The organism is Streptosporangium sp. NPDC048047 (genome assembly GCF_040653115.1).
In the GTDB taxonomy this organism is placed as follows: domain Bacteria; phylum Actinomycetota; class Actinomycetes; order Streptosporangiales; family Streptosporangiaceae; genus Streptosporangium.
The window spans coordinates 285,759-329,462 of sequence record NZ_JBEZNH010000002.1; the positions used below are offsets into that span (position 1 = coordinate 285,759).

Genomic DNA, 43,704 nt, shown 5'->3' on the forward strand with positions numbered 1-43,704 from the left:
GGGAGGTCCTGGACCGGGTCCGGCGGGCCCGCGCGCTGCTGCTGCCGGCCGAGCCGGGCACCGGCCGGACGCTGGCCCGCACGACGGAGCGGGGGCTCGCCCCCGAGACCGTCCACCTGCGCGAGCCGGTCCGGTGGCTCGCCGCCGAACGCGGGTTCCTGGTCGCGGCCGTCGCGGACTTCCACCGGGCGGGACTGGACGAGGCGGCCTGGCGGCTGGCCTTCTACCTGACGCCGTTCTTCGAGTTGCGCGCGCATCGGGAGGATTGGCACGCGACGAACCGGATCGGTCTCGCGGCCGCCCGGCGGGCGGGCCACCGCCACGGCGAGGCGCTGCTGCGCCGGGCGCTGGCCGACCTGCACCGGGCCGAGGGGCGGCTGGACGACGCCGCGCGGGAGCTCGGGGAGTCGCTGTCGTGTTTCCGCGAGCTGGGCGACGGGCCGGAGGCGGCACGCGCCCGGTACCGGCTCGGTCTGGTCCTTCTCGCGCGGGGGGAACCGGTGGAGGCGGAACGGTGCCTGTCGGAGTGCCTGGCGGAGTTCGAGGCGGCCGGCGACGCGCGCGGCCGGGCGGACGCGCTGCGCGCGCTGGGCTCCGTACGGCGGGCCGAGCCCCTGCTGGCGGCCGCTCTCGACGCCTACCGTGAGCTGGGCGACCCCCGGGGTGAGGCGGCGGCGCTGCGCGACCTGGCCCGGACGCACCTGGAGGGGCGGCGCGTGGCCGCGGCGCGCGACCGCGTCGAGCGCGCCCTGCGGATCGACCGGAGGCTGGGCGACCGGTTGCCGGAGGCGGCGGGCCTGCTGCTGCTGGCGCGGGTGGCGCGCGCGGAGGGGCTGCCGGAGCCGGCGCGCGCGGCGGCGGGGGAGGCTTCGTCGATCTTCAGGGAGTACGGTGACCGCCGGGGCGCGGCCCGCGCGGCCCTCGTCCTCGCGGGGGCGCACCTCGACCTCGACGAGGTGGATGAGGCGTTCGCGATCGTCTCCGCCGCCATGGAGGAGCTCGGCGTCCTCGGTGACCGGCAGGGCCTGGGCGAGGCCCGGGAGCTCGCGGGTGAGGCGCGCCGACGGCGCGGCCTGCGGCTGTAGCGGACCGGTTATAGGGGACTATACGGATCCTTAAGGTCGTCTCGGTAGGTTCGGGACCGACACCGACCCCGACGAACAGAGGTGACCCAGGATGCGAAGGAAGATCGCCGTCGCGGTGGCCGTACCCGGACTCGCGCTGGCCCTGACGGCGTGCGGCGCGCTCGACGGCCTGCAGCCGGGCGGCGGCGGTCAGGAGCGCCAGGCCCGGTCCGCGCAGGCGGAGGCGGCGGAGACGGGCGGCGAGGCGTCGCGGGACGGCGGGACCGAGACGGCGGAGCCGGGCGACCAGGCTTCGCCGGACACGCGGGCCAGCGCCCCCGTCCAGCAGGGAACGGTGATCGCCACTCGCGCCGCCAAGGCCGAGGGCACCGAGCTGACCGCGGACATCACGGGACTCAAGCGGCAGGGCCGGCTGATCACACTGAGCTGGACCATCACCAACACCGGTGACACCGACTGGAGCATGAGCAGCAGCATGGGGGACACACCCGCCTATCTCGGCCTGACGGTGGCCGGGGTGAGTCTCGTCGACCCGGCCAACGCCAAGCGCTACCGGGTGGCTCGCACGGGCGAGGGCTCCGATACGAAGTGCGTGTGCTCGGCGTACGAGAACTCGATCGACGCGGGGGAGGTCGCCACGATGTACGCGACGTACGCCGCGCCGCCGCCGGACGTGCAGAAGATCAACGTCGAGATGCCGGTCCTCGGGGTGTTCACCGATGTCCCGATCTCCTGAGCGCGCCCGCCGCGCCCTGACGGCCGCGGTGCTGACGGCGGCGCTGGCGGCAGGGCTCGCCGCCGGGACCGCGTCGCCGGTGCTGGCGGAGCCGGACCCGCCGGACGGCACCACGGCCCCGGTCGACGACATCGCCCTGCCCGTCGAGGACATCCTCGCCGAGACCGAGTCCCTGGACGGCAGCGAGAGCGAGTCGAAAACCGGTGAGACGGTCACCCTGGCGATCACCAGTGACGTGCTGTTCGCACTGGACCGCGCCTCCCTCACCTCCGGGGCGTCGGCGCGGCTGCGCGGGGTGGCGGACCGGATCGCGGCGGAGTCGGCCGGCGGGGTGGTCAAGGTCGTGGGGCACACCGACGACCAGGGGGCGGACGCCTACAACGACCGGCTGTCCCTGCGGCGGGCGCAGGCCGTGCGGCGGGCGCTGCTGCCGCTGCTGGCCGGGCGGAACGTGACCTTCCAGGCCACCGGCCGCGGCGAGCGGGAACCGAAGGCGCCCAACGTCGTCGACGGCAGGCCGTCCGAGGAGAACCGGGCCAGGAACCGCCGCGTCGAGCTCGTCTTCACCGCCGGCTGACCCCGGCACCCGCCCCGTGCCGTTCGCCGGGGGGGCGCCGCTCCCGCCGGGTGCCCGAGGGCCGGGTCAGCCGGCGCCGGGGAGTTCGCTCAGGGTCACGGTGACGGCGGTGGTGGAGCCGTCCGTGCGGCGCAGCTCCACCCGGGCCCGGTCGCCGGGGTCGAGGCCGGCGAGGACCTCCGAGAGCGCCTGCGTCGTCGGGGTGGCGGTGCCGTTGATGGAGACGATCAGGTCGCCCGTCCTGATCCCCGCCCGCGCGGCGCTGCCGCCGGGGTCGACCCGTACGACGCCGGTTCCCGCCGGCAGGCCGTCGGAGCCGATCACGGTCTGCACGGTGACGCCGAGGGCGGCCCGGCGGGTGTTGACGACCTTGCCCTTCTCGATGATCTGCCGGGTGATGTCCACGGCGGTGTCGGAGGGGATCGCGAAGCCGATGCCGGCCGCCTGGCCGCCCCCCAGCTCGGGGTTGACGGCGGTGAGGGTGGGGATGCCGATGACCCTCCCCGAGAGGTCGACCAGGGCGCCGCCGCTGTTGCCCGGGTTGATCGCCGCCGACGTCTGGACGGCGTTGGTGATCGTCGCGGCGGGGCCCTCGCCGTCGGCGGGTTCGGTGACCGTACGGCCCAGCGCGGAGACGATCCCGTCGGTGACGCTGCCGGACAGGCCCAGCGGGTTGCCCATGGCGAGGACGAACTGGCCGACCCGCAGACGGCTGGAGTCGCCGAACGCGGCGGGCCGCAGCCCCCTGGGGTCGTCCACCTTGATCACGGCCAGGTCGCCCAGCTCGAAGGAGCTGACCAGCCTGGCCGCCCGGGGCGGGCCGCCGCTGGCGAGCGTCACCTGGAAGCGCCTGGCCCGGCCGACCACGTGGGCGTTGGTCACGATGTGCCCGGCGGTGTCGTAGACGACCCCGGAGCCGAGACCCTCCCTCGTGGTGATCTGCACGATCGACGGCAGCACCGCGGTGATGACCTGCTCGTAGGCCGCCTGGAGGGACTGCGGCGAGACCGGCGTCCCGGGGCCGGCGGGCGTGCCGGTCGGGGAGGCGGGGAGCCCGCCGGCCGTGGCGGTCGGCGGGCTCCCCGGCGGTCCGCCGGCCGAGCCGGAGACCGAGTCGGAGACCGAGCCGCTCAGCCCCGTCCCGCCGGTCCCGCCGCAGCCCGCGAGCGCCACGGCGACGGCGATGGTGACGGCCGCCGGCAGCGCGGCCCGCGATGTCGATCTCCCCATGTGGGGATATCTTCCCGGACACCGGCGGCGGTACCCTGCCGAGGTTTTGATCGGGTCCGGGTTCATCGTTCGGGGTCCGGTGACGTAGCCTGACGACCATGGCGGACGTTGACGGTGACTCCTCCGGGCGTTCTCACGAGAGATACATCCCGTCGTACGAGGCGCCCACGGCGCCCATGCCCGCGGTCCAGGCCGAGGACGGCACCATGATCGGCACCCGGGTGCCCCGCCGGTTCCCCATCGGGGACGGCGAGGAGACCCTGCTGGTCCCGAGGATCGACCCGGATGGATCGTTCCCCGCGCCGGAGCGGCCGTCGCCCGCGGGCGACCGTTCAGGACGGACGGAGCCGCCGGTGCCGCAGGTGCCGCCATCGCCGTCCGGGGGCTCGCCCACCGGGCCGGCGCGGCGCGGCGGGCTGTCGCTGCGGGCCGTCTACAGCATCGTCGCCGCGCTCCTCACCGCCGCCGCGGTCGTCCTGGTCTTCGTCCTGTTCTCCGGGGACGAGCCGCCGGAGCGGAGCGCGCAGCCCCGCCAGGAGGGCGCCGCCGCGCCCGGCGCGAAGGCCGTCCCCACGATCACGCTGCCCGGCAGGCCCAAGATGAAGGCCCTGGCGACGCTGCCCGGCACGCCCAGCGGGGTGGTCGGCTCGGTGACCGACACCATGGCCGACATCACCTACGCCAAGCTCGGCAGTCCCTGGAAGACCGCGGCCGTGCCGTCCTTCTCGGTCGGCCAGCAGGTCGGCGCGGCGCGGCTGCCGCGCACGGTCGTCGGCTCCGGGATGCTCCCCGGTGCGACCCCGGCCACCGCCCCGAAGACCTACACCGCCCTGCGGACGGCGGCGATGCAGGCGGTGAAGTGGACGGCCGCCAACCACCACCCGCCGGGCGGGAAGATCACTTGGACGGCCTCGCAGAAGGCGGCCGGCGGCAGGGGCTGGACGCTCGGATACCGCGTGACCTACGTGCTGGACGGCAGGAAGCACATCTCTCAGGCGGCGGTCACCGTGCTCGACGTCGGCCGCCGCAAGCCCGCCATGCTCTTCGTGACCGTGCCCGACTCGCGCAAGCAGCTCTGGGCGGACATCGCCCCCCTGATGGCCAGTGCCCGGCCGTTGTGATGGAAGCAACTTCTAGAATATGGTTCTGTCAGAGAACCGTATCTGGAGGCTGTCATGGCGATCGGACTGAGTGAGGAGCACGAGGCGCTCCGCGAGTCGGTGACCGGCTGGGCCGAGCGGAACATCCGCCCCGAGGTCGTGCGCACCGCCGTCGCGGCCGGGGACGGGGAGCGCCCCGCCTTCTGGCCCGCCCTCGCCGGTCAGGGTCTTCTCGGTCTGCACCTCCCCGAGGAGTACGGCGGCAGCGGCTACGGCCTGCTGGAGGCCGCCGTCGCCGTCGAGGCCCTCGGTGAGAAGGCGGCCCCCGGCCCTTACGTCCCCACCGTCCTCGCCGCCGCCGCGATCCTGGCCTCCGACGGCAAGGCCCGCGCCGAACTGCTGCCCGGCCTCGCCGACGGCACGCTGACCGGCGCGGTCGCGCTCGGCGGGTCCCTCACCGGCACCCGTGACGACGCCGGGGCGCTCACCGTCACCGGCGCCGCCGCGACGGTCCTGGGCGGCGCGCTCGCCGACGTCCTGGTGCTCCCCGTGGACACCGGCCGGGACGAGGCGGAATGGGTCGTGCTGGACGCCTCCGCGGTGACCGTGACGCCGGTCGCGTCCCTCGACCTCACCCGCGGCGTGGCCAGGGCCGAGCTGGACGCGGTGACCGTGCCTGCCGGGCGGGTGCTGGACGGCCTCACCGGCGCCGCGGTCCGCGACCTCGCGGCGATCCTCCTCGGCGCGGAGGCCGCGGGCGTCGCGGCGTGGTGCGTGCGCGCCGCCGCCGAGTACGCCAAGGTGCGCGTGCAGTTCGGCCGCCCGATCGGCCAGTTCCAGGGCGTCAAGCACAAGGCCGCCCGGATGCTCGTCGCGCTGGAGCAGGCCCGCGCCACGGTCTGGGACGCCACCCGCGCCGCGGCCGAGGCCGCCGGGGAGGGGGACGGCGCCGCCGCGGTGGCCGCCTACACCGCCGCGATCGCCGGGGTCGTCGCGCCCGACGCCGCCGTGCAGTGCGCCAAGGACGCCATCCAGATCTTCGGCGGCATCGGCTACACCTTCGAGCACGACGCCCACCTCTACTACCGCCGCGCGCTGACCCTGCGCGCGCTGCTCGGCCCCTCGGCCGAGTGGGCCGAACGGGTCGCCGGGCTCGCGCTCTCCGGCGTGAGCCGGGAGATGGAGATCGAGCTGCCGGAGGAGTCGGCGGCGCTGCGCGAGGAGATCCGCGCCGAGATCGCCCGGATCGCAGCGCTGGAGGGCAAGGAGCAGAAGCGGGCCCTGGCCGGAGCCGGGTTCGTCATGCCGCACCTTCCCCGCCCCTGGGGCCGCGACTCCAAGCCGCTGGAGCAGGTGCTGATCCTCCAGGAGCTCAAGGCCGCCCGCGTCCGGACGCCTCAGATGATCATCGGCGCCTGGGTGGTGCCGTCGATCGTCGCGTACGGCACGCCCGAGCAGCAGGAGCGCTTCCTGCCGCCCACGCTGAGCGGCGAGATGATCTGGTGCCAGCTCTTCTCCGAGCCGGGCGCCGGTTCCGACCTCGCCTCACTGCAGATGAAGGCCGAGAAGACCGAGGGCGGCTGGCGGCTCAACGGCCAGAAGATCTGGACCTCCGTGGCCCACGTCGCCGAGTGGGGCATCTGCATCGCCCGCAACTCCTCCGAGGGGTCGAAGCACGAGGGCATCACCTACTTCATCGTCGACATGAAGGCCCCGGGCGTCACCGTCCGGCCGCTGACCGAGATGACCGGCGAGAACCTGTTCAACGAGGTCTTCCTGGACGACGTCTTCGTCCCGGACGAGCTGGTCGTCGGCGAGGTCGGCCAGGGCTGGAAGGTCGCCCGCAACACGCTGTCCAACGAGCGGGTCTCGCTGTCGGCGGGCTCCGGCGGCACCGGGGCGTCCGTCCCCGACCTGATCGGCCTGGCCGGGCGGCTCGGCCGCGAGCTGACCCCCGCCGAGCGCCAGGAGGTGGCCCGGGTCGTCTGCGAGGGCCACTCGATCAGCGCCCTCGGCATGCGGGTGACGCTGAAGCAGCTCACCGGCGCGGAGCCGGGCGCCGACGCCTCGGTGCGCAAGCTGCTGTCCACCTCGCACGCCCAGCACGTCTCGGAGTGCGCGGTCGGCCTGCTCGGCGCGGCCGCGGTGGTCGCGGCCGACATGAAGCTCGGCGACGCCGGCTACTGGAACCGCGCCGTGCTCGCCACCCGGGCGATGACGATCTACGGCGGCACCACCGAGGTGCAGCTCAACATCATCGGCGAGCGCATGCTCGGCCTGCCGCGCGACCCGGAGCCGGGCCGGTAGTCCGTGGCGGCGCCTCCGGAGCCCGGCGCGGCCGTCCCGCCGGGACCGGCCGCAGACGGAGCCGCTTCGAAGGGGATCGTCCATTGTGGGTGACCGGTTAGGGTCGGTCCTTGTGTGGAGCAGGCTCGCCGGGAGGGCGGCAAGGTCCGCCCCCGCCCTGCTGGGACTGGCGCTGGGGGTGCTGGCCCTCGGCCCCGCGCTGGGCCCGGGGTTCGTGCTCCGCTATGACATGGTCTTCGTGCCGGACCCGCCCCTGACGGCGGCGGGGGAGGGCTTCCCCCGGGCGGTGCCCAGCGACCTGGTGGTCGCGCTGCTCGCGCAGGCCGTGCCCGCCCAGGTGGTGCAGAAGGCCGCGCTGCTCGGCGTCTTCGTGCTAGCGGCCTCGGGCGCGGCGGCGCTGGTGCCCTCGCGGCGTCTCGGCCCGCGTCTGGCGGCGGCGGCCTTCTACGCCTGGAACGCCTACCTCGCGCAGCGGTTGCTGCTGGGCCAGTGGGCGCTGCTGCTCGGGGTGGCCGGGCTGCCCTGGGCGGTGCGCGCCGCCGCTCGCGGCCCGGTACGGCTGGCGGTCGCGTTGCTGCCGGCCGCGGTGGGCGGGTTCCAGGCGATGCTGGTCTCGGTGCTGGCGGTGCTCCCGGTGGCCGCGACCGCGCGACCCGGGGCCGCGTTCCGCCGGGCGGGTACGGCCGCGGCGGTCGTCGTCCTGCTCAGCCTGCCGTGGCTGGTGCCGGCCCTGGGCAGCCGCGCGGTGACGGACCCGGCGGGGGTGCGGGCGTTCGCGGCCCGCGCCGACGGCCCCTTCGGGACGGTCGGCAGCCTGCTCGGGCTCGGCGGGATCTGGAACTCGGACGCCGGCGTGCCGGGGCAGGGCACCTGGTGGTCGGCGGGCGTGCGGCTGGCGCTGGCGGCAGTCGCGGTCTGGGGATACGCGTTCACGCGCGCCGGGCGGGCGGCGCCGTACCGGACGGGACTGGCGACGGCGGCGGCGGCCGGGCTGGGCGTCGCCCTGGCGGGCGCCTTCGCGCCGGGGGTGCTGGGCGGCCTGGTCGGCTGGTGGCCGGGGTTCGGGCCGCTGCGGGACGGTCAGCTCTACCTCGCCCCGTTCGTGTTGTTGCAGGCGGTGGGCCTGGCGTGCGCGGTGGAGCGCTGGAGCTCGCGCGCGGTGGAGGCGGGGACCGGCCGCGACTTCGAGGCGCCGCGCTCGCGCTGGAGCTCGCGCGCGGTGGCCGCGGTCGCGGTGGCGGTCCCCGTGCTGGTGCTGCCCACGTTCGCGATGGGGGCGTTCGGCAGGCTGGCCGCGGTGGACTACCCGGACGAGTGGCGGCGGGTCCAGGCGATCGTGAACTCCGATCCGGCGCCCGGGGCGCTGCTGTCGCTGCCGTGGGGCGCGCACCGGGCGTTCGGGTGGAACGGCCACCGGGTGATCCTCGACCCGGCGACCAAGATGTTCCGGCGCAGGGTGCTGTGGAACGACGCGCTGCTGGTGGGGCTGCCCGGCGGCGGGCGGCTGCGGGTGGCGCCCGAGGACCCGGCGACGGCGGGGGTGGACGCGGCGCTGCGTGCCGGACCGGGGGCGCGGGAGGCGGCGCTGGCGCGGCTGGGGGTCCGCTACGTCCTCACCCGGGCGGGCGACGACACGTTCCGTGACGCGGTGACCGTGTTCACCGGCCCGGAGATCCGGCTCCTGCGGCTTGACCAGGGCCTCTGAACAGCTTGATCGACGCTCTTGGGCGGGGTGTATCCCCAGCTCGGAGGAGTACCCAACGGTAACTTTCTTTGTCACGTTTTAACCAAAACCATGGCTTATGCGCGAATCACGTTCTAGTCTCGGCACACTGTCCGTCGCTGAAGGGAGCCCAGTGATGCGAGTGCTCTTGGCGCTGGCCATCGGAGCGATCCTCGCGGTCGGCGCCTCCGTGGCAGTCGTGAACGTGGGCTCGCCGACCCCGGAGCCGCCGAACCGGCCCCTGTACAACTACGGCACCAGGTGACCTGAGGCCGCGCGGCGGCCGGCGGGGCACCGTCCCCGGCCGGGCCGCGGAGATCATCCACCGGCACGGAGCGCGGTTTCACCATGCCCTGGAACGGGCGCGCCGCCCCGGACCGAGGTGGCGTGGGCGGCGGCGCCGTACCCGGACCGGATCGGCCCGGATGGGGCGTCCGGCGGCGCCCGCACGGACGCGGGGGACAGGAGAGGCCGCGGAGGACCGCGGACCGAAGGAGCAAGGAGGCAGCGTGGCCCTTTTCGGCCGGAGCGCGAGCGCGGGGCCGCGCCCGCCCGCCCCGTCGCGGCCCGTCCTCAGCGTGGAGACCGAGGGGACGCCCGAGGCGCCGCTGCGCGGCGTCCGGGTGGCGGTGCTGAACTTCCGCGAACCGCAGCAGTCGGTGGCGGGCGGCGCAGAGGAATACGCCTGGCAGGTCAGCCGCTACCTGACCGGCCAGGGCGCGAAGGTGTGGTTCGCCACCGCCCGCGAGCCCGGTCAGCCCGCCGCCGAGCGGCGCGACGGCGTCGAGCTGCGCAGGATGGGCAACCGCTACCTCGTCTACCTGCTCGTGCCGCTCTGGCTGCTGCTGCGCCGCCGCCGGTTCGACGTCGTCATCGACTCGATGAACGGCATCCCCTTCTTCTCCCCCCTGGTGGTGCGCCGCCGCACCGCGGTGATCTGCCTGGTCCACCACGTGCACGACCGGCAGTTCCACGCCTTCTTCCCGCCCTGGCTGGCCAGGATCGGCTGCCTCGTCGAGGGGCCGGTGGCGCGGCTGCTCTACCGCCGCCGCACCACGATCACCGTCTCGGAGTCGTCCCGGGAGGACCTGAGGGCGCGGCTGCGCTGGAAGGCGCCGATCCACGTCGTGCCCAACGGCAGCCCGGCCGCCCGCCCGGTGACGATGCGGGAGCTGCCCGGCGACCCGCTCGTGGCCTACCTGGGCAGACTGGTCGGGCACAAGAGGGTCGAGCGGGTCGTCGGCCTGGCCGCCGAACTGGGCGACGCCCGCCCCGGCCTGCACGTCCATGTCGTGGGCCGGGGACCCGAGAGCGGGGAGCTCGCCCGCCGGGCCGCCGAGCTGGGCGTCGCCGACCGGGTGCACCTGCACGGTTTCCTCGCCGAGCCCGCCAAGAACGCCGTGCTCGGCGCGGCGCTGCTGAACGTGACCGCCTCGGAGTTCGAGGGGTGGGGCCTGACGGTGATCGAGGCCGCGGGCTTCGGCGTGCCGACCGTCGCCTACGACGTCGCCGGGTTGCGCGACTCGGTACGGGACGGGGTGACGGGCTGGCTGGTCCGCGACGGCGAGACGCTCGCCGAGGTGGTGGACCGGGCGATCGGGGAGCTGTCGGACCCGGCACGGCGCGCGGAGATCCAGACGGCCTGCCGGGCGTGGGCGGGCGAGTTCACCTGGGGGCGGACCGGCGCCGCCGTCACCTCCCTCATCACCGCCGAACTCCGTGAGCGCCGTGAGCGCAGTGAGCGCCCTGAGCGCCGCGCCGCCCGTACGGCCGGCCCGCTGCGCGGCGTCGCGGCCCCCGGCCTCCTCGCCCCCGGAGAGACCGACCCCGCTTGAACACGGGACCCGCCTCCGAGACCGCCGGAACCGCCGCGCCCGACGACGCCGTGGCCGGCGGTCACGGCGTACCCGCTGAAAAGACCGGAAAGACCGAGAACGCAGGGAAGACCGGGAACGCAGGGAAGGCCGGAGGACCCCGCACGGCCGGCGGCTCCGAGCCCGGCCGGCTCCGGCACGGTCTGCGCCTGCTGGCAGGCTGCCTGCTGCTCGCCGCCGTGGCGTTCAACACCTCCCCCGGCCAGGTGATCGGCGAGACCAAGCTGGACATGGCGATCAACCCGGTCGCCTTCCTGGCACGGGCGGCGCACCTGTGGGACGACGCGTTCTTCGGCCACCTGCAGAACCAGGCGCACGGCTACCTGTTCCCGATGGGCCCGTTCTACGCGCTGTTCACCGCGCTCGACATGCCCGCCTGGAACATCCAGCGGCTCTGGATGGCGCTGGTGCTGTGCGCGGCGTTCCTCGGCGTCGAGCGGGTCGCGCGGGCGATGGGGATCGGCACCCCCGCCACCCGCGTCCTCGCCGGGCTGGCCTACGCCCTCGCCCCGCACGCCGTCGCGCTGATCGGGACCAACTCCTCGGAGTTCCAGCCGAGCGCCGTGCTGCCATGGGTGCTGCTGCCCCTGGTCCACGGCACCCGGCCGGGGGCGAGCCCGCGCCGGGCCGCGGCGCTGTCGGCGCTGGCGTTCGTCCTCGCCGGCGGGATCAACGCCGTGGCCGAGCTGGCGGTCCTCGTCGTGCCGCTGCTGTACCTGCTGACCCGGCGCGGCGGCCCCCACCGGCGGCGCCTGCTCGCCTGGTGGCTCGCCTGCGTGGCCGCGGTGTCGATGTGGTGGCTGCTGCCCCTGCTGGTGATGGGCCGCTACATCTTCTCCTTCCTGCCCTTCATCGAGACCGCCGACGCCACCACCGGCGTCACCTCGCTCCTCAACACCCTGCGCGGCACGTCGAGCTGGATGTCCTTCCTGCCGATCGACGGCCAGGCGTGGCTGCCCGCGTCGTTCGAGCAGGCCACCGTACCGGTGATGATCGCGCTGACCGCCGCCGTCGCCGCGCTCGGCCTCGCCGGGATCGCCGCCCGCGCCACGCCGGAGCGGCCCTTCCTCGCGCTCAGCGTGCTCGCCGGGGTGGTGATCGTCACCGCCGGGCACGCCGACGCGCTCGCCCACCCCTGGACCGAGCAGGTGCGGGCGCTGCTCGACGGGCCGCTAGCGCCCTTCCGCAACCTGCACAAGTTCGACGCCCTCATCCGGCTCCCGCTGGCCCTGGGCCTCGCCGCGCTGCCCCTGGCCGGTCCGGTACGGCTGCGCAGGCCCGTCCTGGCGGGCGCTGCCGTACTGGCGGCCCTGGCCGCGCTGCCGGTGGCCACCGCCGGGGCGACCCCCGCCGGGGGGTTCGAGGCCCTGCCCGGCTACTGGCGGGACGCCGCGACCTGGCTGAACCGCAACACCGGCGACGGCATGGTCCTGGCCGTGCCCGGATCACGCCGCGGCGACTACCTGTGGGGCCGTCCGATGGACGAGCCCATGCAGTCGCTGCTGAACGTCCGCTGGGCGACCCACACCAACGTCCCCTGGGGCTCCCCGGGGCTGGCGCGGCTGGTCCAGGCGGTGGACGAGCGCTTCGCCACCGGCCGCGGGTCGCCGGGTCTCACCGCCTCGCTGCGCCGGATCGGCGTGAAGTACCTGCTCGTCCGTAACGACCTCGCCCGGCAGAGTCTCGGCACGGCCTGGCCCGCGCGAGTCCACGAGACCCTCGCCGAGTCCACCGGCCTGCGGCGGGTCGCCGGATTCGGCCCGGAGATCGGCCTGCGGTCCAGCCCCACGGCCGCCGGCTGGTTCGAACAGCCCTACTCGGCGCTGGAGGTCTACGCGGTGCCCGACCCGGCGCCGCTCGCCGCGACCGTGCCGCGCGACGGGACGCTCCGGGTCACCGGCGCGCCCGAGGCGGTGCTGGACCTGGCCGAGGAGGGACTGCTCTCCGGCGACCGGCCCGTCGTGGTCGGGGACGAGCCCGGGGCGCCCGCCGTGTCCGCGCGGGACACGGTGGCCACCGACACGCTGCGCCGCCGCGAGATCCTCTTCGGCGACCTGCGCCGCATCGCCACCCCCGCCATGACCGCCGGCCAGCCGCCCGAACGGGACCGGGGAGCCGACCTCACCGACCTCGCCTGGTCCGGCGCGACCGTCACGGCCACCTACACCGGCGTCCGGGACGTGCGGGCCTCCTCCGCCGAGTCGGGCATCGAGGCGGGGGAGCGCCGCGATCCGGGCCGCCAGCCGTACGCGGCGTTCGACGGCGACCCGCGCACCGGGTGGCGCTCCGACGGCTGGGACGGCGCGGTCGGGCAGTGGCTCCAGGTGCGCTTCACCGCGCCGATCGACATGCCGCAGATCACCGTCGCCTTCGAACGGTCGCCGGTGCTGCCGCAGGTGGCGGAGGTCTCCCTGGAGACCGAGGCGGGCGCCCGCCGGGTCGCGGTGAGCCCGGACACCGCCCCGCAGCTGATGCGCCCGCCCCTCGGGCGGACCTCCTGGCTGCGGATCCGGGTGACCGGGCTGGCCGCCGAGCTCGCCACGCCGACCGGCGCCCGCGTCGGCGTCACCGAGGTCGCGATCCCCGGCGTACGGCCGGGCCGGACCCTCGTCGTCCCCACCGGCGGCCCGCGCGACCCCGGGACGGTGCTGCTGACCCGCCGGGGCACGGCGAGCGCCTGCATGCGCGGATCGTCCACCTGGACCTGCGACCCCGCCACGCTGCAGATCACCGGCGAGGACGGCGACGGCTTCGACCGCTCGTTCACCGTCCGCGAGGACGGGAAACGGTCCATCAGCGGCGACGCCGTGCTGACCGACCCCGTCTCCTCCCGCCTCGTCACCACCCTGCACGGCGTCCACCCGCAGGTGACCGCCTCCTCCACGCTGACCGATCATCCGGCCGTCCTCGGCCGCGCGGCCATGGACGGCGACATCTCCACCGTCTGGTACGCCGACCCCGCCGACCGCCACCCGTCCCTGACGGTCAGGCTGGGCAGGAAACGGACGATCTCCCAGATCATGGTGCTGTTCCCCGACTCCTTCCTCGGGCAGCCGCCGGTCCAGGTCAGCGTGAGCGGCGGCGGGCAGACCACGCGGGGCTGGATCCGCGCCGACGGCCGGGTGGTCTTCCCCAAGATCACCACCGACACCCTGGAGATCGGCTTCACCGCCCCGGCGTCCCGGCCGATCGAGGTGTCGGAGGTCACCGTCCCCGGGGTGAAGCCGCTCGGCTTGATGGAGAGGACCCCGCTGCGGCTGCCCTGCGGGTACGGGCCCACCCTCTCGGTGAACGGCAAGGCGGTGCGCACCGAGGTCGTCCGGGGCACGATGGGCGACGTGCTCGGCGGACGCCCCGTCGGCTACCGCGCCTGCGGACGGGTCGAGCTGGAGCCGGGCACGGCCCGGGTGAGCGTCGCCCCGGCCGACGCCTTCCGGATCGAGTCGGTCGTGGTGCGCACCGCGGACGGCGGGACGACGGGCCGGAAGGCCGGGTCGTCTTCGGGCTCCTCGTCCGGGCCGGCTTCCACGTCCTCGAAGTCCTCGAAGGCGTCGGTGTCCACGGAGTCCACGGAGTCCTCCGGTTCCCCCGGGGCCGGTCCCGGCGGCGGCGCCGTGACGGCCGCGCCCGTGACCACGCAGGAGTGGGGACCGGCCGAGCGCCGGGTCCGCTTCTCGGTCTCCGCCCCCTCCTACCTGGTGGTCAACGAGAACCACAACGCGGGCTGGCAGGCGTACCTCGACGGCGGACGGCTGAAGCCGGTCCGGCTGGACGGCTGGCGGCAGGCCTGGGAACTGCCCGCCGGGCAGGGCGTGGTGACCATGCGCTACGAGCCCGACTCCGCCTACCGCGCGGCGCTCCTCGGCGGCGGGTGCCTGGTGCCGCTGGTGGCGGCGCTCGCGCTCGTCCGGCCGCGCCGTACCGCACCCCGCCGGGCCGGGACCGGGGCCGCCGCGGTCCGCGCGGCCTGGTTCTGGCCGCTCGCCCCGGCCGTCGGCCTGTGGACCGGCGGCGTCGCCGGCGCGGTGGCCGTCACCGCGGCGGCGGCGCTGTACGCCCTGGCGGTCAGGCGCTGGAGCGCCCGCCCCGGCGGGTCCGTGCCCGCGACGCTGCTGCGGTGGGCCCCCGCGGTCCCGCTCTGCCTCGCCGGTCTCGCGCTCGCCGCGGGCACCGCGTACGGCGGGACCGCCCTCGCCGGGGCGCTGACCGGGATCGTGCCGCAGGCGCTCTGCCTGCTGGCGCTCGCCTGGCTGCCGGTCGCGGCCCCGGAACCGGCCCCCGCCGGCCCCGCCGACCCGGCCGCCCCGGGGCCGGAACCGGCGCGACACCCCGAGCCGGTCGCGGCGGCGGTGCGCCGGTGACCGGCCCGCGGGTCCCCTGGACCGCGTTCGCGGCGGCGAGCGCCTTCTTCGTCACGCTGGCGGCGCTGCTGCGCCTGTACGTCTACCCCAGCGCCCTGGTGATGCCGCTGGAGCAGGCCAGGACGTACCGCATGACGGCGTCCGGCGCCCAGTACTTCGACACCGCGACGCTCACCTCCCACGCCGGGGTCTCGCTGCTGTCCACCACGACGGTGAGCGGGGACGCCGGCGCGGGCGGCCCGGACACGGCGGTGTGGGTGGAGTTCACCTCGCTCACCGCCGAGGGCGGCGACCGGATCGACTACCACGAGCGCCGGACCGCCTTCGACCGCAGGACGGGCCTGGCGGTCGCCTGCTGCGACGGGTACGTCGACGACGACCCCGGAGCCCGGCAGGAGGGAATCGCCTTCCGCCTGCCGTTCCGCGCCGAGCCGCGCACCTACCCGATGTACGACGTGCTGCTGCGGACGGCGGTCCCGCTCCGCTACGAGCGGCAGGAACGGGTGTTCGGCCGGCCCGCCTACCGCTACACCTACACGGCGGGCCCGATCAGGATCGAGGACGTCCCCGGGCAGCTCCCCGGAAAAGCGCTCGGGCTGCCGGAGTGGAAGGCCGTCAGCGTCTCCCGCTACGCCGAGGTGACCCGGACGATCTGGGTGGATCCGGAGAGCGGCCTGACCGTCAAGGTGCGCGAGCACCAGCGCCAGGCTCTGCGCACCCCCGACGGGGTCGAGCGCAAGGTGACCCTCCTGGCGGACCTGGACATGACGCCCGAGGACGTGGCGGACCGGGTGGCCGACGCGGGGGCCTTCGACCGCTGGGTCCTCCTCGTCCGCGACCTGCTGCCGGGGGTGTTCCTGGCGGCCGGGCTCGCGCTGGTCCCGATGGCACTCCGGCGGCGGAGCCGGGACGGGCGGCGGCCCGGTCCGGGCGGACGGGGAGCGGAAGTGAGCGGCGCGGCGGCCGGGGTGGGGCGATGACGGGGACGGGCGGCGGCCCGGTCGAGGTGGAGCTGCGACTGCCGGCCTGGGTGCGCGGCGTCCCACGGCTCCGGTACGGCCTCACGGTCGCGGCGCTGCTGCTTGTGGCCGCGAGCCTCGTGCTGAAGGGATGGCTGCTCAGCCGGTCCTACTTCACCGAGGACGACATCGTCTTCGCCGGCCGGGCCGTCACCGAGCCGTTCGGCTGGGAACACCTGCTGCGGGTGCACATCGGCCACCTGATGCCGGGCGGTCTCGCGCTGGTCCGGGCCCTCACCGCGATCTCGCCGTACGACTGGGGGCTGGTCTCGGCCGTGGTCCTCGCCCTGTCCGCGGCGGCGTCCCTGGCGCTGTACCGGCTGCTGCGCCTGCTGTTCGGGCCCCGGCCGATGATCCTCGTCCCGCTCGCGTTCTTCCTGTTCTCACCTGCGGCCTTCCAGGCGACCGCCTGGTTCGCCGCGGCGGTCAACATCCTTCCCCTGCACATCGCCATGCTCATGGCGATGTGCTCCCAGGTGCTGCTGCTCCGCACCGGCCGCCCGCGGCACGCGGTCGCCGGGCTCGCCTGGACCTGCGCCGGGCTGCTGTTCTTCGAGAAGGCGGTCCTCATCCCGCCGGTGCTGTTCCTGCTCACCGTCGTGCTCCTCGCCGGGGAGCGCGGGGTGCTCGGCGCCGCGCGCCGGCACCTGGGCCTGTGGCTCGTCCACGCGGCGGTGGCCGGCGTGTACCTCGCCGCCTACCTCGCGGCGTCCGGGCGGTCCGGCGGGCAGGGGCCCGCGCTCCCCGACTTCTACGTGACCGTGGACTACGCCGCGACGTTCTTCGGCGGCACGGTCCCGACCCTGCTGGCCGGAGGCCCGCTGACCTGGGGGCCGGTGACGTCGGCCGGCGCGCTGGCCGGTCACCGGCCCGTCGAGATCGCCGTGGCCTGGCTGGCCCTGGCCGCCGTCGTGGCCGGCACCTGCCGGGCGCGGCGCGCGGCGGTCCCCGCCTGGCTGCTGGCGGGCGGCTACCTCCTGGTCGCGGACGGCCTGCTGATCATGATCGTCCGGTCCGGGCCGTCGCGCGCCTTCGAGAGCCGCTACATCGCCGACGCCCTCCCCGTGCTCGCCGTCTGCCTGGCGCTGGCCCTGATGTCGTGGCGAGGGCGGGACACGGACGCGCAGACCGTACGGCGGGGCGCGGCGGATCCGGCGGCCTCCAGCCCGGAGGCGGTCCCGGCGGTCCCGGGGCCGAAAGCGGTCCCGGACGGGGGCGCGCGGACCCTCCCGGTGTACGCCGTACCGGCCGCGTGCGCCTACGTGGCGCTCGCCCTGGTGTCGGCGTCGGTCTTCGCGCCCACGCTCCCCGGCCGTACCGGCCGCGCCTACTTCGACGCGGCCCGCGCGGACCTCGCCGCGCTCGGCCCGGGACCCGGCGTGTACCCCGCGCTGGTGCCCGAGCGGATGCTGTTCCCCTTGCAGGCGCCGCCGGACCGGCTGACCTCCCGGGCGCTCGCCCCGCTCGCCACGGGCGCGCTGCGCGAGCGGATCACTCACCCCGGGGTCGCCTACGACGCGGTGACCTTCGACGACCGGGGGCACCTGGTGCCAGCCGCGATCCTCGGCGGCTTCGTGACCGGGAAGGACGGCGGCTGCCTCCCGTGGCGCGGCGGCGCGGTCACCGCCGATCTCGCCGTTCGCGAGGGGAACGTCGTCCGCCTGCACTACCGCGTGCCCCGCGACACGCGTGTCACCGTGGCCGTGGGGGAGCGGCGGACCGAGGTCACGCTGCGGGCGGACCGGGAGCGGGTCCATCTCGTGACGCCGCCCGCCCCGGGCCCGGTCCGCGTCACACTCCCGGACGGCTCACGCCCGGACGTTCCGCGCTCGGACGGCTCGCGTCCGGAGGGCTCGCGCCCGGACGGCGGCCCGGAGAGCGGCGTCTGCCTGCGCGCCGTGGTGGTCGGCGCGGCCGTGCCGGAGAACCCGGAAGGGGCGGTCAGTGGCGGCGCAGGATGAGCAGCAGGTTCCAGCTCACGATCTCCCGCAGCCCCGGGACGCGGATCACCGGGGTCGCCCAGCTCGGGTGGTAGCGGGGCAGGGCGTCCAGGACCGTGACGCCGGGCTGCCGCCGGGCCCAGCGCAGCGCGGCGCCGACCGAGACGGGGTAGAGGCTCTCGCCGTAGACGTTCTTGGGGCGCCTGCCGTACCGGCGGGCGTAGCGGGCGGCGGCGCGGTGGCCGCCGAGGTAGTGCCAGGGGGAGGTCTCGTGGCCGCCCCAGGGCGACAGCCAGTTGGTGAACGACAGGTACACCACGCCGCCGGGCCTGGTCACCCGTACCATCTCGGCGGCCATCCGCCACGGGTCGGGCACGTGCTCCAGCACGTTGGAGGAGAAGCAGACGTCCACCGACCCGGTGGCCAGCGGCAGGTCCAGCGCGCTGCCCAGCACCGCCCCCTCGGGTGTGGCACCCCGGCGGGCCATCATCTCGCCGGCGTCGCAGTCGACGCAGACCGGGCGGGCGCCCGCCGCACGCAGCACGTCGGTGAAGTATCCCGGGCCGCCGCCGACGTCGGCGACGAGCGCGCCGTCCAGCTCGGCGTAGGAGGCGAGCTGGGCGACCGTGTCCCGGGCCAGCATGCCGTAGAAGAAGTCGGGGTCGGTCTGCTCCTTGCGGAAGGCGCGGAGGAGCGCGACGGACCGGCCCAAAGTGGCCCGGAACGGTGCCTGCGGGGTCTCCAACGCTGCTCCTCACCCCAATTGGACAAACCAGGTGGGCCGGAGCATAACACCGCACCATCTCTGGTCCTGACAGCTCGTACGGTGTTCCACCGGAACACCGGATCGTAGGGAGACGCCTGGTGGACGCCACGAAGGACACGGGAACCGCCGAGGGCCCGCAGCACCCGGCCGGCACGGACGCCCCGGACGCCAAGGCACCCCGGAAGCCGGGAGAGGACGCCGCAGTCTTGGAGCACGCCGCCGATGCCGGTGCGCCGGACCGCCCCGAGGAGGGGACGGGCACGGAGGCGAGTCGCTCCGGGGACGGCGCGGAGGCGGAGGCGGGACCGCCGGCGGTGCGGCTCACGCTGCCCGGGTGGCTGGCGCGCCTGCGCGGCCCGGTGGCGCTGGGCGCGGCGGCCCTCATCGCGGCGTCGCTGGTGCTGCGCGTGCTGGTCCTGCGCGACTCCTACTTCGTCGAGGACGACCTGCTGTTCGTCGGCAACGCCTACGGCGAGGACTTCACGCTCGACTACCTGACCCGGGTGCACAAGGGCCACTTCATGCCGGGTGCGATCGCGCTGACCTGGGTGCTGTCCCGCGTCGCCCCCTACGACTGGGCGCTGGTGTCGGCCGTCACGCTCGCCGCGCAGGCGCTGCTCGGCGTGCTGACGCTGCGGCTGCTGCGGACCCTCTTCGGCACCCGGCCGGCGATCCTGCTGCCGCTGGCGCTGTTCCTGTTCTGCCCGCTGACCTTCCCCGCGTTCGCCTGGTGGGCCGCGGCGATCAACGCGATCCCGCTCCAGCTCGCCCTGGTGCTCGCGCTCACCGCCCAGGTGCGCTTCGCCCGCGGGGAGGGCGCCGGGTACGGCCGGCGCGCGCTGATCTGGTGCGTGGCCGGCATGGCCTTCAGCACCAAGGGCGTCTTCGCGCCCTTCCTGCTGTTCGCGCTGACCACGGCGTTCCTGCGGGACCGGGATACCGGCTGGCTCCGCTCGATGTGGCGGGAACTGCGGGCGAACCGGTGGCTCTGGGCGGCGCACGCGGCGGTGCTGGCCGCCTACACGCTCGTCTACCTCGACCGGATGGACACCGCGCCGGGCGAGGGAGCCTCGGCTCCCAAACCCGGTGTGGCGGCCGACCTGGTCTCCCTGCTGCTGGGCCGTACCTTCCCCAGCGGGGCGGTCGGCGGGCCGGTGTCCTGGACGCCGACCCCCGCGGGCGGCCTGGCCGCGCCGTCCGGCTTCGTCGTGGCGCTCTCCTGGACGGTGCTGGCGGTCACGGTGGTGGCCACGCTCGCCTACCGCCGCCGGGCGCACCGGGCATGGCTCACGCTGGCCGGGTACCTGGTGCTCGCCGACGCGATCCCGACGGTGATCGCCCGGGGCAGCTACCTGGGACTGGTGGGCGCCGAGACCCGCTACGTCGCCGACGCCGCGCTGGTCCTCGCGGTCTGCCTGGGCTGCGCGCTGCTGCCGGTGGCGGGGGAGACGGACGCCTACCGCCGTCCGCTGCCCGACCGGTCCTCGCTCGCCCTCGTCGCCGGGCTCACCGCCGGGGCCTACCTGGTGCTGTCGGTGTTCTCCGTCGAGGCGTACCGCGCGACCCTGAACGGCCAGCGTGTCCGGGCCTACCTCGACACGGCCGCCGCGGAGCTGGCCGCCGCCCCGGACACCGCGGTGATCTACCCGGCGCCGGTGCCGCCCGACATCGTGCTGCCGGTGAACGGCGAACGGCGGCTCACCGACCGCCTGCTCGCCCCGCTGGCCCGGCCGGCGCTGCGGGCGAGGATGGCCCACCCCGAACCCACCGAGGACGCCCGGGTCTTCAACCGGGACGGCAGGCTGGTGCGGATGAACGTCGCCCCCGGCTTCTTCGCCGCCCGGGGCCCGGACGAGCGGTGCATGCGGACGCTGCTGGGCGCGATGTCCTTCCCCGACGCGGTCTCCTTCGGCGGCCGGGCCACCGTGGGCGGCCTGTCCTACTCGGCGGACCGCCCCGCCTCGGTCACCGTGGAGGTCGGCGGGGAGCGCACGGTCCTGTCGCTGCGCAGGACCGTCACGGGGCTGGTCCAGTTCCCGGTGCACGGGATCGGGCGGGGGATGCGGATCGAGATGAACGACCCGGAGGCCCCGGTCTGCGTGATCGCCGTCGCCCTGGGCTCCCCGGCTCCCGAGGGCGAAAGCCCGTCCTGACTCACTCTCAAAGACCGCTGCACCCGTTGCTTTCAATAAAGGGCTTGATTTTGAAAGAAGATGGGTACGGTGGACGCATGGCCGTACATGACGAACAGGCGCGGCTCGTGGTGGAGGACCTCGCCGATCTGCTGACCCTCGCGCAGCGGCGAACCGCCGACCGGGCCCTGCACGAAGCGGTCCGCCGCATGTCCCAGCGGCATGACCTGGGACCGCGACCCTCCGCGGTACGTCTTTCCACCGCTGCTGAGCTTCTGGAGGTGACGGTTCCCACGGTCCGGTCATGGATGAGCCATGGCCTGCTGGAAGCGGTGCCCGGCGAGGGCGTCGCCCGCGTCTCGGCGACATCGCTCGCCAGGGTCCTTGTGGTGCTTCGCGAGCTCGGCGAGGACGAGTCCGGCCGCAGGCTGGCCAGGGTGATCGACGCGCTTCGTGACCGTGACCTGCTGAGCAGGGCGCAAGAGGCGCTGGCCGGGGCGACCGACTTCGTCGAGTACGGCGAGTTCGAGCTGGAGGAGTTGCTCCGTTCATGAGCCGTCGCGCGCGTCATATCGGCGAAACCCCTCGCGGCGCTCGTTTCCGGATCATTGTGGCTAAACAGGTCGACGCGACTGTTCGTGATGCCAGGACGCCGCGTCGGGTCAGGGAGGCATACGTTCATGTGCACCGTGATGCGGCCCAGCGAGGATGCTCCGCTGCCCATTATCGGTTGTCGGGTCCGGGTAACTGGCCTCGGTTCTGTGTAGTGCAGCTACCGGAAAGCTGGCGGCTGATAATGAGTTTTCCTGAGATTGACACCGCTGCCTTCGTGCTCCTGGAGCAGCACGACAACCGCACCGACCCATATGCATTCCTCGGGGATGCCTTCGGTCTGCCCGACCGGGCTGGCCACGGCGCGGGTCGTTCCCGACCCAAGCCTGCTTGCTGTGAGGACAAGGACGACCCACCTCTCGTCGAAGACGAGGAACTCATGGCGGCGATCGATCAAATCATTCAGAACCGGCGGTAACCGCACTTGGTGGCTGTTCCAGCCGTGTGACGACGTTGCATTCGCCTGAGCCGAAGGTCTCCGGTAGTCACCGCCGGCGGTTCGTCTTCTCTTCGAAAATCTCCAGGTCGAAGGCGCCGTCGGCGGCTGCCGCGCGTAGCCGCGTCAGTGCCGCCACCCGCTGTCGGTTCTCCAGCACCTCGCGTAGCGCGGCCTCGACCGTCTCCGTCTTCGAGCCGGTTCCCAGCGCCTTGGCCACCTCGGCCAGCAGATCGTCATCCAGATCGATCATGGTTCGACTCATCGCGCCTCCCCGTATGTATAGGTACGCATCACATATACATCGCGATGTGTCATCGCATCGGCTTTCGGCCTTCTCCTCGTCCGAGATGGGCCAGGCGGTAGGCGGGGCGTTCGATGAAGCGGTGGGTGAGGGCGGCCAGCGCGAGGGTGATGGCCGCGATGGGGACGAGGTTGGCGAGGAAGCCGCCGGTGAACGACGGCTGCCCGGTGAAGCCGTACCAGAGATGGATCGCCACGAACTGCCAGAGGAACACCCCGTAGGAGATCCGGCCGAGGTAGGCCATCGTCCGGTTGCCGAGCAGCAGCCGGACCGGGGAGTCGCCGGGGGGCGGCAGGGTGGCCGGGACGAGCAGGCACGCGGCGACGACCGTGTAGAGGACGATCTCGAACAGGCCCGACCAGAGGCCGTCGATGCCGAGGAAGCGGGTGCCGGTCACCGGGGAGGCCGCGAGCGCGTAGGCCAGTGCGGCGACCAGCCACCACGAGCCGGGGGAGGCGGACGCCGCCCGCCGGAACCGGCTCGCGGGGGAGTCTCCGGCGGGGTCGGCCCGGTCCCAGGCCAGCACGACGGCCAGGGCCATCCCGGCGGCGAAGAAGATCGCCGACCGGGGCGCCCAGGAGTTCAGGTAGGGGCGGTACTCCGGGTAGTAGGTCAGCAGGGTCCAGACCAGGGACACCGCCCCCAGCACGGCCAGCCCGGTCAGCAGCCGCCGGGCCCGGACGTCCGTGTCCGGGCCGCCGCGCCGGGCGAAGGCCGCGAGCCCGGCCGCCAGTAGCGGGAGGGCGACGTAGAAGGCCGCCTCCACCGACAGGCTCCACATCTGGGCGAGGCCCTTGGGGCCCAGGCCGAACCACCAGGGGTGGGTGTCGTAGTTCTGGGTGAGGGTCAGCAGCTTCAGCCAGGTCCAGCCGTCCGACAGGTGGTCGCGCGACCACAGGAGCAGGGCGACGGCGACCACCAGCCAGTAGGCGGGCAGGATCCGCAGGGCGCGCTTCCACAGGTAGGACCGCACGTGCACGGGTTCCTCCCCGCCCAGCAGCGACGCCGCGAAGGGGCGGTAGAGCAGCAGCCCGGAGAGCGCGAAGAAGATCGGCACGGCCACGTCGCCCCGGGAGAGCAGCGCGCCGCCGAAGCCGGGCGCGAGCGCGGCCCCGCTCTCGGTCGCCACGTGGAAGACGAGGACGGCGAACGCGGCGACGGCGCGCACGCCGTCGAGGGTGTCGAGCCGGCCGTCGCCGGTGAGCGTCGCGGGCCCGTCGCCGGAGGGCGGCGCCGGGCCGTCCTCGGTGAGCGTCGCCCGCCCGGTCTCGGACGGCGTCCCGGACGGCGTCGCGGGCGCGTTTTCGGCGGCCGGTATGGCGGGTTCCGGGATGTCCCCTGGGTCCGGGAGGTGCAGTTCGGGGGTAGTTTTGCGGGGGGTCGCGGGATCCGGGTCGGAGAGGGCCTCCGTGGCAGAACCTGTTTCGGTCACTTTTCCGCATCCCCACGTGACGACGGTCACTCTCGGCAACTAACATACTGGCCAGTAGCCTCGTTAATCCAGATATATCCCCCTAATTCTCCCAGGTCGGGACCCCCCAGGAGGCCAGATGCGCCGGACCGTCGGACTAGTCCTCATAGCACTGGGGGCGTTCCTCATCGTGCTGGCGCCGCTCGTGCGGTTCCAGGTCAGCCCCAAGCTGATCGCCGCCCCGGCCGACTACTACGGGATCAGCGAGCTGACCGCCCCGGGCGCACGGTACTTCAGCGCCGGGGACCTCAAGGTGATGACCGGCGACGCCGACATCACCGTGACCACGCGGGGGGACGTCTCCCAGGCCCAGGGCGACCGGGTGGTCTGGGACGAGGTCATGGCGGTCAACGACGTGACCAACGACAACCCGCTGATCTCGCTCGTCCCCCGCCGCAGCGCCTTCAACAAGTACACCGGCGAGGCCGTCGACTGCTGCGCCGCCAACATCGACAAGAAGCCGGTGAAGCTGGAGGGGCAGGTCTACCTGTTCCCCTTCGACGTGCAGAAGAAGACCTACCGGGTCTTCAACGCCACCGCCGGCAAGGCGTTCGACGCCCGCTTCGTCGGTGAGGAGAACGTCAACGGGGTGCGTGCCTACCGGTTCGAGCAGGACGTCCCGAAGACGAAGACCGAGACCCGCACCGTCCCCGCCTCGATCATGGGGGTGACGGACACGACCGGCGACATCGAGGTCGACCGGTACTACAGCGGCCGGAACACCTTCTGGGTCGAGCCCACGACCGGCTCGCCGGTGCGGCAGGAGCAGGAACGCCACGAGGTCCTCACCACCCAGGACGGCGCCCACACCATCACCGCCTTCGACGCGACGGCGAGGATGACCCCCAAGACGGTCGACGCCCTGGTGAGCAAGGCCCTGGACGGCAAGAGCCAGATCACCCTGCTCAAGGTCACCATCCCGCTGGTCCTGCTGATCGTGGGCGTCGTCATGCTGGTCGCCGGGATCCTCATGGTCATCGCCGGCCGCGGGCGGCGGGAACTGACCTGGTGAACGAGGAGACGGCCGTCGCGCGGCCGCCGGCGGACCCGCCCGCCTCCTCCAGGTTCTCGCCCGTGGCGCTGCTGCGGGCCTGCCGGCCCCGCCAGTGGCTGAAGAACGCCCTCGTCTTCGCGGCCCCCGCGGCGGCGGGGGTGCTGACCACCCCCCGGGGCCTGCTGGGCACGGCGATCGCCTTCGGCGCGTTCTGCCTGGCCGCGAGCGGCGCCTACCTGCTCAACGACGCCGCCGACGTCGAGGCCGACCGCCGCCATCCGCGCAAGCGCCGCCGTCCGATAGCGGCGGGGCTGGTCACCGTACGGCTCGCGCGGATCGTCGGGGTCGTCCTGCTGCTGCTGGGCCCGGCGCTGGCCGCGCTGACCGGTGACTGGCGGCTGCCCGCCGTCGTCGCCGGGTACCTGGCGCTGACCTTCGCCTACACCTTCTGGCTCAAGCACCAGGCCGTGGTGGACCTGGTCGCGGTCGCCGGCTGCCACGTGGTCCGCGCCCTCGCCGGCGCGGTCGCCGTGGACGTGCCGGTGACGAGCTGGTTCCTGGTGGTCGTCTCGCTCGGCTCGCTGCTGCTCGTGACGGGCAAGCGCGAGGCCGAGCTGCGCGCCTCCGGCGACTCCGCCCGGCGGGCCCTGTCGGCCTACACGCCCAGCTACCTCGCCGGGGTCCGGGCGATGTCCTCGGGCGCGATGATCGTGACCTACTGCCTGTGGGCGCTGAACGAGCGGCACCCCGGCCCCTTCCACGCGATCAGCATCGTGCCGTTCGTGCTCATCGTCCTGCGGCACAACCTGCTGGTGGACCGGGGGGTGGGCGAGGAGCCCGAGGAGCTCGTGCTGCGCGACCGGCCCCTGCTCCTCTTCACCGGACTGCTGCTCGTGCCCCTGCTCGTGGGAATCTACCTTTCATGACCTTTCTCACCGGCTGGGGCCGTACCGCGCCGACCCCGGCACGCCTGGCCCGCCCCCGCTCCACCGAGGAGGTCGCCGAGCTGGTACGGCGGGCCCCCGGCCGCGGCGTCGCCGCCCGGGGGCTCGGCCGCTCCTACGGCGACGCCGCGCAGAACGCCGGGGGGCTGGTCTGCGACTGCACCGGGCTCGACACGTGGTCCATCGACGAGGACACGGGCCTGGTCACCGCGGGCGCGGGGGTGAGCCTGCACGACCTGATGACCGCGCTGGTGCCGCGGGGCTGGTTCGTGCCGGTCACCCCGGGGACCCGGCACGTGACCGTCGGCGGCGCGCTGGCGGCCGACGTGCACGGCAAGAACCACCACGTCGACTCCTCCTTCGGCGCCCACCTGCGCTCCCTCACCCTGGTCACCGCCTCGGGCGAGACCCGCACGGTCACCCCGGACGGAAACCGTACGGCCGAAGGCGGCGGGGCGGTGCCGGACGGTGACCTGTTCTGGGCCACGGTCGGCGGGATGGGGCTCACCGGCGTGATCACCGAGGCGGTCTTCCGGTGCGTGCCGATCGAGACCTCCCGCGTCCGGGTGGACGTCGAACGGACCCGCGACCTGGACCAGACGCTGGAGACGATGGCCGCCACCGACGACCGCTACCGCTACACGGTCGCCTGGATCGACCTGCTCGCCCGCGGCGGCCGGATGGGCCGCAGCGTCCTCACCCGGGGCGACCACGCGTCCCGCGAGGAGCTGCCGCGCGGCGCCGACCCGCTGGCGTTCGGCCCTGGCCCGGTGCTCAAGGCCCCGCCCTGGGCGCCCAACGGCTTGCTGAACCCGCTGACCGTACGGGCGTTCAACGAGGCGTGGTACGCGAAGTCGCGCCCGGCGACCGGTCTCATCCAGGGCATCGCGCCCTTCTTCCACCCCCTCGACGGGGTGGACGGCTGGAACCGGGTCTACGGCTCGCGCGGGTTCGTGCAGTACCAGTTCGCCGTGCCGTTCGGGCAGGAGGCGACGCTGCGGCGGATCGTCGCCCGGCTGTCCGCCGAGGGCGTGGTGTCCTTCCTGACCGTGCTCAAGCGGTTCGGGCCGGGCACGCCGGGGATGCTGTCGTTCCCGGTCCCCGGCTGGACGCTCGCCCTGGACATCCCGGCGGGGCGGCGGGGCCTGGCCCGGTTGCTGCGCGGGTTCGACGACCAGGTGGCCGAGGCGGGCGGCCGGATCTACCTCGCCAAGGACTCCCGGGCGTCGGCCGCGACGGTGGCGGCGATGTACCCGCGGCTGGAAGAGTGGCGCGGGATCCGCGAAGAGGTGGACCCGGACGGGGTGTTCCGCTCCGACCTGGCCCGCAGACTGCTGCTGTGAGGGCCGGCGCCGTACGGGCTCACCGGTCGTCCGGGGCCGGTGGGCCCGGGTCCCGAGAGAAGGAGGCTCATTCCGTGAGGAACGCGCTGGGGTCGGTGGACACCGTGCTGCTGCTCGGCGGGCGCAGCGAGATCGGGCTGGCGATCGTCGAGCGGCTGGTCCGCGACGGCGCCCGCCGGGTCGTGCTCGCCGCCCGCGGCATCGCCGGGGGGACGCCCCCCGTCATCGGTGACGCCGAGGTGCACCTGGTCGACTTCGACGCCGCCCGCCCGGAGACGCACGGCGAGGTGATCGAGACGGCCGCGAAGCTGGTCGGCGACCTCGATGTGGTGATCCCCGCCTTCGGCGTCCTGGGCAGCCAGGCGGCCTACGACGCCGACCCGGTGGCCGCCGCCGGGGCGGTCGCGGTCAACTACGGCGGGCACGTCTCGGCCGGGCTGTCCGCCGCCCGGCGGTTGCGCGAGCAGGGGCACGGCACGCTGGTCGTCCTGTCCTCGGTGGCGGGGGTGCGGGTACGGCGGGCCAACTTCGTGTACGGCTCGGCCAAGGCGGGCCTGGACGGCTTCGCTCAGGGCCTGGGCGACGCCCTGCACGGCTCCGGGGCCCGGGTGATGGTGGTCCGGCCCGGGTTCGTCGTCGGCCGGATGACCGAGGGCATGTCCCCGGCGCCGATGTCGTCCACCCCGGGCGAGGTGGCCGACGCCGTGATCGCGGGCCTGCGCTCGGGGGCCGAGACGGTGTGGGTCCCCGGGCGGCTGCGGTGGGTGTTCGCGGTGATGCGCGTGCTGCCGCGCGCGATCTGGCGCAGAATGCCGCGCTGAAACCTGTTCCCTTCTCATCTCCTGTTCCCGCTGCGGAGGGAATTACATAGCTAGAACACGTTGCAGTCATTCGGAGCCGGTCGTACCGTGAGCGCATGCGGACACGCGTCACGGACATGCTCGGCATCGAATTCCCGATCTTCGCGTTCAGCCACTGCAGGGACGTCGTCGCCGCGGTCAGCCGCGCCGGCGGGATGGGCGTGCTCGGCGCCCTCTACTTCACCCCGGAGGAGCTGGAGGTCGAGCTCGCCTGGATCGACGAGCACGCCGGCGGCCGGCCGTACGGGGTCGACGTCGTCATGCCGGCCTCCTACGAGGGCGCCGGCCTCGACGTCGACTCGCCCGAGGACCTGGTGGCGCGGCTGCAGGGGATGATCCCCGAGGGGCACCGCCGCTTCGTCGACGGCCTGCTCGCCGCGCACGGCGTGGCCGAGCTCCCCGACTCCGAGGCGGGCGCGGGGAAGGTGCTGCTCGGCTGGACCGACGCCACCGCCCGGCCGCAGGTCGAGGTGGCGCTGCGGCACCCGATCGCCCTGCTGGCCAACGCCCTCGGGCCGCCGCCCGCCGACGTCGTCGAGGCGGCGCACGCGCGGGGGGTGCGGGTGGCGGCGCTGGCCTCCACGCCCCGGCACGCGGTCAAGCAGGTCGAGGTGGGCGTGGACATCGTCGTCGCCCAGGGCACCGAGGCGGGCGGGCACACCGGCGACATCTCCACCATGGTGCTGATACCGCAGGTCGTGGACGCCGTGGACGTGCCCGTGCTGGCCGCCGGGGGCATCGGGAACGGCCGGCAGATGGCGGCCGGCATGGCGCTCGGCGCCGAGGGGGTGTGGACCGGCTCCGTCTGGCTGGCCGTGGAGGAGGCGGACACCCCCGAGGCGGCCCGGCGGCGCATCCTCGCGGCCACCTCCCGCGACACCGTCCGCTCGCGCTCGTGGACGGGCAAGCCCGCGCGCCTGCTGCGCAACGAGTGGACCGAGGCGTGGGAGGCCGAGGGCTCGCCCGGCACGCTGCCGATGCCGCTGCAGTTCATGCTGGTCTCCGACGCCCTGCGCAGGATCGGCCGGTCCGACGCCGCGGAGCTGGCGACCTTCCCCGCGGGACAGATCATCGGGGCGATGAACCAGGTGCGGTCCGCCAAGGAGGTGGTGTTCACGATGGTCGAGGAGTACATCGAGGCCGTCGAGCGCCTGGGCCGCCTGTCGGGCGACGGGTAGGGGACCCGCGGGCGGTCAGGTGAAGCGGCGGTAGGTGATGGGCTGGTGGCCCGCCACATTGGCGACCTGCACCACCGTCCCGGTGTGCGGGGCGTGGATCATCTTGCCGTCGCCGATGTAGATGCCGCAGTGCGTGGCGGGGTTGCCGAAGGTGATCACGTCCCCGGGCTGGAGCGGGAGCGTGGCCGGCTTCCCGCTCACCCGGTAGCCCTCGGCCGTGGTGTCGCCGATCTTCACCCCGGCCTGGTTCAGGCAGTAGTACACGAGCCCGGAGCAGTCGAAGGCGCGGGGGCCGTTGGCGCCCCAGACGTACGGCTTGCCGAGGTGGGTCCGCGCGGCGGACACGATGTCGGCCCCGGTCCCCGAACCCGTCACGTACGGCAGGGCGTCCGCGGTGGCGACGCCGCCCCCGCCGCCGGGTGACCAGGGCGCGCCGCCGGCCGTGGCGCCGGGCGGGGCGCCGGGCGCCGAGGCGAGCGAGGTGGTGCGGACGGGGGTGCGGTCCGCCGGTATCCACCCGTCGACGCTGCCGTCCTTGGGCGCGAACTCCTGGCCCGCCGGGGCCGCGATCTTGCCGAACGTCGAGGAGAGGTCGCGGAGGTACCCGTCTATCTTGCCCTTGGCGGTGGAGAGCGCGGTCTCGGCCGTGGTCACGTGCCCCTCGGCGCTGGTGACGGACCGGCCGACCGCCGTGCTGATCTGCTCCTTGGTGGCGCGCGGGTTGCCGCGGTGCCAGTCGAGGAGGGCGGAGCAGACCTCGTCGATCTTGCTCTTGGCCGTGTGCACGGCGTCGGCGGCGTCGTCGAGGGCGTTGGCGCAGTCGCGGAGCGTGTCGCGCAGCTCGTTGCCCGCCTCGGGATAGGCCCGCATGTACCGCACGAACGCGTCGGCCGAGTCGCCGTGCCAGGCCCCGTAGACCTTCCGGCGGATCGCCCCGTCCAGGTCGGCGAACGGCTCGGCGCTCTTGGTGGCGGCGTCCCGCCAGCGTTTCGCGATCGCGCGGATCTCCCCGGGGTTCCCGTCCGCCTTGGCCGCCAGCGCGACCAGCCGCTCCCCGCCCAGGCTTCGCACGGCTCCCATGTCGGTCATATCGCGCGTGTGCCCTTCCCGTGGCCCGGCTCGGTCTTCCGGATGTTCCGCTCGACGTTGTCCAGGGCCCGCTCCACATCGTCGAGGCGGTTCTTCCCGGCGCGGACGTCGGCGTCCACGTGCTTCTCCACCCGGCCCGCCGTGGCGGCCAGCTCCGCGCCGCCCTTCAGCGTGCCGAAGAGGGAGGCGCCCACCTCGGCGGGGAAGCCCTCGCGGGCGTCCGTCAGCTCGCGTCCCCGCCGGTGTGCCAGCCGGCCGAGTTCGAGGAGCGCCTGGCGGCTCCACTCGATGTCCGTCGCCACGATCGGGTCCTTTCGCCGCCGCCCCGGAACCGGCCGCTCGCGGGGGGTCGGCCGGCTGCTCGTGCGAAATCACCTGCCAAAGCTACCGAAAAGGATCATATAAGAAACGGCTCAAATTTCCGGGTTTTTCGGGCATGGGATCAGCCGGCGAGTTCGCGGACGCCCTTCACCAGCCGGTCCACGTCGGACTCGTCGGTGTACGGCGCGATCCCCGCCCGGACCGCGCCCGCGTCGCCGAGTCCCAGCCTCCGCGAGCACTCCAGCGCGTAGAAGCTGCTCGCGGGCGCGTTGACCCCGCGCTCGGCCAGCAATCGGTAGGCGTCGGCAGGGGTGACGCCGCCCGGGGAGAACAGCGTCGTCGGGGTGCGCCTGCGTCCCGCCGCGCCGTACAGGGTGACGCCCGGGATGCCGGCCAGACCCGCGTCGAGCCGGTCGAGCATGGCCCGCTCGTGCTCCTCCAGCGCGCCCATCGAGGCGGCCAGCCGCTCGCGCCGGCTCCCGCTCCCCGGAACCAGGCCCGCGAGGAAGTCGACCGCCGCCGTCGTGCCGGCGAGCAGCTCGTACGGCAGCGTGCCCACCTCGAACCGCTCGGGCACGGCGTCGGACGAGGGCAGCAGCTTGTCCGGACGCACGGTCTCCAGCAGCGCGGGATCGGCGGCGAGGACCCCCAGGTGCGGTCCGAGGAACTTGTACGGCGAGCAGGCGTAGAAGTCGGCGCCGAGCGCCCCCATGTCGACCAGGGCGTGCGGGGTCAGGTGGACGCCGTCGACGTAGAGCAGCGCCCCGGCCGCGTGCACCGCCTCCGCGATCGCCGGGACGTCCGGCCGGGTGCCCAGCAGGTTGGACGCGGCGGTGACGGCGACCAGCCGGGTGCGGTCGGTGAGCAGGCCCGTGACGGCCTCGACGGGCAGCTCACCGGTGGCCGGGTCGAAGTCGGCGCGGCGCACCGTGGCCCCGCGCGCCTCGGCCGCCTGCACCCACGGCCGGATGTTCGCGTCGTGGTCCAGCGTGGTGACCACGACCTCGTCGCCCGGACCCCACTCCTTGGCCAGCGCGCGGGCCATGTCGTAGGTCAGCTGCGTCATGCTGCGCCCGAACACGATGCCCGCCGAGTCGGCCGCGAGCAGGTCGGCCATGGCCTGCCGCGCCCCGGTCACGATCCCGTCGGCGCGGCGTTCGGCGGCGGTCATGACGCCCCGGTTGGACACAGCCGCGCGCAGGGTGCCCGCCACGGCGTCCGCGACCACGTCGGGGACCTGCGAGCCGCCGGGGCCGTCGAAGTGCGCGGCCCCCTCCTCCAGCGCCGGAAAGTGCGCCCGCACAGCCGCCACGTCGTACGTCATGAAGCCTCCTGAAGACGAATGTCCCTGGTTCAGCTCCCCGATTATCCGCATTTATCCCTCGAAGGGCTTCCTCATCTGGTCTCGGCGGCCGATTCGGCCGATCATCGCCGGGCGCGTGCGAAGCCGACCGGCGGAGACCGGCATCCCACGCCGCGAGGAGGCTCCGTCCGGGCGCGCTCCATGCCCTGCCGTCAGGGAAGCGGTTCGATCTCCACCGCGGGGGCGACGGCGCGCAGTTCGTCGCCGCGATCGGTGACGACGCGCCAGCCGTACCGGACGCCGCACCAGGCGACGTGCGCGAGAGGGAGGTCCGAGGTGTCGAAGTCGCCGATCTCGTGGGCCTTCTCGCGGTCGTCGAGGAAGTCGATGTCCACCGTGGGAGAGCTGGTGAGAAGCATCAACTGCCAGCGCAGGTCGTGCGGAACGGTGGCGAGGGCCTCGGCATAGGCGCTCACCGGGATGAGGAGGGTGACGGTGCCGGAGCGCAACGCGGTGGCGATGAGGGCGCGGGCGTAGACGTGCTTGCCCGTCGCCGCCGACGTCAGGGCGGAGGTGTCGAGAATGCGACCCGAACCGGTCGGGGGGAACGAGCTCACCGGTAGATGGTGTCAGGAGGCGGCGCGGTTCCGGTCCAGTTTGAGGGAATCGGCGGCCCGGTCCAGCTCGGCCTGCGGCAACGGACCCCAGGCGTCCGCGAGGCGGCCCAGGACGGTCAGCCGGGCGGCGCGTTCGTCGACGGACCGTTTGACGGCCGCCTGCATGGAGATGCCCTCCGCCTCGGCCATGCTCCGCAGGCGGCGGGTCTCGTCGTCGTCGAACCGGATGGTCATCGCCATGCCCTCACGTTAACCGACGGGTGATACCGTCGGCCAGCCATTCCGGTATCACCGGCGAACGCAATGCGCCGCCGCTGGGCCGCCGCCGGAGGAGGGCGCAGGCCGCCACGCCGTCCGGCACGAGAAACCCTTCCGATTGCTACCTCAAGTAGCAAACTGGATGGATGAACGCGTCCGAACAGCGGTTCGCCCCCGGGGGCGGTCCGGCGGCCAAGGTCAGCGTCTCCCTGCGCGCCAGCAATATTCGAGCCGTCAGGGAACGGGTCGGAGCGCGAGGGTTCTCGGCCTACGTGGACGCCGCGGTCGAGCGGCAGATCGAGCGGGACCTCCTGGAGGAGGCGCTCCGGGAGAACGAGACGGCTTCCGGGCCGATCCCGCAGAGGCTGCGCGACGAGGCGGCCGAGCTGTTCCGCGAGGTGAAGGCCGCACCCGAGCTTCAGGAAGAGGGCGGATGACGCGCGCACGAAGCAGGCTGAGTGCGGGCCGGGCACCCTCGTCCTCGACTGCGAAGGTCTCGTCAGGTGGTGCGCCGTCGATCCGAGGGTGACCGCGATCGTGCGTGAGGCCCAGGACAACGACTTCCGGGTCGTGGTCAGCGCGATGACCCCGATCGAGGCTCAGGACGTCCGTGTGAAGGGCGACCGCCTCCGGTGGTACCTGTCCCGGTTGAAGGTCGAGCCGGTCACCGAGGAGATCTGTTCGCGGGCGATCGACCTCCTTCGCGACGCCCGCCTGCACGGTCACAAGTACGCCATCGACGCCGTGGTGGCCGCGACGGCGCTGGAGGCCGTCAGACCGGTGATCGTCCTCGCCTCCGACGAGGACGACATGGACAAGCTCTGCGGCAAGGCCGTCAAAGTCGTCGGCGTCTGAGAACGGGGAGCCCTGAGGGGACGCCCACGCGGGAGCCGGGTCGTGCGGTCAGCGCGGGGAAGGCGGCCGGTCGGCGGCCGTCGCCCCATGGAGGGAGGCCCTGACGCCGGTGAGGATCAGTTCGAGGCCGCCTCGGAAGGCGCGGTCGAGATCCTCTCTCGGCCAGGCGTCGGAGCCGCTCTTACGGGCCTGCTCCTCGACGGTGTAACCGTTGACGTAGGCCAGGACGGTATCCACGGCGACGGCCGCCGTGTCCGCGGGGACGCCCGCGGCGATCAGGGACTCGATCAGCCGGTGGAAGGCGGCGACGGCCTCGGCGCTCGGCTCGTGGAAGCCGGACATGAGGCGCGCGCCGTCGCGGTGGGCCAGCATGACCTCGCGCAGACCGATCGCGACGCCGCGCAGCCTTGCATCCCAGGGGCCGTCAGGGGGCGGGGCTCCGGGGGGCGGGATGACCGGGCGAGGCGTGGGACGAGTGCTGGTGATCGGGGCGGGGCTCGGCGGGCTGACGCTCGCCCACGCGCTCGTCCGCGCGGGCATCGACGTGCAGGTGTTCGAGGCCGACGACGGCGGTGGCGAGCGGTTCCAGGGATACCGGATCGGGCTCGGGCCGCTCGCGATGGAGGCGCTGCGCGCGAACCTGCCGCCGCGGCTCTACGAACTGGCCGAAGTCACCAGCGGGAGCCTGACCGGGCCGGGGATGTTGTTCGATGAGCGGCTCACACCGCTCAGCCGTGACCTGGAGGGGCCATCTGCGGAGACCAGGGCGGTGGACCGGCAGGTGCTGCGGCGGATCCTCCTCGGAGGGCTGGAGGGCCGGGTCGCGCACGGCAGACGGCTGACGGGTCTCGCGGAAGCGGCGGACGGGACCGTGACCGCGCGCTTCGCCGACGGCACGCAGGCCACGGGGGAGGTGCTGGTCGGCGCGGACGGCGGGAACTCCGTGGTGCGGCGGCACCTGGCGCCCGAGGTGAAACTCGTCGACTCGGACCTGTGCGGGGCGATGGGACGGACCCCGCTCACCGACCGCTTCCTGCGGCTGGTGAGCGGCCGGGGCACGATGGTGAAGGGTCCCGGGATCACGCTGATGCTGGGGCGCATGCAGTTCGGCAGGGAGCCGTCCGAGGCCGCCGCCGAGCTCGCCCCCGAGCTGGACATGCCGTACCGGGACGGCTATGTGCGCTGGGTGCTGATGATGCCGCCGGACCATCCGGCGGCCACCGGGCCGGGGGTCGTCGGGGAGGACGCCCGTGAGCTGGCGCTGGAGCTCATCGACGGCTGGCATCCCGACCTGCGGGAGCTGGTGCGCCGCGCCGACATGAGCGCGGTCGGCCGTTCCAAGGTCCACGACCGGCCGATGCCGTCCTGGCCGGTGGGCCGGATCACGTTGCTCGGCGACGCCGCGCACCTGACGCTCGCCAGCGGCGGGAACGGCGCGAACACCGCGTTGCAGGACGCGGTACGGCTGTGCGCGCGGCTGGCCGAAGCCGGCCGGGGTGCACGAGCCCTGACGTCGGCGCTGGAGGAGTACCGGGACGACCTGCTCGAACGCGGAAACGCGGCCGTCGCGTTCGGCAAGGAGGCGCTGAAGAGATTCGTCCCGGCCGCGGGAGCCGCGGGCACGCGGCCCGGCTGACGTCCACTGCCCCCGCGGGCTCGCCGGCGCCGTGCCTCACGCGCCCCGGTAGACCGCCGGGCGCTTCTCGCGGAAGGCGCGGGCGCCCTCCTTGGCGTCCTCGGAGCCGATCACCGGCCAGCCGATGGCGTCGGCGACCGCCAGCGCCTCGGCCTCGGGCATGCCCAGGGTCTCGCGGTGGGTGCGCAGGATGGCCTGTACGGCCAGCGGCCCGCACTCGGCGACCCGGCCGGCGAGCTCCAGGGCCTCCTCCAGCGCCTTGCCGTCCGGGACGACCCGGTTGACCAGCCCCATCTCCAGGGCCTCCCGCGCCGTGACGGACCGGCCGGTCAGCAGCAGGTCCATGGCGAAAGCGTAGGGGATCTGCCGCGGCAGCCGCACGGCGGAGCCGCCCATCGGGAACAGCGCGCGGCGGGCCTCGAACAGGCCGAGGACGGCGGACTCGGCGGCCACCCGCAGGTCGGTGCCGACGAGCAGCTCGGTTCCGCCGGCCACGGCGTACCCCTCGACCGCGCAGACGACCGGCTTCGACGGCAGGGCGCCGGGGTCGCGCAGCAGGCCCTTCCAGTGGACGTCGGGGATCTTCGCGGCCCGCTCCCGCACCCGGGGGTCCTCCGAGGGGGCGCCCATGGCCTTGAGGTCGGCGCCCGCGCAGAACGTCCCGCCCGCGCCGGTCAGCACGGCGACGCGGACGTCCGGCTCGGCCGAGACGTAGGCCCAGGCGTCGGCCAGGCCGACCAGCATGTCCGTCGACAGGGCGTTGCGGGCCTCCGGCCGGTCCATGGTCACCACGACGACGTGGCCGTCGCGCTCGACCCGGCAGTGCGGCGTGCTGATCGGCAGGAGTTCCACGGGGCCTCCGGTCTACTGTCAAGCGCTTGCTCGGTCAGGTCGGGCGGGTTACCCTGCCCATGCTTGTGAGAACAGATTCTCGTTCCATCTTCCCCGTATCACCAGAGGTTTCATCAATAACGAGAACGTGATTCACTTTGGCGGTCGGGGCCTTTCGCATTGTCGGGAAGGATCTGTGATGGGCACGCTCGGCTTCTGGAGACTGGCGCAGGCCGATCCCGGCTGGATCGCGGCCGTGGACCCCGACGGCACCCCGCACCGCGCCGGCGACCTGCTCGCCCGCGCCGACCGCCTCGTGCACGCGCTGCGGGACCTGGGGATGGAGACCGGGGACGGACTGTGCGGCCTGGCGCCAAACGGCGCGGACGGGCTCGTGCTCTACCTCGCGGCGCTGCAGGCCGGGTGGTATTACACGCCGGTCAACTGGCACCTCACCGGCCCGGAGATCGGCCACATCGTCGCCGACAGCGAGGCCCGCGCGTTCTTCGTCCACGAGCGCTTCGCCGCCGAGGGCACGCGCGGGGCGGCCGCGTCGGGGATCGACCCGTCCCGGGTCTTCGCCCTGGGGGACGTGCCGGGCGCGCGCCCGGTCGCCGAACTGGTCGCCGGGCATCCCGCCACCACCCCGGCCGGCCGTACGGCGGGCGCCACCATGCACTACACCTCCGGCACCACCGGCCGGCCCAAGGGCGTCCGCCGGCCGCTGAGCGGCCTGGACCCCGACGACGGGGCCGAGCTGATGACGTTCCTGCTCGCGATGTTCGGCATGACCCCGGGCGGCGGGAACGTCCACCTGGTCACCTCGCCGGGCTACCACACCGCGGTCACCCAGTTCGGCGGCTCCGCCCTGCACATGGGTCACACGCTCGTCTTCATGGACCGATGGGACGCCGAGGAGATGCTCCGGCTCTGCGAGCGGCACCGGGTGACCAGTTCGCACATGGTCCCCACCCACTTCAAGCGCCTGCTCTCGCTGCCCGAGGAGGTCAGGGGCGCCTACGACCTGTCGTCGCTGCGGTGGATGATCCACGCCGCCGCGCCCTGCCCGGTACCGGTCAAGCGGGCGATGCTCGACTGGTGGGGCGACTGCGTCTACGAGTACTACGCGGCCACCGAGGGCGGCGGCACGATCGCGACCCCCGAGGACTGGAAGAAGCACCCCGGCACCGTCGGGCGGCCCTGGCCGATCAGCGAGCTGCTCGTCGTGGACGACGACCTGCGGCCCGTCCCGCCCGGCACCCCCGGCACGGTCTACATGAAGATGGCCGGCGCGGACTTCGAGTACAAGGGCGACCGGGCCAAGACCGACGCCGGCCGCCTCGACGGCTTCTTCACCGTCGGCGACATCGGCTACCTCGACGGGGACGGCTTCCTGTTCCTCTGCGACCGGAAGGCGGACCTGATCATCTCCGGTGGGGCCAACATCTACCCGGCCGAGATCGAGAACGAGCTGATGGTCCACCCCAAGGTCGCCGACGTGGCCGTGTTCGGCGTCCCGGACGAGGAGTGGGGCGAGCAGATCAAGGCCGTGGTCGAGCCCGCACCCGGCGTCGAGCCCTCACCCGAGCTGGCCGCCGAGCTCGTCGAGTCGCTCCGGGGCCGGCTGTCCACCATGAAGTGGCCGAAGTCGGTGGACTTCATCGCGGAGATGCCGCGCGAGCCCAACGGCAAGCTCCTCAAACGCAGGCTGCGGGACCCGTACTGGGAGGGGCGCGACCGTGCCATCTGAACGATCCGGCCGCGCCGCGTGGACACGGCCACGGACCACCGCATGGTCCTGGACCGCCGTCCGGTCCCGGACCGTCGTCCGGCCCCGGAACGGGAGGCGCCGATGATCCCGCGGACGCGGCACGTGCTGGAGTTCCCCGGCGGCTACACCCGGACGACCGGGCCGGTGATCGGCCGGTTCCTCACCGAGCTGCGCGACCGCCGCCTCGTCGGCGTCCGCACCGCGACGGGCCGGACGCTGGTGCCGCCGCTGGAGTACGACCCGGACACCGGGGACGCCGTCACCGACGAGTTCGTCGAGGTCGGCCCGGCCGGGACGGTCGGGAGCTGGTCGTGGGCGGGCTCCCCGCGCGCCGGCCACCCCCTGGACCGGCCGTTCGCCTGGGCCCTGATCCGCCTGGACGGCGCCGACACCTCCCTGCTGCACGCGGTGGACGCGGGCGACGTCCGGGCCATGCGTCCCGGCCTGCGGGTCCGGCCCCGCTGGCGGGCCGAGCGCACCGGCCACGTCACCGACATCGAGTGCTTCGTCCCGGAGGTCACCGCGATGACCGCCCCGGTGCGGGTGGAGTACACCGTCACGCCGGGGCTGGCGCTCGCCCGCTTCCTGGAGGGCATCGCCCGGGGCGTCTTCCTCGGCAGCCGCTGCGACTCCTGCGGCAAGGTGTACGTGCCCTACCGGCTGTCCTGCCCCGAGTGCGGCGTCGCCGTCACCGAGGAGGTCGTGCTGCCCGGCACCGGGACGGTCACCACCTTCGCGATCAACAACCTCCCGGACCCGCGCGCCCCCGAGGTGCCGTTCGTGTCGGCCTACGTCCGGCTCGACGGCGCCGATGTCCCCATGATCGTCCTGATCGGCGGGGTCCCGGCCCACGAGGTGCGGGAGGGCATGCGGGTGCGGGCGGTGTGGGTCCCCGAGGCCGAACGCGGGCCGTCCATGGACAGCGTGCGGTGGTTCGCCCCCACCGGCGAGCCGGACGAGGAGATGTGATGCGCGAGGACCACACGGGGCGCGGCGCGGGGCCAGCGGCGGGCGGCGCCGTACGGGAGGGGGTGTGATGCGCGAGGTCGCGGTGGTGGCGTTCGCGCAGACCCGGCACAGCGCCGTCGACGAGGGCCGCAGCGAGCCGGAGATGATCCTCGGCCCGCTGGAGGAGGTCCGCCGGGCGACGGGGCTGCGCCGGTTCGGCTTCACCTGCTCGGGCTCGTGCGACTACCTGGCGGGCGCGCCGTTCTCCTTCGTCTCCGCGCTGGACGCGCTCGGCGCCTGGCCGCCGATCTCCGAGAGCCACGTGGAGATGGACGCCGCCTGGGCGCTGTACGAGGCGTGGGCCAGGCTGCAGCACGGCGACGTCGACTCCGCCCTCGTCTACGGCTTCGGCAAGTCGTCCCAGGGCGACCTGCGGGAGATCATGACGCTCCAGCTCGACCCCTACTACCTGGCTCCGCTCAGCCTCGACCAGGTCTCCCTCGCCGCGCTCCAGGCGTCGGCCGTGTCCGCCGATCGCGCCGAACTGGACGAGATCGTACGGCGCAGCCGCGCCGCCGGCCGGGCCAACCCCTGCGCCCTCGACCTGCCCGACCCCGAGGGGGAGGAGTTCGAGGTCGCACCGCTGAGGCCGTACGACATCGCCCCGATCACCGACGGCGCCGCCGCGGTGGTGCTGGCCGCCGGCGACCTGGCCCGGGAGCTGTGTGAGCGGCCCGCGTGGATAAAGGGCGTCGCCCACCGCATAGAGCCGCACTACCCGGGCATGAGAGATCTCGCCCGGTCGGCCTCCGCCGCCGAAGCCGCACGAGCGGCGGGGGCCGGCGAGGGTCATCCCGACGTGGCCGAACTGCACGCGCAGTTCAGCCACGAGGAGGTCGTGCTGCGCCGGGCCCTCGGCATCCCCGGCGACACCGACGTCAACCCCAGCGGCGGGCCGCTGGCCGCCAACCCCGTCATGGCCACCGGCCTCATCCGGATCGGCGAGGCCGCCCGTCACGTCATGGAGGGAAGGGCCGGCCGCGCCGTCGCGCACGCCGCCGGCGGCCCCTGCCTCCAGCACAACCTCGTCGCCGTGCTGGAGGGCTGAAGATGAACCGTTGCGCGGTGATCGGGGTCGGCCAGACGCGGTACACGACGCGGCGGCGCGACGTCTCCCTCGCCGGACTCGTCCGCGAGGCGGCGCTGCGCGCCCTGGAGGACGCCGGGCTGACCTGGAAGGACATCGACGCCGTCGTCATCGGCAAGGCGCCCGACCTGTTCGAGGGCGTGATGATGCCGGAGGCGTACCTCGCCGACGCGCTCGGCGCGGCGGGCAAGCCGATGATGCGGGTGCACACCGCCGGCTCGGTCGGCGGGTCCACCGCGCTGGCCGGGGCCTCGCTCATCCAGGGCGGCGTGCACGGCCGGGTGCTCACGGTGGCGTTCGAGAAGCAGTCGGAGTCCAACGCGACCTGGGCGCTGTCCACGCACCTGCCGTTCAGCGCCTCACTGGTGGTCGGCGCGGGAGGCTATTTCGCGCCGCACATCCGCGAGTACATCCGCCGCTCCGGCGCGCCGGAGCACATCGGCACGCTGGTGGCGGTCAAGGACCGGCGCAACGCGCTGCGCAACCCCTACGCCCACCTGCGCATCCCCGGCATCGACCGGGCCATGGTCGAGGCGACGCCGATGCTGTGGGAGCCGATCCGCTACCTGGAGACCTGCCCGTCCTCCGACGGCGCGTGCGCGATGGTGCTGGCCGCCGAGGACCGGCTCACCGGCTCCGTCCCCGCCTGGGTCCTGGGCGCGGCCATGCGGTCCGAGCCGATCTTCCGGGCGGGTCGCGACACCGTGAGCCCCCGTGGCGGCCGGGACTGCGCCGCCGACGTGTACCGGCAGGCGGGGGTCACCGACCCGCGCCGGGAGATCGACGTGGCCGAGGTGTACGTGCCCTTCTCCTGGTACGAGCCGATGTGGCTGGAGAACCTCGGGTTCGCCCCCGAAGGGGAGGGATGGAAGCTCACCGAGTCCGGCGCCACCGCCCTGGACGGCGACATCCCGTGGAACGCCTCCGGCGGGGTGCTGTCGAGCAACCCCATCGGCGCGTCCGGGATGATCCGGTTCGCCGAGGCGGCGCTCCAGGTCAGGGGCATGGCGGGTGAGCACCAGGTGGACGGCGCCCGGCGGGCCCTCGGGCACGCCTACGGGGGAGGCGCCCAGTTCTTCGCGATGTGGATGGTCGGCAGCGACAGACCCTGACCCCTCCGGGAGGGCCGAATGGAGTTCAACCACGCGGATCTGTTCGAGGGCCTCGCGGACGCGGTCGGGGACCGGGTCGCCGTCGTCTGCGGTGACGACCGGATGACCTACGCCGGGCTGGACGCCGAGGCCAACCGGCTGGCCCACCACCTCCTCGCCGCGGGTGTGCGGGCCGGGGAGCACGTCGGCATCCAGCTCCGCAACGGCGTCGAGTACGTCGTGGGCCTGCTGGCCGCCCTGAAGATCCGGGCCGTGCCGGTCAACGTCAACCACCGCTACGTCGAGGAGGAGCTGCTGCACCTCTACCGCGACTCCGACATCGTGGCCCTGCTGTTCGACGCGGAGTTCGACGGGCGGGTGTCGGCCGTGGCGCCGCGGGCCGAACGGCTCGGGCACCTGATCGTGGCGGGCGGCCCCTCCTCGCTCGGGACGGCGGTGCCGTACGAGGCGGCGCTGGCCGGGCGGCCGGCCACGCGCGGCTTCCCGGAGCGGTCGGGCGACGACGTCTACATCATCTACACCGGCGGCACCACCGGCATGCCCAAGGGCGTGATGTGGCGGTGCGAGGACCTGTTCTTCGCCTTCGGCGGCGGCAACCCGTACGGCGAGCCGCGCGCCACGCCGCGCGAGGTCGTCGAGGCGGCCGTGGCGTCCCAGCCGTTCAGCATGATGGCGGCGGCCCCGCTGATGCACGGCGCGGCCCAGATGGCCACCTTCATCACCTGGTGGCTGGGCGGCACCATGGTCTACGTCCGCCGGTTCGACCCGGCCGAGGTGCTGCGGGCCATCGAGCGGGAGCGCGTCGTGTCGATCAACATCACCGGCGACGCGATGGCCCGCCCGCTGGCCGAGGAGATCGCCCAGGGCGGCCACGACCTGTCGTCGCTGTTCGTGGTCAGCTCCACCGGCGCCATCCTGAGCGGAGCCGTCCGTGACCGGCTGGCCGAGCTGCTGCCGGACCGGATGATCATGGACGGCTTCGGCTCCAGCGAGTCCGGCTACACCGCCTCCGCCGTCCCGGGCTCCTCACCGGAGTCGGGGCAGCGGTTCCGCGCCAACGACGGCTCCGGCCTGGCCGTGCTCGACGAGAACCTGGAACCGGTCGAGCCCGGGTCCGGAAAGCTCGGCACGGTCGCCAAGAGCGGCCGGATCGCGTTCGGCTACTACCGCGACGAGGACAAGACGCGCCGCACCTTCGTCACCGACCGGGCGGGCACCCGCTGGCTGCTCACCGGCGACATCGCCGCCGTCGAGGAGGACGGCACCCTGACGATCTTCGGCCGGGGGTCGGCCTGCATCAACACCGGCGGTGAGAAGGTCTTCCCCGAGGAGGTCGAGGCGGTCCTCAAGGGCCACCCCGCGGTCTTCGACGCGGTGGTCGCCGGGGTCCCCGACGAGCGGTGGGGCGAACGGGTCGCCGCCGTGGTCGAGCCCCGGCCGGGCGCCGCCCCCTCGGCCGATGAGCTGACCGCGCACTGCCGTACCCGGCTGTCCGGCTACAAGGTGCCGCGCGTCTTCGCCTTCGTCGAGAAGATGGTCCGCTCCCCGGCGGGCAAGGCCGACTACCGCTGGGCCCGAGAGACCGCCCGGTCCGCCGGCGGCTGATGGTCGCCGCCCTCTCCGGGTGGGGCGGCTGCCGGTTCCCCGATCAGGTCAGGGCGTACTACCGGAACGCTTCCTTTGTTTCTGACCTTGAGCCGCAGTTCGAGAAGCCCTGTGATCGCATCTTCCATCTCGGTCCGCTTCGGCAGGTTCCGGAGCGGCGGTACATATGGTCGGGAGGGCGTCCGGTCGACGCCGGCAAGAGGGGTGAGCCAGTGCTGTGACCGCATAGGTTCGCCGGGTGGCCGGGTCAGGCATTGATCGCCGACCGATGGCATGCGGAACGTCCTCGGCGAGGCGTTGTCGTACCCCCGGTGTAGCGTCCGGGCCGGAGCCGGGTTCATACTCTGCGGTTAACGGAGGCACGCGGATGACGAGTACGACAGGCGGGCCCGTGGTGGTGGTGGTGTCCCGGCGCATCGGGGCCCCGGCGGAGGAGATCTTCCGGATCCTGGCCGACCCCGGGCGGCACCCGGACCTCGACGGCTCGGGGATGCTGCGCGGTGGTGTCTCCGACGCCGTGGTCTCGGGCGTCGGGGACGTCTTCGTGATGCGGATGCATTACGAGCGATACGGCGACTATGAGATGAACAACCACGTCGTCGAGTACGAGCCGGACCGTCGCCTCGGCTGGGAGCCGAGGCCCGGTCGTGGGCACCCAGACGCCACCGTGCCCGGGGCCGCGTGGGGCCACCGTTGGATCTTCGATCTGCTCCCGGACGGAGCCGGGGCGACGGTCGTGACCGAGACCTTCGACGCTTCGCGCATGCGGGAGGACAAACGCGCGGAAGTGGACAGCGGGCGCGCCTGGTGGCAGACGCAGATGGCGAGCACCCTGGAACGCCTCGCCGAACTGTGCGCCGCCTGGTGAAAGCCGAACTCGACGCCCTCAAGGGAGCCCTGGACCGTCAGCGCGAGCATGTCCTCGGGGTCCCTACATCGCGCACGGTGTCTTCATCGGCCTGCACCAGCTGGGCGATCACCGGCACCCGGTTCCCGCCGGCGGAGACCAGCAGCATCATCGCGCGCCGGTGTCTGGACTGAGGAGCGCAGCGGCGGAGTGACGAGGGAAGGCATCGGCTCAAGGGCCCCCGGGCCGCGACGCGCAGCGTCGCCATGAGCCTGCTCGGGGGTGCCGGTGTCTGGACTGAGGAGCGCAGCCGCGGAGCGGCGGAGTGACGAGGGAAGGCATCGGCTCAAGGGCCCCCGGGCCGCGACGCGC

At 73.9% G+C, this 43,704-nt stretch carries 39 protein-coding genes (1 of these 39 cut by a window edge); 28 read left to right on the forward strand and 11 right to left on the reverse strand.

Annotation, left to right across the window (positions count from 1 at the left end; all coding sequences use genetic code 11):
- The 3 genes from AB0D67_RS03030 to AB0D67_RS03040 form a co-directional block, all read left to right on the forward strand.
- Positions 1–1,085, forward strand: partial view of a BTAD domain-containing putative transcriptional regulator gene (locus AB0D67_RS03030; protein ID WP_362929241.1) — the 3' portion only. 1,873 nt of this gene lie to the left of the window's left edge; only the last 1,085 of its 2,958 coding nucleotides appear in the window; its start codon lies off the left edge, out of view; it ends in the stop codon at positions 1,083–1,085.
- Between the two features lie 91 nt (positions 1,086–1,176).
- Complete coding sequence (locus tag AB0D67_RS03035) at positions 1,177–1,821, forward strand: hypothetical protein (RefSeq protein WP_362929243.1); 645 nt, start codon at positions 1,177–1,179, stop codon at positions 1,819–1,821.
- Positions 1,805–2,398 (forward strand): OmpA family protein, encoded by a 594-nt coding sequence (locus AB0D67_RS03040; RefSeq protein ID WP_362929245.1) that lies wholly within the window; start codon positions 1,805–1,807, stop codon positions 2,396–2,398. Before AB0D67_RS03035 ends, AB0D67_RS03040 begins: the two co-directional genes overlap by 17 nt.
- A 66-nt stretch (positions 2,399–2,464) precedes the next feature.
- Here AB0D67_RS03040 and AB0D67_RS03045 read toward each other — a convergent pair whose 3' ends face one another.
- Positions 2,465–3,628 carry a trypsin-like peptidase domain-containing protein gene (locus AB0D67_RS03045; protein WP_362929247.1) on the reverse strand — a complete coding sequence of 388 codons (1,164 nt, stop codon included), beginning with the start codon at positions 3,626–3,628 and terminating at the stop codon, positions 2,465–2,467.
- 98 nt (positions 3,629–3,726) lie between these two features.
- Between AB0D67_RS03045 and AB0D67_RS03050 the strand changes: the two genes are divergently transcribed.
- From AB0D67_RS03050 to AB0D67_RS03085, 8 genes are all read left to right on the forward strand, one after another.
- The gene (locus AB0D67_RS03050) at positions 3,727–4,749 is read left to right on the forward strand and encodes a hypothetical protein (RefSeq protein ID WP_362929249.1); all 1,023 of its coding nucleotides are present in this window, start codon (positions 3,727–3,729) and stop codon (positions 4,747–4,749) included.
- Positions 4,750–4,803: 54 nt separating this feature from the next.
- Positions 4,804–7,035 carry an acyl-CoA dehydrogenase gene (locus tag AB0D67_RS03055; RefSeq protein ID WP_362929251.1) on the forward strand — a complete coding sequence of 744 codons (2,232 nt, stop codon included), beginning with the start codon at positions 4,804–4,806 and terminating at the stop codon, positions 7,033–7,035.
- A 112-nt stretch (positions 7,036–7,147) separates the two neighbouring features.
- Positions 7,148–8,740 (forward strand): hypothetical protein, encoded by a 1,593-nt coding sequence (locus AB0D67_RS03060; protein WP_362929253.1) that lies wholly within the window; start codon positions 7,148–7,150, stop codon positions 8,738–8,740.
- A 154-nt stretch (positions 8,741–8,894) separates the two neighbouring features.
- Entirely contained in the window at positions 8,895–9,023 is a 129-nt protein-coding gene (locus tag AB0D67_RS03065) for a hypothetical protein (protein ID WP_268246289.1), read from the forward strand.
- Positions 9,024–9,267: 244 nt separating this feature from the next.
- On the forward strand, positions 9,268–10,593 hold the full coding sequence (locus tag AB0D67_RS03070; RefSeq protein WP_362929255.1) for a glycosyltransferase family 4 protein: 1,326 nt from the start codon (positions 9,268–9,270) through the stop codon (positions 10,591–10,593).
- Positions 10,590–14,993: an alpha-(1->3)-arabinofuranosyltransferase family protein gene (locus AB0D67_RS03075; RefSeq protein WP_362929256.1), complete on the forward strand. Its 4,404-nt coding sequence runs from the start codon at positions 10,590–10,592 to the stop codon at positions 14,991–14,993. The genes AB0D67_RS03070 and AB0D67_RS03075 overlap by 4 nt, the downstream gene beginning before the upstream one ends.
- Positions 14,990–15,973, forward strand: a complete 984-nt coding sequence (locus tag AB0D67_RS03080; RefSeq protein WP_362929257.1) for a DUF3068 domain-containing protein — start codon at positions 14,990–14,992, stop codon at positions 15,971–15,973. Before AB0D67_RS03075 ends, AB0D67_RS03080 begins: the two co-directional genes overlap by 4 nt.
- Positions 15,970–17,973 carry a hypothetical protein gene (locus tag AB0D67_RS03085; RefSeq protein WP_362929259.1) on the forward strand — a complete coding sequence of 668 codons (2,004 nt, stop codon included), beginning with the start codon at positions 15,970–15,972 and terminating at the stop codon, positions 17,971–17,973. Before AB0D67_RS03080 ends, AB0D67_RS03085 begins: the two co-directional genes overlap by 4 nt.
- Here the strand turns inward: AB0D67_RS03085 and AB0D67_RS03090 are convergent.
- A complete protein-coding gene (locus tag AB0D67_RS03090) occupies positions 17,954–18,697 on the reverse strand; it encodes a class I SAM-dependent methyltransferase (RefSeq protein WP_362929261.1) in 744 nt (247 codons plus the stop codon). The two genes, AB0D67_RS03085 and AB0D67_RS03090, sit on opposite strands and share 20 nt — an antisense overlap.
- 119 nt (positions 18,698–18,816) lie before the next feature.
- On the opposite strand from AB0D67_RS03090, the gene AB0D67_RS03095 reads away from it, so the two are divergent.
- The 3 genes from AB0D67_RS03095 (at position 18,817) to AB0D67_RS03105 (ending at position 21,880) form a co-directional block, all read left to right on the forward strand.
- Positions 18,817–20,871, forward strand: a complete 2,055-nt coding sequence (locus AB0D67_RS03095) for a hypothetical protein (protein ID WP_362929263.1) — start codon at positions 18,817–18,819, stop codon at positions 20,869–20,871.
- 77 nt (positions 20,872–20,948) lie between these two features.
- The gene (locus AB0D67_RS03100) at positions 20,949–21,404 is read left to right on the forward strand and encodes a hypothetical protein (RefSeq protein WP_362929265.1); all 456 of its coding nucleotides are present in this window, start codon (positions 20,949–20,951) and stop codon (positions 21,402–21,404) included.
- A complete protein-coding gene (locus AB0D67_RS03105) occupies positions 21,401–21,880 on the forward strand; it encodes a hypothetical protein (protein ID WP_362929267.1) in 480 nt (159 codons plus the stop codon). The genes AB0D67_RS03100 and AB0D67_RS03105 overlap by 4 nt, the downstream gene beginning before the upstream one ends.
- A gap of 67 nt (positions 21,881–21,947) precedes the next feature.
- Here the strand turns inward: AB0D67_RS03105 and AB0D67_RS03110 are convergent, their stop codons facing one another.
- Positions 21,948–22,151, reverse strand: coding sequence for a type II toxin-antitoxin system VapB family antitoxin (locus AB0D67_RS03110; RefSeq protein ID WP_362929269.1), 204 nt, complete (start codon positions 22,149–22,151; stop codon positions 21,948–21,950).
- 61 nt (positions 22,152–22,212) lie between these two features.
- Positions 22,213–23,634, reverse strand: a complete 1,422-nt coding sequence (locus AB0D67_RS03115; protein WP_362929270.1) for an acyltransferase — start codon at positions 23,632–23,634, stop codon at positions 22,213–22,215.
- Positions 23,635–23,752: 118 nt separating this feature from the next.
- Here AB0D67_RS03115 and AB0D67_RS03120 point away from each other — a divergent pair, with 118 nt between their 5' ends.
- The 5 genes from AB0D67_RS03120 (at position 23,753) to AB0D67_RS03140 (ending at position 28,992) form a co-directional block, all read left to right on the forward strand.
- Positions 23,753–24,685 carry a DUF3068 domain-containing protein gene (locus tag AB0D67_RS03120; RefSeq protein ID WP_362929272.1) on the forward strand — a complete coding sequence of 311 codons (933 nt, stop codon included), beginning with the start codon at positions 23,753–23,755 and terminating at the stop codon, positions 24,683–24,685.
- A gap of 62 nt (positions 24,686–24,747) precedes the next feature.
- Positions 24,748–25,593 carry a decaprenyl-phosphate phosphoribosyltransferase gene (locus tag AB0D67_RS03125; protein ID WP_362929401.1) on the forward strand — a complete coding sequence of 282 codons (846 nt, stop codon included), beginning with the start codon at positions 24,748–24,750 and terminating at the stop codon, positions 25,591–25,593.
- Positions 25,590–26,954: an FAD-binding oxidoreductase gene (locus tag AB0D67_RS03130; protein WP_362929273.1), complete on the forward strand. Its 1,365-nt coding sequence runs from the start codon at positions 25,590–25,592 to the stop codon at positions 26,952–26,954. Before AB0D67_RS03125 ends, AB0D67_RS03130 begins: the two co-directional genes overlap by 4 nt.
- Before the next feature lie 74 nt (positions 26,955–27,028).
- A complete protein-coding gene (locus tag AB0D67_RS03135; RefSeq protein ID WP_362929275.1) occupies positions 27,029–27,775 on the forward strand; it encodes an SDR family NAD(P)-dependent oxidoreductase in 747 nt (248 codons plus the stop codon).
- Positions 27,776–27,870: 95 nt separating this feature from the next.
- The gene (locus AB0D67_RS03140; RefSeq protein ID WP_362929277.1) at positions 27,871–28,992 is read left to right on the forward strand and encodes a nitronate monooxygenase family protein; all 1,122 of its coding nucleotides are present in this window, start codon (positions 27,871–27,873) and stop codon (positions 28,990–28,992) included.
- A 15-nt stretch (positions 28,993–29,007) separates the two neighbouring features.
- Here AB0D67_RS03140 and AB0D67_RS03145 read toward each other — a convergent pair whose 3' ends face one another.
- The 5 genes from AB0D67_RS03145 to AB0D67_RS03165 form a co-directional block, all read right to left on the reverse strand.
- Complete coding sequence (locus AB0D67_RS03145) at positions 29,008–30,072, reverse strand: NlpC/P60 family protein (protein ID WP_362929279.1); 1,065 nt, start codon at positions 30,070–30,072, stop codon at positions 29,008–29,010.
- 5 nt (positions 30,073–30,077) lie between these two features.
- Entirely contained in the window at positions 30,078–30,383 is a 306-nt protein-coding gene (locus AB0D67_RS03150; protein WP_362929281.1) for a hypothetical protein, read from the reverse strand.
- A 140-nt stretch (positions 30,384–30,523) separates the two neighbouring features.
- Positions 30,524–31,726, reverse strand: a complete 1,203-nt coding sequence (locus AB0D67_RS03155) for a cysteine desulfurase-like protein (protein WP_362929283.1) — start codon at positions 31,724–31,726, stop codon at positions 30,524–30,526.
- 191 nt (positions 31,727–31,917) lie between these two features.
- Complete coding sequence (locus AB0D67_RS03160; RefSeq protein WP_362929285.1) at positions 31,918–32,322, reverse strand: hypothetical protein; 405 nt, start codon at positions 32,320–32,322, stop codon at positions 31,918–31,920.
- 12 nt (positions 32,323–32,334) lie between these two features.
- Positions 32,335–32,562, reverse strand: coding sequence for a hypothetical protein (locus AB0D67_RS03165; RefSeq protein ID WP_362929287.1), 228 nt, complete (start codon positions 32,560–32,562; stop codon positions 32,335–32,337).
- Positions 32,563–32,726: 164 nt separating this feature from the next.
- Here AB0D67_RS03165 and AB0D67_RS03170 point away from each other — a divergent pair, with 164 nt between their 5' ends.
- Positions 32,727–33,017 carry a hypothetical protein gene (locus AB0D67_RS03170; RefSeq protein WP_362929289.1) on the forward strand — a complete coding sequence of 97 codons (291 nt, stop codon included), beginning with the start codon at positions 32,727–32,729 and terminating at the stop codon, positions 33,015–33,017.
- An 88-nt stretch (positions 33,018–33,105) separates the two neighbouring features.
- Entirely contained in the window at positions 33,106–33,435 is a 330-nt protein-coding gene (locus tag AB0D67_RS03175) for a PIN domain-containing protein (RefSeq protein WP_362929291.1), read from the forward strand.
- 48 nt (positions 33,436–33,483) lie between these two features.
- Here AB0D67_RS03175 and AB0D67_RS03180 read toward each other — a convergent pair whose 3' ends face one another.
- On the reverse strand, positions 33,484–33,975 hold the full coding sequence (locus tag AB0D67_RS03180) for a TetR/AcrR family transcriptional regulator C-terminal domain-containing protein (RefSeq protein WP_362929293.1): 492 nt from the start codon (positions 33,973–33,975) through the stop codon (positions 33,484–33,486).
- Here AB0D67_RS03180 and AB0D67_RS03185 point away from each other — a divergent pair.
- Complete coding sequence (locus tag AB0D67_RS03185) at positions 33,902–35,071, forward strand: NAD(P)/FAD-dependent oxidoreductase (protein WP_362929295.1); 1,170 nt, start codon at positions 33,902–33,904, stop codon at positions 35,069–35,071. The genes AB0D67_RS03180 and AB0D67_RS03185 overlap by 74 nt on opposite strands.
- A gap of 36 nt (positions 35,072–35,107) precedes the next feature.
- Here AB0D67_RS03185 and AB0D67_RS03190 read toward each other — a convergent pair whose 3' ends face one another.
- Positions 35,108–35,923 carry a crotonase/enoyl-CoA hydratase family protein gene (locus AB0D67_RS03190; protein WP_362929297.1) on the reverse strand — a complete coding sequence of 272 codons (816 nt, stop codon included), beginning with the start codon at positions 35,921–35,923 and terminating at the stop codon, positions 35,108–35,110.
- A gap of 178 nt (positions 35,924–36,101) precedes the next feature.
- Between AB0D67_RS03190 and AB0D67_RS03195 the strand changes: the two genes are divergently transcribed.
- From AB0D67_RS03195 to AB0D67_RS03220, 6 genes are all read left to right on the forward strand, one after another.
- The gene (locus AB0D67_RS03195) at positions 36,102–37,652 is read left to right on the forward strand and encodes an acyl-CoA synthetase (RefSeq protein WP_362929299.1); all 1,551 of its coding nucleotides are present in this window, start codon (positions 36,102–36,104) and stop codon (positions 37,650–37,652) included.
- Between the two features lie 102 nt (positions 37,653–37,754).
- Positions 37,755–38,642, forward strand: coding sequence for an OB-fold domain-containing protein (locus AB0D67_RS03200; protein WP_362929301.1), 888 nt, complete (start codon positions 37,755–37,757; stop codon positions 38,640–38,642).
- Positions 38,643–38,709: 67 nt separating this feature from the next.
- Positions 38,710–39,729: a lipid-transfer protein gene (locus AB0D67_RS03205; protein WP_362929303.1), complete on the forward strand. Its 1,020-nt coding sequence runs from the start codon at positions 38,710–38,712 to the stop codon at positions 39,727–39,729.
- Positions 39,730–39,731: 2 nt separating this feature from the next.
- Positions 39,732–40,880: a thiolase domain-containing protein gene (locus AB0D67_RS03210; protein ID WP_362929305.1), complete on the forward strand. Its 1,149-nt coding sequence runs from the start codon at positions 39,732–39,734 to the stop codon at positions 40,878–40,880.
- 18 nt (positions 40,881–40,898) lie between these two features.
- Positions 40,899–42,485, forward strand: coding sequence for an acyl-CoA synthetase (locus AB0D67_RS03215; RefSeq protein ID WP_362929307.1), 1,587 nt, complete (start codon positions 40,899–40,901; stop codon positions 42,483–42,485).
- A gap of 367 nt (positions 42,486–42,852) precedes the next feature.
- Positions 42,853–43,353 carry an SRPBCC family protein gene (locus tag AB0D67_RS03220; protein WP_362929309.1) on the forward strand — a complete coding sequence of 167 codons (501 nt, stop codon included), beginning with the start codon at positions 42,853–42,855 and terminating at the stop codon, positions 43,351–43,353.
- The last annotated feature ends 351 nt before the right edge of the window (positions 43,354–43,704 follow it).

Bases quoted from the DNA above. Each gene is read 5' to 3' on its own strand.
- AB0D67_RS03035 (WP_362929243.1), top strand. From the start codon at position 1,177: ATGCGAAGGAAGATCGCCGTCGCGGTGGCCGTACCCGGACTCGCGCTG.
- AB0D67_RS03040 (WP_362929245.1), top strand. From the start codon at position 1,805: ATGTCCCGATCTCCTGAGCGCGCCCGCCGCGCCCTGACGGCCGCGGTG.
- AB0D67_RS03045 (WP_362929247.1), bottom strand. From the start codon at position 3,628: ATGGGGAGATCGACATCGCGGGCCGCGCTGCCGGCGGCCGTCACCATC.
- AB0D67_RS03050 (WP_362929249.1), top strand. From the start codon at position 3,727: ATGGCGGACGTTGACGGTGACTCCTCCGGGCGTTCTCACGAGAGATAC.
- AB0D67_RS03055 (WP_362929251.1), top strand. From the start codon at position 4,804: ATGGCGATCGGACTGAGTGAGGAGCACGAGGCGCTCCGCGAGTCGGTG.
- AB0D67_RS03065 (WP_268246289.1), top strand. From the start codon at position 8,895: ATGCGAGTGCTCTTGGCGCTGGCCATCGGAGCGATCCTCGCGGTCGGC.
- AB0D67_RS03085 (WP_362929259.1), top strand. From the start codon at position 15,970: ATGACGGGGACGGGCGGCGGCCCGGTCGAGGTGGAGCTGCGACTGCCG.
- AB0D67_RS03100 (WP_362929265.1), top strand. From the start codon at position 20,949: ATGGCCGTACATGACGAACAGGCGCGGCTCGTGGTGGAGGACCTCGCC.
- AB0D67_RS03105 (WP_362929267.1), top strand. From the start codon at position 21,401: ATGAGCCGTCGCGCGCGTCATATCGGCGAAACCCCTCGCGGCGCTCGT.
- AB0D67_RS03110 (WP_362929269.1), bottom strand. From the start codon at position 22,151: ATGATCGATCTGGATGACGATCTGCTGGCCGAGGTGGCCAAGGCGCTG.
- AB0D67_RS03120 (WP_362929272.1), top strand. From the start codon at position 23,753: ATGCGCCGGACCGTCGGACTAGTCCTCATAGCACTGGGGGCGTTCCTC.
- AB0D67_RS03130 (WP_362929273.1), top strand. From the start codon at position 25,590: ATGACCTTTCTCACCGGCTGGGGCCGTACCGCGCCGACCCCGGCACGC.
- AB0D67_RS03140 (WP_362929277.1), top strand. From the start codon at position 27,871: ATGCGGACACGCGTCACGGACATGCTCGGCATCGAATTCCCGATCTTC.
- AB0D67_RS03145 (WP_362929279.1), bottom strand. From the start codon at position 30,072: ATGGGAGCCGTGCGAAGCCTGGGCGGGGAGCGGCTGGTCGCGCTGGCG.
- AB0D67_RS03155 (WP_362929283.1), bottom strand. From the start codon at position 31,726: ATGACGTACGACGTGGCGGCTGTGCGGGCGCACTTTCCGGCGCTGGAG.
- AB0D67_RS03165 (WP_362929287.1), bottom strand. From the start codon at position 32,562: ATGGCGATGACCATCCGGTTCGACGACGACGAGACCCGCCGCCTGCGG.
- AB0D67_RS03170 (WP_362929289.1), top strand. From the start codon at position 32,727: ATGAACGCGTCCGAACAGCGGTTCGCCCCCGGGGGCGGTCCGGCGGCC.
- AB0D67_RS03180 (WP_362929293.1), bottom strand. From the start codon at position 33,975: ATGCCCGCGCGGACGAGCGCGTGGGCGAGCGTCAGCCCGCCGAGCCCC.
- AB0D67_RS03195 (WP_362929299.1), top strand. From the start codon at position 36,102: ATGGGCACGCTCGGCTTCTGGAGACTGGCGCAGGCCGATCCCGGCTGG.
- AB0D67_RS03200 (WP_362929301.1), top strand. From the start codon at position 37,755: ATGATCCCGCGGACGCGGCACGTGCTGGAGTTCCCCGGCGGCTACACC.
- AB0D67_RS03205 (WP_362929303.1), top strand. From the start codon at position 38,710: ATGCGCGAGGTCGCGGTGGTGGCGTTCGCGCAGACCCGGCACAGCGCC.
- AB0D67_RS03210 (WP_362929305.1), top strand. From the start codon at position 39,732: ATGAACCGTTGCGCGGTGATCGGGGTCGGCCAGACGCGGTACACGACG.
- AB0D67_RS03215 (WP_362929307.1), top strand. From the start codon at position 40,899: ATGGAGTTCAACCACGCGGATCTGTTCGAGGGCCTCGCGGACGCGGTC.
- AB0D67_RS03220 (WP_362929309.1), top strand. From the start codon at position 42,853: ATGACGAGTACGACAGGCGGGCCCGTGGTGGTGGTGGTGTCCCGGCGC.